Below are 55,998 nucleotides of genomic sequence, written 5' to 3' on the forward strand. Positions count from 1 at the left end.
GGCTCGTCGGTTCCAACCCGACCTGGATGTCGACGATCGCGTCGGCATCCGGCGCGGCGTCGGCGGGGACTGCTGCGGAGCAACCAGTCAGCGCGAGACCGACGGCGGCGAGGCCGACGGCTGCGCTGCGTGGTGTGAGGGAACGAGACATGGGGGTGATGTACCTTCCAGGTGATGGAGCCAGATCGCAGGACACGGCGTCGAGCGGGCTGTACATCTAGATGTCTATATGGATACCGTGAACCGAACGTGACCCCGAAATGAATGGCCCAGAAAGCTCTCGATGCACACAACGCCCCGCGGTGCGGCCGCGCAGTACCGACGTATCGCCCTGATCCTCTGGGACGAGATCCGCGCCGGCGGCTACACGGCCGGAGAACGGCTGCCCGCTGAGCATGAGCTCAGCAGCAGGTTCGAAGTCAATCGGCTCACTGTGCGGCAGGCGATTGCGGAGCTTCAGAAGCTCGGCATCGTGCAGATCCGCCGCGGTTCCGGCACCTTCGTCGCGGAGCCGCCATCGCTCGTGGAGATCGTCTCGACGGTGCCGGCGCGCGCGCAGCGTCGCGACAGCGTGCACGCCGCGCTGCTCGGATCAGAGGAGGACAACGGGAGCTCCGAAGCGGCTTCCGTCCGAGTGACGGAGCGGATCGACTCGCGCGCTGCCGACGATTCGCCCACCGGGCGCCTGGCGGCCGGGCACCTCGGAATGACAGTCGAAGAGCTGGTGCGCATCGACAGTGTGATGTTCCGAAGCGGTCAGCCATGGATCGTGAACTCGTACTGGATGCCGACGAGGCTCGGCGAGCGCGCTGCGAGCGTGCGCGAGGGCGAGACTGTGGTCACGACGCTGCGAGCCGCCGGAGACATCGCCCTCGTGTATCTCTGGCGGGCGTTCTCGGCGACGGCGGCTGACTTCGACGAGGCGGATCTGCTCGGCGCCGACGTGGGCAGCCCGCTGCTCGTGCGCGACGGCGTGACGGCTGATGCCGACGGGAAGCCGGTCTTCTATGTTCGGCGCCGCATGCGCGGCGAACATGCGAAGTTCGTGCTGCGATACGTCGAGGACTCCGACGCGTGACGTAGCTCTATCTGCCTGTTGAAGCACGCACGACGAGCGACGACACTGCGCCTTCCGGGGGTGCGCGGCCGATCAGGTGTGCCGAACTGCGCCATGATTCCGGCGGAACCGCGATCTGCCACACCCGAGGTGAGGAGATCATCCGAAAGACGGATGCCCCGACCGGCGCAACCCACTGACGATGGGGGCATGGGCAAGAAAGTCGAGCCGGGGGACGGGCGCCCCTCGAACCCGTGCACGGGTGGGAGCGGTTGTAGCGCTCGTCGTTCGGCGCACAAGCGGAAGCGGCGCGCTACGACATCGATCTGAACTTCTTCGACTTCGATGAGAAGGTGCGCCTGTACGTCGACGGCCGGCTGAACGAGACGCGCACCGCCCCTGCGAGGTTTCCGGTTCCGGATGGCACGGTGGTCGGCGCGCTCGGCATCGTCGCGGCGCTGGACCGCGCTCTCATGCTCCGGCACCACTGGCTGCTGGACTGAGTACTACGCGAGCGACGGCTTCAGCAGCGCCTTCGTGTTCACCGTGCGGCGGGCGGTGACCGCGATCGCAGTCGCGACGAACGCCAGCACCGCCCAGACGATGAGGGAGATCGCCGCCGCACCCGCACCGGTCGACTCGGCGATGACGGCGAGCATGCCGTCGAACGCCGGAACCGTGGGCAGGATGCCGCGCAGCGCGACCAGCGCATCCGGAATCGTCGAGACGATGCTGATCGCGACGGTGAGCGCCCCGATGATGCCTGCGATCCAGCGTCCGACGCCGCCGAAGACCGCGACGAGCGCCTGGTGGATCGCCGCGAATGCGACGCCGGCGAGCACCGACATGCCCAGCAGGCCCCAGAAGACACCGGATTCGTAGTCGGCGACGATCTGCACGATTCCCGCGACGAGTCCGCCCTGCACGGCGCCGATCGCGGCGGCCGGGAGCAGGGAACCTGCGGCGAGGAACGCCGAGGGACGGCGGGAGGTCAGCGCCTGCGCCGAGACCGCGCGCAGGACGAAGAACGTCGCGAGTGCGCCGAACCAGAGCACGGCGACGACGAGCAGCGGAATCGACGCTGCGCCGAACAGACTGGTGCCGGATGACGCGGTCACCGGATTCGCGACCACGCTCGCAAGATCCTCCGCCTCCTGATCGCCGTAGGACGGAACGGATTCGACCGCCTCGTCGAGGCCGTCCGCGAGCTCGCCCGCTCCGTCACCCAGCTCGCCGATGCCGTCGCCCAGTGAGACGATGCCGTCGGAGACCTGGGTCGCACCGTCCTCGAGCTGTGGCACGTTCGCGGCCGCCTGGCCGAGGCCCGTGGTGAGCTGACCGACGCCGTCGGCCAGTCCTGATGCGCCGTCCGCGAGGGCGCCGGCACCGCTGGAGAGCTGACCAGTGCCGTCGGCGAGCTGGGAGGCGCCCGCAGAGAGCTGGTCGGCACCGTCGGCGAGCTGCGGGATGCCGTCGCCGAGCTGTTGCGTTCCGGCGGAGAGCTGCTGTGCGCCGTCGGACAGGGGCGCGAGCCCTGAAGAGAGTTCAATGGCGCCTGCGGCCAGCTCGCTCGCCCCCGGCGCAGCCTGTGCGGCGATCGGCGCGAGTTTCCCTGCGCCGTCGGCGATGGAGCGCGCCTGTGGGGCGATCTGCTCCAGCTGCGCGCACACGGCGCCGCCGCCCATCGCCGCACAGTTGTCGGCGAGTTGCTGCAGTCCGGATGCCAGCTGGTCCGTGCCTGACGCGAGCCCCGGGTTCTGAGCCGTGCCATCGCCGTTGAGGCCGGCATTTAGCCCGGCCGTCGCCTGTGAGACGCCCTCTGCGCCGCCGACAAGGCCCGGGTTCGCGGCGGTTCCGTCGCCGTTCACACCCGCAGCGAGCTGATCGATGCCGCCGGCGAGCTGCTGCGCGCCTCCGACGAGACCGGGGTCGCCAGCCGAGCCGTTCACACCGGCGTCGAGCTGGCTGAGTCCGTCGGCGAGGCCGGCGGCGCCGGCGGCGAGACCGTTCGCTCCATCCGTGAGCGCAGGCACTCCGTCGGCGAGGTCCTGCGCGCCGCCCGCCAGCTCCTGCGCGCCCGCCGACGCGGAGCCCGCGCCGTCGGCGAGCTGGTCGAGGCCGCCTCCGAGCTGACCCACGCCGTCTGCGACCTGGTCTGAGCCGTCCGCGAGGTCCGCCGCGCCGTCCTGCGCGTCATCGGCGCCGGTGGCCAGCTGGTGCGCGCCTTCCGCTGCGTCGCCGAGCTGATCGCCCATGGTGCTGAAGCCCACCAGCAGGTTCGACAGCACGCCCTCGGAGAGCGTGTCGCCCATCGAACCGGCCGCGACGTCGGCGAGCTGGCTCGTGATCGCCTGGTCGACGATGAGCGCATCCGGTGCGGTCTCGACGTCGATCTTCGCCTGCTCCGGCGTCGTGTCGTCGCCCGACAGGCTCTCGGCTGGCGACATGGCGGCCGCCGAGAAGTTCTCCGGGATGGTCACCACGGCCTGGTAGGTGCCGTCGGCGAGGCCGTCCGCAGCGTCGTCGTCGTTCGAGACCACCCAGGTCAGGTTGCTGCTGTCCTCGTCGTCCGCGCCTTCGACCAGGCCGGCGGCGAGCTGACGCCCGAGCGGCGTGTACTGCCCATCGACCGTGACCGGCTCGTCGTCATTCACGATCGCGGCCGTCATGTTCTCGAGTCGATCGGTGGGGCTGTGCAGTGCCGCGATCAGCACGCCGCCGATGACGACGGGAAGCAGCAGGAGCCCGATGACGGTGAGCCAGGTGATGGGTTTGCGCGCGCGTGCGCGTTCGAGAGCGGTCATGCGTTCACCTCGGAACGGGTCGTGGTGTGCGTGAGCGGGTCTGGCCATCCGGCGCTCGCCAGAACGGAACGCGCGGAGCGCTCGTCGGTCGCGGTGACGAGAACGGCGACGGGATGCGCCGGATCGGCTGCGTGTGCGGCGTCGCGGAGTGCGGCGGCGAGCTGATCCCGGTCGGAATCGCCGAGCCGGTCGATGCCGTCGAGCACGACGAGCGGTGGTGAGCCTCGCAGCGCCTGCCTCGTCGCATCGGCCGGTGACGTGCTGTCGTCGAACAGGGCCATGCCGACGTGCGAGCGCACCCATGAAGCGCGCCCCGGCATCAGGTGACCGGCGACTCGCAGGAGCCCCTGTGAGGCGGTGCGTCCGGCCACCGCGACGGCCACGGCCCGCGCTGCTCGTTCATCCGGAGTCTGCACGATCATCGCCTCACCCGGTTCGAGGCGCAGATCCAGGCCGTCGACGAGCACTCGGTCGCCGACGGCGATGCGCAGGTCGTCGGCGGCGATCACGGCCGTCGAGCCCGGCTCGGGCCAGTCGGCGAGCCGACGTTCGCGCTCGACCGCCTCGCCTTCGACATCGAAGTGGGGCAGCAGGCGCTCCAGCCAGCGCGGCATCCACCAGGCATGCCGCCCGAGGAGCGCCATCACGGCGGGTACGAGTGTCATCCGGATGAGGAAGGCGTCGATCGCGATGCCGACGGCGAGCGCCAGCGCGATCGGTTTGATGTTCGAGTCGCCCTCCGGCACGAACGCGGCGAACACGGCGAACATGATGATCGCGGCGGCCGTGACCACACGCGCCGAGGCGGCGTAGCCGGTGCGGACCGATTCGACCGCGAGGCGGTTCGCCGCCCGTCTGCTCGCCCTGTCGGTGACAGGACCCAGACGGCGCGCGGCGTGCACGTAGTCTTCGCGCATGCGGGAGACGAGGAACACCTCGTAGTCCATCGCGAGGCCGAACAGCACACCCATCGCGACGATCGGCATGAAGGCGATCACGGGGCCGGTCTTGGCGATGTGAAGCAGGTCGGCACCCCACCCCCACTCGAACACCATCGTCACGACCCCGAACGCGGCGAGGATCGACAGCAGATACCCGAGCGCGGCCTTCAGCGGCACCCAGATCGAACGGAACACGATCATCAGCAGGATGAAGGACAGGCCGACGACGAAGATGCCGAACGGCAGAAGCGCATCGCCGAGCTGATCGGAGATGTCGATCGACACCGCGGTGAAGCCGGTGACCTTCAGATCGATGCCGAACTCGTCGAGCCACTCGTCGTGGTGCGATCTCAGTTCGCGGACGAGGTCGGCGGTCTCCGGATCCGATGGGCCGGTCTCGGGCACGATCTGCACGATGCCGGTGTCGATCGTCTCGTTGGGCGTCGCCAGCGGGACCTCTGCGACGCCGTCGATCTTCTCGACCTCGTCGGCGAGATCCTCCATGACGCCGACGGGGTCGTCGCTGGTGATGATCGAGCCGGTCAGGATCAGCGGGCCGTTGAAGCCCTCGCCGAAGTGCTCGCCCGTGAGGTCGTACGCCTGGCGGGCATCAGAGTCCTCGGGAAGCGAGCCCGCGTTCGGCAGCGCGAGTGCGAGCTGGGCTGCGGGAATGGCGACGATGCCGAGGCCGAGCACGATGGTGACGGTCGTGACGATCGGGTGGCGGGTGACCAGCCCCACCCAGCGACGGGCGAAACCGAGCTTCTCCTTCTCATCCTTGCGCGGTTTCTTCCGTGCGCGGGGAGGGCGTCCGGCGGCCCTGCTGCCGACGAAGCCGAGGAACGCGGGTGTCAGTGTGATCGAGATCGCGACGGCGATCGCGACGGCGACGGCGGCGGCGATGCCCATCGTGGTGAGGAAAGGAATGCCGGCGAAGCCGAGACCGATGAGCGCGATCAGCACGGTGACGCCGGCGAACACGACGGCCGAGCCGGCGGTGCCGGTCGCGCGGGCAGCGGATTCCTCAGGCGGGACGCCCTCGCGCACCTGATCCTGATGTCGCGCGCCGATGAACAGGGAGTAGTCGATGCCGACGGCGAGGCCCAGCATCAGCGCGAGCAGAGGAGTGGTGGAGCTGATCGTCGCGAGCCCCGTGGCCGCCACGATGCCCAGCATGGAGACCCCGACGCCGAGCAGGGCGACACCGAGGGGCACACCGGCCATGGCGACGGCGCGGAAAGCGACGATGAGGACGATCAGTGCGACGATGACCCCGAACGCCTCCGTGATCGTGACGGCGGGCAGCTCCGTGGCGAACAGGTCGCCGCCGAGCGCGCTCTGTGCGCCATCCGGCAGCTCGGCAGTCATATCGGCGAAGGCGCTCTCGATGCGATCCTTCGCGTCATCCGAGATCGTCGTGGACTCGCCGTCGAGCTGCACCCGGATGATGGCGGCGGTGCCGTCGTCCGAGATCGTGCCGTCGACGCTGTCGTCGTAGGGCGAGGTCGCAGCCGACACCTCGTCGAGGTCGGAGACCGCGTCCACGAAGTCTTCGATCGGGTCGCGATACGCCTCATCGGTGGCGCTGTCGCCGTCCGCTGTGACGACGATGCCCTGTGCGCTCGTGCCGGCGACCTCCGGGAAGGTGCGCTCGAGCTGCTGCAGGCCCTCCTGCGCCTCGGTGCCGGGGATGGAGAACGAATTGTCGAAGCTCTTTCCCAGGCCGAGCGCACCGCCGCCGACGACGAGCAGGAGAAGCAGCCACGCGGTCAGCACGCGCCACGGGTGGCGGAACGACCAGCGGCCGAGGGAGTACAGCAGGGTGGACACACGCGCCTCCGAGCGGATGAGAAACGGTTTCGATACAGCAGTGTATCCAATACGTAAGTGTATCGTAGTCTGTGCTGCGGACGTCTAGGCTGGGCGTCGCGTGAGAGAGGGTTATCAATGAGCGCAGAACCGACGCGGAGCCGCGAGAACACCAGGGCCAGGCTGCTCGAGGCCGCGGCAGAAGTGTTCGCGGAGGTCGGCATCGGCGGCACGTCGGTCGAGGCGATCTGCGAGCGGGCGGGCTTCACCCGCGGAGCGTTCTACTCGAACTTCGAGACCAAGGACCAGCTGTTCCTCGAACTCTCCGACTCCGCAGGGCGCCGTCAGCTCGAGCGGGTCAGGCAGCGGATCTCGGAACTCGAGCAGGATCCGACGTTCGCCGAGGACGACGACTTCGACTCGCTGCTGCGTGTGCTCGACACCCTCGGTGCCACACGCGACGACATGATTCTGATGGCCGAGAGCGAGATCAGGGCGATGCGCGATGAGGCTTTCGGCGCCGCGCTGCTGAAGCAGAACGAGCGCTTCATCGCCGAGGTGACCGCGATCGTCGAGCAGGTCGTGCAGGTGCGCAGACTGACGCTGCGGGTCGACGCGACCACTGCGGCGCGGCTGATGATGGCGGCATGGGAGTCGACGGCGCGTGCATCGGCGATCGCCCGCACACCGCAGGAAGAGCGCAATCGCGCCTGCCACGAGACGGTCGTCACAGTGGCGCAGGCGCTCATCGCGTAGCGCGGCTGCACAACGCAGTCGATCCGATGGCAAGCGTATGCCGTGCCCGTGCGACTGCGGAGCGGTGGGCGAGACGGTGCGCAGATCGACTGCGTTGTGCTCCTGTGACGTCTGGAAGCGGCAGGTCGGAGGTCGGCGGCGTCGAGAGGACCGAGTTGCTGTCGTGACTCGTCAGGCGACGAGAACCGCGTGGGCCGCTCGGATGCGTTCGTGCCACCAGACGGTGCGCTCTGAGGATGCGGCGTGCTCGGCGAGCATCTCCGGATCGGGCGCGATGCGGTGTACGGGAATGGAGCCGCCAACGGGGATGAGCCGGGGCGAGGCGACGTCGGCCGCAAGGAGAGCTGCCGTTCCTAGGCCGCAGTCGAAGTCGAGGTCGGGCAGGGCGGCAGCGAGCGCGGCGCCCTGCGCGAGGCCGACGCTGGTGTCGAGCGCTGACGAGACGACAGCGGGGAGGCCGGCCTCGGCGACGATGTTCAGCGCACGGCGCACGCCGCCGAGGGGCTGCGCCTTGACGATCAGGATGTCGGCCGCGCCCGCACGCGCCACGGCGAGCGGGTCGTCCGCTTTGCGCACCGATTCGTCGGCGGCGATCGGGATGTCCCAGTCGACGAGCCGACGCCGGATCTCGGCGAGCTCGTCGATCGTGGCGCATGGCTGCTCTATGTACTCCAGATCGAACTCGCTCAACGCGTGCGCCGCGTGCTCGGCTTCGTCGACGTTCCATCCGGCGTTCGCATCGATCCGGATGCGCCCTTCCGCACCGAGCGCCTCCCGCACGGCGCGCACGCGGGCGATGTCGTCGGCAAGCGACTGCCCGCGCTCGGCGACCTTGACCTTTGCTGTGCGGCATCCGTCGAACCTGGCCAGGACATCCGGAACCTGCGCGGGGCCGACAGTCGGGACGGTGGCGTTCACCGTGATGCGATCGCGCCGCGGCTCCGGCTGCGGCTGCCACGCGAAGTCGAGCGCCGCGGCGAGCCAGGTCGAGGCCTCATCCGTGTCGTATTCGAGGAAGGGGGAGAACTCGGCCCATCCTTCCGGGCCCCGGATGAGCGCAGCCTCGCGGTGAGTTACGCCGCGGAATCGGGTCGCCATCGGCAACGAGACGACGCGCGTCGCGGCGAGCACCTCGGCGACGTCGGGGAGGGCAGCGGAATCGGTCGGCGGGATCATCCCTCCCGAATCTAGGCCATGACCGCTCACCGCGTCTGCCCCTGGAAGCGGACTGCGCCCGGCGACGCCGTATCGCCAGGACAGTCCCGCGCGAGGCAGGATGGACGCATGAGGTTCTGGATCGGAGCGCGCGGCGCGGACATGGGGTCGGAGGGTCGCGGCATCACGGCCGTGACGGCGGGCGAGGCGGACTCTTCGCTTGCAGGAGGGGCGTTCGCCGATCTCGGCGTGGCCGTAGAAGCGCCGTCGCCGACGTGGCTCGCTCCGCACCCGCAGCACGAGGTCGTGTACGCCGCACTCGAGGGCGCGGGCCGTGTCGCCGCGTACCGTCGCACGGGCGACGCCGCGCTCGAGATGCTCGGCACCCCCGCCGATGTCGGAGACGGGGTCTGCCACATCGCGGTTGCGCCGGACGGATCGCGCCTGGTCGCCTCCTGCTACGGCGACGGCCGCGTCACGCACGTGCCGCTGCGCGGCGACGGTTCGCTCGGCGAGCCCGCGCAGGGTCGCGCGGCAGACGATCCGTATGCCCCGGGCGGCATGAGCCCGGACTGGGCGAGCACAGGCGTGGACTTCGGCGCAGCGAGCGCGGCGGAGCGGGCTGCGCTGGATGTCGCGCAGGTGGGCGCCGGAGCGGGCGCTGAGGAGACCCCGAGTGGATTCCTCATCCCCAGTGTCGAGGATGTGGCGGGGCTGCTCGCGGACGCCCCGAGCGAACCGAGCGCCGCGGAGCGCTTGGCACAGCAGCGCGCGCAGGATGAGGCGGATGCGCTTTCAGGCATATCCGATGGTGAGGCCCCAGCGACCGATGCAGACGGGAGCGGACCCGCCGAAGCCGCACGCCGCCCATCGCGCGCGCACTCTGCGACGTTCCTCCCCGACGGTCGCGTTGCGACGACGGACCTCGGCTACGATCTGGTCCGCGTCTGGCGGGTCACGCCGTCCGGCCTCGTTCCCGACCACGAGATCGTTCTGCCCTTCGGTGTCGGGCCGCGGCACATGGTGATGCACCCCAGCGGGCACCTGCACGTGATCACGGAGTTCTCGTGCGAGGTGTGGACGCTCGCCGAGGGCCCTGACGCGCGCTGGCGCGTGGTCGCCTCAGTGTCGACGGGCGCGTTCGACGGCGACACGGGCGCCGAACTGACGCCCGGCCACGGCAAGCTGTTCCTGTACGCGGGCCTGCGCGGCAGCGACACGATCCAGGTGCTCCGCGTCGGCGGCGAGGGCGAGCGCCTCGAACCGGTCGCGCTGGTCGACTCCGGCATCACGGTCCCGCGCCACCACGTGGTCGTGCGGGACACGCTGCTGGTGGCCGGCCAGGACTCCGAGGAGATCGCGTCGCTGTCACTCGACGAGCGCACCGGCGTGCCGGGAAGCGTGCGCCACCGACTCGAGACGCCCCGCCCACAGCACATCCTGCCGGTGCGGTGAGGAGCATCCGACCTGCTCGGAGGACCAGTACGCTGCTCCCGACAGTCGCCGTCGCCGTGCTCGGCCGCGAAGAGCGCTCCGACGCCCCTCGTCGCACCGCGCCCTGGTCATCCGGCCGGCGACGCGGGCGTCCGCACGCCAGCTAACGTAGACAGGACGGTGCGGTCCGCAGCGGGGCCAGCACGCCAGGAGCAGGAGGATCTCACACATGGTGCGGACACGTTTCCCGAGGAACGTCTATCGAGATGGCGATGAGCCTGACCCCCGCTTCAGCCTCGCGAACGAGCGCACCTTCCTGGCGTGGCTGCGCACATCCCTCGCACTGTTCGCCGCGGCCGTGGCACTCGAGGCGCTGCAGCTGCCGATCCAGCCGGCATGGCGACTCGCGGCCGCCGCGGTGTTCCTGATCCTCGGCCTCGTCGCCGCGGCACAGGCATGGATCGGATGGAGTTCCACGGAGCGCGCACTGCGCCACAACAGCCCGCTGCCCGGCCTGTCGATCGGCGGCGTCATCGTCATCGGCGTCATCGTCGGGGCGGCGCTGGTGTTCATCGGGAGCCTCGTGTGAGCGTTCCGTACGACCCAGGGCTGCAGCCGGAGCGCACGCTGCTGTCCTGGCGGCGCACGTGCCTGTCGTTCGCGGTGGGCAGCGTGATCCTTGCTCGCTACACCGTCGAGGCGTTCGGCGTGTTCGGCGTGCTCATGGGGCTGGCGGCCGCCGGTCTGGCCGTCGCGGCGTACTTCTCCGCGGCGTATGAGTACCGGCGCGTGCACGACTCCCTGCACACATACGGCCACACCGGCGGCGACGGCAAGCCGATGCTGCTCGCGACGCTTGCGGTGCTCGCGATCGGCGTGGCCGTTGCCTTCTTTCTCGTGATTGCGATGGTGAATCTATGACGGAATTCGTCTCCCTGCCCGGCGGTGCGTTCCGGATGGGCTCTGAGCGGTTCTACCCGGAGGAGGGGCCGCAGCATGAGGCCTGGGTCGGAGCATTCCGGATCGCCGCGCACGCCGTGACCAATCGGGATTTCGCGCGCTTCGTCGATGAGACCGGGTACGTCACGGTCGCCGAGCGGCCGATCGATCCGGACGCGTTCCCCGGTGCAGCAGAGATCGAACCAGGCTCGCTCGTGTTCACTCCGACTGACGGTCCCGTCGACCTGCGCGACTGGCGCCAGTGGTGGCGCTGGGAGACCGGGGCGAACTGGCGCCACCCGCGCGGCCCCGAGAGCGACATCGCCCGTCTTGAGGATCATCCGGTCGTCCAGGTCGCCTATGACGACGCTCTCGCCTACGCCGGGTGGGCCGGCGCGCGTCTGCCCACCGAGGCGGAGTGGGAGTTCGCCGCCCGCGGAGGCCTCGACGGGGCGACCTTCGCCTGGGGCGAAGAGCCCAACGACGGCGCGCGTGCGAACTCGTGGCAGGGACGGTTCCCATATCAGAACGACGGGGCATCCGGATGGGTCTACACGGCTCCCGTCGGATCGTTCCCTGCGAACGGGTACGGCCTGTACGAGATGACGGGGAACTCGTGGGAGTGGACCACATCGGAGTGGACACCGCGCCACGATCCGGCCGGGCACGCGCCGCCGCAGGTGACCGCCGAAGGGCGCCAGAACCTGCTGGGGGGCTCCGGCCCGTCACCGGACGCGGATGAAGGGGCTTCGTCCGACGGCTGCGGCGGGGGAGACGGATGCACGTGCTCGCCGTCGTCGTCCGCCGCACGAGGAGACCAGCCGGCGCCGATGGGCGTGAAGAACCGCGTGCTCAAGGGCGGCTCGCACCTGTGCGCGCCGGAGTACTGCCTGCGCTACCGCCCCGCGGCCCGCTCGTCGCAGTCCGACGACTCGGCAACGACCCACATCGGCTTCCGCCTCGCCCGCGACGCCTGAGCGGGGCGATCCGGCGCAGGCATAGCACACGACGCAGTCGGTCTGCACGACTGGGGCACACGGTTCCCCTCGGCCGGGCGCCCTGCTCCGACGGCCTGACGAATCGACTGCGCTGTGCATCGGCGGTCGTCGGCATCCCGCGCCTCGAATCGAACAGCAGCCAAACGTTGCGTCTTCTGGCCCGCCGTGCCGCAGGCGTCGTAGCCTGGGGGCATGCCGCAGACAGACATCCCCGTGCGCCTTGGCGTGCAGGTCCAGCCACAGCACCACTCCGGCTACTTCGGGATCCGCGATGCCGCGCGCCGGCTCGAGGAGATGGGCGTCGACATCCTGTTCAACTGGGACCACTTCTTCCCGCTGTCCGGAGATCCCGACGGCACACACTTCGAGTCGTGGACCAACCTGGCCGCGTGGGCCGAGCAGACCGAACGCGTCGAGCTCGGCGCGCTGGTGAACTGCAATTCGTACCGCAACCCCGACCTGCAGGCCGACATGGCCCGCACGATCGACCACATCTCCGCGAAGGGCGGCGAGGGCCGATTCATCTTCGGCACCGGTTCCGGTTGGTTCGAGCGGGACTACGACGAGTACGGCTACGAATTCGGCACGGCAGGATCGCGTCTGGACGACCTCGCTGAGGCGCTGCCGCGCATCGAGGCGCGGTGGGCGAAGCTGAACCCGCGCCCCACACGCGACATCCCCGTGCTGATCGGCGGAGCCGGTGAGAAGAAGACGCTGCGTCTGGTCGCCCGCCACGCCGACATCTGGCACAGCTTCGTCGGTTCCGACGACCTGCAGCGCAAGCTCGACATCATCGCGCGCTGGGCCGACACCGACGGCGTCGACGTATCGGAGCTCGTGCTGTCGAACCAGATCCGCCAGGACGACGACCACACCGAGGCGCTCTACGACGCCGGTGTGAGGCTGTTCACGATCCCGATCGGGGGCCCCGAACCCGACTTCGCCGCGGTCGAGCGCGCACTCGTCTGGCGCGACAGCAAGAACTGACGCGGGCGTAGGGTGGGGGCGTGGCAAGCGACAACGTCTCCGACCTGTTCGATCCGGATGTCTGGGTGACTGCGCCCGGGGCCGAGGACTACCGCGACATCACGTCGCACGTCTCTCCGGATGGACGCATCATGCGGATCGCGTTCGATCGGCCCGAGGTGCGCAACGCGTTCCGGCCGAGCACCGTCGACGAGCTGTATCGTGCGCTCGAGATCGCGCGCACGGACCCGAAGATCGGCGCCGTGCTGCTCACCGGCAACGGTCCGAGCCCGAAGGACGGCGGCTGGGCGTTCTGCTCGGGAGGCGATCAGCGCATCCGGGGCCGCGACGGCTACAAGTACTCCGACGACGACACCGCTGTGACCGACCCGGCCCGCGCGGGCAGGCTGCACATCCTCGAGGTGCAGCGGCTCATCCGGTTCATGCCGAAGGTCGTCATCGCGGTGGTGCCCGGTTGGGCGGCGGGCGGTGGGCATTCGCTGCACGCTGTCTGCGACCTCACGATCGCATCGCGCGAGCACGGCCGGTTCAAGCAGACCGATGCGGACGTCGGTTCGTTCGACGCCGGCTACGGCTCGGCGTACTACGCGAAGCAGATCGGGCAGAAGCTCGCGCGCGAGGTGTTCTTCCTCGCCGAGGAGTACTCGGCGCAGCGCGCCTACGAGATGGGCGCTGTGAACCGCGTCGTCGACCACGACGACCTCGAGCGCGAGGCCATCGGAATGGCCAGGACCATCCTCACCAAGTCGCCCACGGCCATCCGGATGCTGAAGTATGCCTTCAACGCCGCGGACGACGGTATGGTCGGAATGCAGCTCTTCGCCGGCGAGACCACCCGGCTCGCATACGGCACAGATGAAGCGGTCGAAGGCCGCGACTCGTTTCTTCAGAAGCGGGAGCCCGATTGGTCGGGCTTTCCGTACCACTACTGATTCGGCCGACGGAGGCGACACAGAGTGTCACGCAGATCGGAGTACGACGATACGAACGAGCGCTCTGAGGGGTGCTCGCGATGAGGCTGAAGCGCGCAGAGGGAAGTGAACCGCGCGATGTGCTGAGGGCCCTCCGCGGCGCCGTTCTCGGGGCAGGACCCGCCGTCGCAGTGGGGGAGGCCGACGGGCTTCCAACCTCCGTTCCCGCAGGCACGGCCGTCGTGCTGACGACATCCGGATCGACCGGCACACCGAAGTCCGTCCTGCTGTCGCGTTCGGCGCTGACCTCTTCTGCCATGGCGACAGCCGCGCGCATCGGGACGGGGCATTGGCTCCTGCCGCTCGCAGGCGGTTACATCGGTGGAATCCAGGTCATGGTGCGCGCGCTCGTCGCGGGGCGTGACCCCGCGGTCCTCTCCGGATCGTTCACGCCAGCAGGTTTCGTTCATGCCGCAACGGGCATGCGTTCCTATGAGGCGGGGGAGCGGGTGCCGACGTTCACGTCGCTGGTGCCGGCGCAGCTGCAACTGCTGGTGCAGGCGGCGGAGGAGTCGCCCGACGTGCGCAGGGCGCTGGAATCCTTCGACACGATCCTCGTCGGCGGGCAGTCCGTGCCCGCGAACCTGCGCGAGCGGGCCGCAGCGGTCGGTGCCAACGTGGTGCGCACCTACGGATCGACGGAGACGAGCGGCGGCTGCGTCTACGACGGCGTGCCGCTGGGAGAGACGAGCATCGACGTGGTCGACGGCGAGATCCGGATCTCCGGCCCCACCCTCGCCGACGGCTACCTGGGTGACCCGGAGCGCACGGCGAACGCGTTCGTCACCGATTGGGACGGCAACCGCTGGTACCGAACGGGCGACGCAGGAATGATCGATGACGGCGTGCTCACCGTCACGGGTCGCCTCGACAACGTCATCGTCTCCGGCGGCATCAACGTCTCGCTCGACCGCGTCGAGCGCGCTGTGCACGACGTGCCGGGGCTCGAGGACGCCGTGATCGTCGGCGCTCCGCACGAGAAGTGGGGCGAGACGCCCGTGCTGGTCGTCGCCGAACCGGAAGGTGTCGAGCGATTGCTCGAATCGGCCAGGGAGGCTGTCGAACAGGCCGTGGGGAAGCCCGCACGGCCCACCCGCGTGGTCGAAGTGCGCTCGATCCCGCGTCTGGCGAGCGGCAAGCCGGATCGCCGCGCACTCGCCGACCTGGCGAATCGGTAGGCGCGTGCCGGAGGTTCACGGGGAGCAAAGGTCAGCCGACGTAGAATCCTCTCCGTGGCGAGAGTGAAGCAGCAGCGGAACGTCAGCGGGAATCCAGCCAAGCGCGGCAGCGCGGAGGTGCCGCCGCCGAAGCCGGTGACGGTGGGCGACTGGATCGGTGCCGCGCGTCTGCGCACGCTGCCGCTGGCGGTCGCACCGGTGCTGATCGGCACGGGCGCCGCCGTGCGCGCCGATGCCGATCACCTCTTCCACTGGGTGATCGCGCTGGCCTGTCTCACGGTCGCGGTCGCCCTGCAGATCGGCGTGAACTTCGCCAACGACTACAGCGACGGCATCCGGGGCACCGATGACAACCGCGTCGGGCCCGCGCGCCTCACTGCGAGCGGCCGAGTGTCTCCGAAGGCGGTGCTCACTGCGGCGCTGATCTTCTTCGGCATCGCCGCGGTGGCTGGCCTGGCGATCACGATCCGCACGCAGCAGTGGTGGCTGATCGCCGTGGGTGCGGTGTGCATCGTCGCCGCGTGGTTCTACACGGGCGGCAAGCGCCCGTACGGGTACAACGCGCTCGGCGAGATCTTCGTGTTCGTCTTCTTCGGGCTCGTCGCCACGCTCGGCACCACGTGGGTGCAGGCGCTGAGCCTGCCGCAGGAGGCATGGTTCGGCGCCGTCGCCGCGGGCTTCCTGGCCTGCGCCGTGCTGCTTGCGAACAACCTGCGCGACATCGATCAGGATCGCGTCGTCGGCAAGCGCACCCTCACGGTGCTGATCGGCCGGCTCGGCACGAAGATCCTCTACACGATGTTCATCGTGCTGGGCATCGCGATCCTCGTCTGGATGGCGTTCATCGCCTATCCGCTCGCGTGGCTGGGTCTGCTGTCGCTGCTGCTGCTCGGTCCCGCACTGGTGATCGTGTGGTCCTACGGCAAGCCGGGCGAGCTGGTTCCCGCCCTGGCGCTGACGTCGCTGGGCTCGCTCGCCTACGCCGCACTGCTCGCGGTGGCATTCGTCGTCTGACGACCCGGCGCGTGTGCGCGCCCTGCGCCAACGACGGCTCACATCATCCGGAGCCTGTGATCCGGATGATCAGAGCAGGTCAGGCCCGGTCGTCGCCCGCCGCGTCGTTGGCGGCGTCCTCGATGGCGTCCTCCTCCTCGCGCTCGCGCTCGGCGCGGGTGGCGGACGCGCGCTGTTCGCGACGTTCGGCCATGCCGGTGGTGACGTCGGTGAGGGGCTTGCGCAGGAAGATGATCGACAGGCTCAGTCCGATCAGCGCGGAGAAGATCGCCGCGAGCCACCACAGGTTCTGGAAGATCGGCATCAGCATCATGAGGCCGAACGGCACCAGGAAGAAGGCGATGCGGGCGACGGCGTAGAGGACGAACTTCACATCCCTATGCTACGAACCGCGCCTGTGTGACAGCACGGTGTGCGCGAGATGCGCACCTTTGTCACGAGAACACGTTCGAACGTGCCCATCTCGGCGAGAAGTGCGCATCTCGCGAGCCCTGCGCGGACGATGGCGCGAGAGGAGGCGGTCAGCCTCCTAGGACGGCCTTGAGGAACTCCTTGGTCCGCTCGTGCGTCGGGTTCGTGAACATCGTCTCCGGGTCGGCTTCTTCGATGATCCGACCCTGATCGAACATCAGCACGCGGTTCGAGACCTCGCGCGCGAACTGCATCTCATGCGTGACCAGGAGCATCGTGATGTCGGTGGTGCGTGCGATCTCGCGCAGCACCTCCAGCACGTCAGCGACGATCTCCGGGTCGAGTGCCGATGTGACCTCGTCGAGCAGCAGGATCTCCGGGTCCATCGCCAGCGCGCGGGCGATCGCCACGCGCTGCTGCTGGCCTCCGGAGAGCTGGTTCGTCTTGAAGTCGCGCTTCTCGGTCATGCCGACCTGCTCGAGCAGCTCCTCGGCGCGCGAGACGGCCTCGTCCTTCGACTTCTCGAGCACATGCACCGGCGCCTCGATGATGTTCTCCAGCACCGTCATGTTCGGGAACAGATTGAACTGCTGGAACACCATGCCCACGCGCTTGCGCACGACGCGCCGCCGCTTCTCGGAGACGGCCACCCACTTCTCACCCTTGTACTCGTGGGTGTAGGGCTCACCGTCGATGAGCATGAGGCCGCCGCTGAGCTCCTCCAGCGTCATGAGCAGTCGTAGGATCGTCGTCTTGCCTGATCCGGATGGGCCGATCAGCGTGACGCGCTGACCCTGCGGGACCGAGAAGTTGAGGTTGTCCAGGACGGTGTTGTCTCCGAACCTCTTGACGACATCCTTGAACTCGATGGCGGGTACGTCACCCTGATTCGTGGTCATACTCTGACTTCCTGTGGAACGGGTCGGTTCAGGCAAAGCGGATCTCCATCCGGCGCACCAGGAGCGATGTCGGGTAGCTCACTACGAGGAAGAGCAGGCCGACCATCGTCAGCGCCTCCGTGTAGGAGAACGTGTTGGCGCCGAAGCTCTGGGCCGCCGCGTACATCTCCACGACTGTGATCGCGAACAGGAACGGTGTCTCCTTGAACATCGAGATCGCGTAGTTCCCCAGGCCCGGCAGCGTCTTGCGAATCGCCTGTGGCAGGATCACGGCACCCCAGGTGCGCCCGCGCGACATGTTCAGTGCCGTCGCGGCTTCCCACTGGCCCTTCGGCACCGCCTCGATGCCAGCGCGGTACACCTCGGACATGTACGTCGCGTAATGGATGCCGAGCACGATGAAACCGATGGTGAACGGGGGCAGCCATGGCGGCGAGAGCAGATAGACGAACACCAGCTGCACCAGCAGCGGCGTCATCCGGATGAAGTCGATGACGAGCTTCAACGGGGCGGTCACCCACCGGGTCGGCGTACGCATCGCCATCGCCAGCACGAGGCCGAGGATCGATGCGATGACCATCCCGAGCACGGTCGCTGCGACCGTGATGACGAGGCCCTCGAGCAGCTTGGGGAGGACGTCCCAGGCCTTCTCCCAGTCCCAGATGTCGCTCATGCGCCACCCCCTCCTCCGGCGGGAGCGCCCGCAATATTCGCCAGCCGCGGGTTGGTGGCCGGCTTCAGGCCCAACGTCTCACGCAGAGTGGGTCGGGTGCCCCGACCGAGGCGGCGCTTGGCGCGCTCTTCGAGGACGTTCATCCCCCAGGTGAGCGCGTAGGCGATCACGAAGTAGACCAGAAGGCCCGCCGTGTAGCTGAAGAAGGTGTCTGCGGTGTCCTTGCGCAGCTCGGACGTCCACCAGTTCACGTCGTAGAGAGTGATGTAGTAGGCCAGCGCTGAGCCCTTCAGCAGCTGGATGAGCAGATTCGCCAGCATGGGGATCATGAGCGCCCACGCCTGTGGGAAGATCACGCGCCGCACGCTGTGGAACCAGCTCATGTTGAGAGCCTTCGTCGCCTCCCACTGGCTCGTCGACACGGAAGCGATCGAACCGCGCACGACCTCCGCGGCGTAGGCGCCGTAGTTGAGCCCGAGGGCGATGATCGCGACGAGGAGCGGCTCCAGCTTGTAGCCGAGCTGGGGGAGCACGTAGAAGATCCAGAAGAACTGGACCACGAGTGAGGTTCCCCGGAAGAACTCCACGATGACGCGCGACGGCCCGCGCACCCACAGTGAGCGGGTGCGCGAGCCGAATCCGAGCAGCACGGCGACGATGATGGCCAGGGCCGCGCCGCCGAGCGTCATCTCCAGAGTTACGAGAACACTGCTGCCGAGTTCCGGAAGCCGGTCGACGAGTGTCTGGAGATCATCGGACATGGGGTCAGAAGTCCATGCCCAACTCGTCCGCGAGGTCGGAGAGGTCCTGGTCGGGGTCGCAGAGCTGTTCAGCCGTCATCTCGGCCGGCGGCATCTCGACCTCGCTGAAGCCGAAGGGCTCCATGACGCTGAGCCACTTCGCAGGGTCGGTGCGGTACTCGGCGAGCTGCTCGTTGTAGGCCTCGAGAAGCTCGGTGTCCTCCTGGCGGAAGACCTCCGCGCCCGCGCCGATCTGCGGCTCGTCGTTGATGGTGGCGACGAACGCCTCGGTGGCCTCGACCGCCTCATCCGTCTGGTCCGCGAGTGCGCGCAGCGAGATGCCGGTCAGCGCATAGGCGTCGGCGCGGCCGGAGACGACCGCGTCGAGACCGGCCTGACGGTCGGGAACCTCGATGGAGTCGACGTCGGTCTCTTCGGCGTAGCCGGCCTCGATCGCGCCCTGAGTCACGGCGACCGTGACGTCACCGCCTTCGATCGACTGCCAGTCGGTCAGGCCCTCCGGGTTCCCTTCCGGGACCAGGAACGCCGTGGTGTACATGATGGTCGGTTCGGCGAACGCGGCCTGCTCGCAGCGCTCGGGCGTGATCGACATACCTGCGCTGACCGCGTCGAAGCGCTCGGCCTGCACGCCGGGGATCAGAGCGTTCCACTCGACCTGCGTGCCTTCGACCGTGCCGATGCCGAGCTCGCCGTAGATCTCCTTGCCGAGCGCGATGGTGGCACCGGTGAGCTCGCCGCTGTCGTCCTCGTAGGAGTAGGGCACTTCGCCGAAGAAGCCGAGGTTGATGCTGCCGGCCTCCTGCAGGGCTGCGAGGTGTGACGTGCCCTCGCCTTCGCCGCCGCCGCCGGTGTCGTCGTTGGTGCTGGTGCACGCGGCGAGTGAGGCGGACAGGGCGATTGCTGATCCGACGGCGATGATCGCGCGTCGGCGGTGATTCTTGGTGCTGAAGGACTGCACGGGAGTCTCCCTTCCGTGCCCGTCGCTGTGCGGCGGGCTTGGTGGTGCGGACGTTTCGACACGCTACCCAATTTGCTGCTGATACGACATGGGGTGTGCCGGTGTGTCCGATTGTCTACAATTTAGGAAGCCTACACAACCGGTAGTTACGCCAATGTGAACAATCGGACCCGATCAGTGCGGTGCGAGAATTGGACGTATGCGAGAACTGCTGAGCGAGAGGAGGAGCGACGTGCCCAAGCCCCCGGTCGTCGGCGCCCAGCGCTCCATGGTCGCCCTCGAGCGGATGTCTACAGTCCACCTGGTCGCCGTCGAGCTGCGCAAGGCGATACTCGCAGGCGATCTGCCGGTCGGCGGACCCATCGGCGAGGTCGAGATCGCCGCGCAGCTCGGTGTCAGCCGGGGGCCGCTGCGAGAGGCCGCCCAGCGCCTCGTGCAGGAGGGACTGCTCGTCTCGCATCCCGGTCGCGGTATGCGCGTGCGCCGGATCGGCCCGGATGAGGTGTCCGATCTGTACGAAGCCAGGCTCGCGGTCGAGGCGCATGCGGCGCGTCGACTCGCGCAGCGTCCTGAGCGGGTGCAGACCGCAGAACTGGAAGCCTGCCTGGCCAGGCTGGTCGCCGTCAGCGAGGGAGACGAAGCCGTGCCGATCGGCGATGCCGACATCGCGTTCCATCGCGAGCTGGTGCGGTTGGTCGGCAGCCCGCGGCTCTCCGCGCGCATCGACACACTGCTCGCTGAGACGCGCATCGCGAGTCTGAGCGCGAGCGATGGCTATCAGGTGCGGCGTTCCGTCTCATCGACCTATCGCGAACTCGTGGACGCGATCGCATCGGGTGATGGCGAGGCCGCCGCCGAAGCGCTCTCGCGCCAGTTCGAGGAGGCCATCGCTCGTCTCACGGGCAGGGATGAGCAGACCGAGACCGTCGAGACCACTCTCGGTCACACGCCGGCGACGTTCCCTCGACTCGACTCTCCCTGATCAGCGATCACCAGTTGCCGAGATGTGCTGTTGCGGTCGCTGATCCGGACAAAGATGGCGCATGCCGTGGGTCCCCTGGGCGCTCGCTCCGCCTGCACATAGCTGTGCGGCGTAGGCTGGAGGTATGGCCCGACTTCTCTTGATCGGCGCGGTCGCCGCGGTCGTATTCACGGTGATCAGCATCATCGACTGCGCCGTGCAGCCCGCGACGCGCCACCGCGGTGCGCCGAAAGCGGCGTGGGTCGTCATCACCTGCGTTCCGGTCATCGGCGGCATCCTGTGGTGGATCATCGGCCGCTCCCGCGGCTCAGCCGAGACCTTCAAGGTGCCCGACGCCCCGGACGACGACCCCACATTCCTGCGCGAAGCCGCTGCGAAGGAATCCGACGAGCGGATCCGTCAGCTCGAAGAGGAACTTCGCCAGCTCGACGAGGAAGAGGACGACGAGGGCGAAGGCGATGGCGAGGAGGACGACTCGCCGAAGGACCGCGGGGATGACCCGGACGAGTCCGGGGACGCCGACTCGCGCGGAGCGGGCGACGGGCCGAACGGCCGCCCGGATGCCCGCGGCTGAGGCACCGGACACAGGAATCGACAGGATGGTTCCCAGCCCGGCCACCGGCGCGGCAGCCGCGGTGTTGGAGGCACTCGTGGCGCTCGGCGTCCGACACGTCGTGGTCAGCCCCGGATCGAGGTCGCAGGCGCTTGCACTCGCGGCGGCCGAGCTGGAGCGGCAGGGCGCGATCCGGATGCACGTGCGCATCGACGAACGAGCCGCCGCTTTCATCGCGCTCGGCATCGGACGGGATACGGGCGTTCCTGCCGTGCTGGTGTGCACATCCGGAACCGCCGTGGCGAACTACCTGCCAGCGGTTCTCGAGGCGCACCACGCGGGGGTGCCGTTGCTGCTGCTGACCGCCGACCGGCCGCCCGAGCTGCGCGGCGTCGGCGCGAATCAGTCCACCGAGCAGGTCGGCATCTTCGGCGGTGCGGTGCGCTTCATGGCGGACGCCCCGGTTCCGGATGGACACGACGGTGAAGCGGGAGAGTTCCGGTCGCTGGCGGTCGACGCGTTCCTTGCGGCGTTCGAGGGGGCAAAGGTCGGCTGGTTCGGATGGGCCGACCTCGTCCACGATGAGCCGGGCTCGGGGCCCGCGCAACAGGAGCGCGTTGCCCGGTCGTTGCACGGTGACGGGGCGCCGGGCCCCGCGAACCTGAGCGGCGACATGTCGATCGCCGCGCCGTCTTCGAGCCTTTGCGTTGCCGGTCCGGCCCAGCTCAATCTGCCGTTCCGAGAGCCTTTGGCGGGTCCGCTGCCCACCGGTTTCGGGGAGTTCCTCGATGCCGAGGCTGTGCGAGCAGAAGCCGCGGCGCAGTCGACGGGTGCGCTCGCACCGACACTGCTCAGCCGCGGTCCGCGCACTGTCGTGCTCGCCGGCGCCGACGCGGGGGCAGATGCGATCACATGCGCCGAGGAAGGCGAATGGCCGCTGCTGGCGGAGGTCGTCAGCGATGCGCGGCGCGGCATTCTTCCCGCGGCCGCCTACCGGTTCGCGCTGCGGGAGCGCGACCTGGGCGGGAGGATCGAGCGCGTCGTCGTGTTCGGGCATCCGACGCTGAATCGCGAGGAGACGTCGTTGCTCTCCCGCGACGATGTCGAGGTCGTCGCCGTCAGGCGCGGCGGTGAGCCGCTCGATCTGAACGGCGCGACCCGTCAGGCATCCGGCATCGCTGTCGGGTCCGGTGAACCGGACGATGCCTGGGCCGCCGCGTGGGTCCGCTGGTCGGAGGGGCACGCTGACGCTGCAGCGAGTGGCGACGCTGGCGTGCAAAGTGAGGCGGACGAGGCTCGGATCGCATCAGGGGAGCGCTTGAGTGCGCCGTGCAATGACGATGCACCAGGGGAGAAGCGTGGAGAGGGCGCATCGGCGACCGATGCAGGCTCGGCAAGACATTCTGCTGGCAGCGCCGCTCCCGCCGCGACGACGCCGAACACGGTCGACACCATCGACCGTGAGGGACTCGTCGCGGCGGTGTGGCGGGCCAGCGGCACGGACGATCGCCTGATGTTCGGGTCGAGCCGCCTCGTCCGCGTGGCCGACGACACGCTGCCGCCCCGCGACGTCCGGGTGCACGCCAACCGCGGTCTCGCGGGCATCGACGGCACCATCGCGACCGGGCTCGGCATCGCGCTCGCCAGCCAGGACGGGCGCGATCCGGGTGCCGCGAGCGGTGTCGAAGCGACGCAGGAGGACGGGGCCGCCGGAGGCGTCACCCGCGTGCTGCTCGGTGACCTGGCGTTCCTGCACGATGTCGGTGCGCTCCTGATTCCGGAGAGCGAGCGGTCGCCGCGCATCCAGGTGATCGTCGGAAACGACGGCGGCGGCTCGATCTTCGACGGGCTCGAGGTGGCGCAGGTCGCGGGACCGGCGGCCATGGACCGTGTGCAGTACACGCCGCAGTCGGTGTCGCTTGAGCACCTGGCAGCCGCGTACGGCTGGGAGTACGCCCGCGCCGACTCGCCGGCGGCGCTCGCCGCGGCGCTGGCGCAGACGGACGGCATGCGACTGATCGAGGTGCCCCTGCCGCGGTGACTCCCACCCGCCCGATTCCTCATTTCTGGCACATCTCCGGTGGTGCGCCCACCCGGAGATGTGCCAGAAATGAGGAGTTGTGATGGAAGCGCCAGAATGGACGCATGAGCTCACCTCGCCGCATCGTCATCGCCCCTGACAGCTTCAAGGGGACGGCGACGGCCCCAGAGGTGGTCGCCGCACTGGCCGCCGGTCTGGGCGACGGCGTCGAGATCATCCGGATGCCGATGGCCGACGGGGGAGAGGGAACCCTCGAAGCGATCGCGCAGACGGTGCAGGGCGCCCGCCGCACTCCGGTCAAGGTGACCGGGCCGGCGTCGTTCCCCGTCGACGCCGAGTGGGTGTGGCTGCCGCCCACCGACGACGCGCCCCAGGGGACGGGTGTGGTCGAGCTGGCCTCGACATCCGGGATCGAACTGCTCACCGGCGGGCTGCGCCCATGGCAGGCGTCGACGCTGGGCTTCGGACAGGCGATCGCGAAGGCGCTCGACCACGGGGTGTCGCGTCTCGTGCTCGGCATCGGATCGAGCGCATCGACCGACGGCGGCGTCGGGATGCTCACCGCGCTGGGTGCGCGCTTCACCGACGAGTTCGACATGGCAGTCGCTCCAGGGGCCGAGGGACTCAGCGACATCCGGAAGGTCGATCTCGCCCGGCTGCGTGCGCTCCCGGATGCCGGGGCGCAGGTGCTCACCGATGTGACGAACCCGCTGCTCGGCGCGCGAGGCGCTGCCGCGGTGTTCGGGGCGCAGAAGGGGCTGACTGACCCCGCACCCGTCGACGCGGCGCTGGCGAACCTCGTCGAGCGGATGCACGCCGCTCAGGGTGAGGCGGCATCCGGCGCACGAGACGCCGACCCGGATGAGCCGGGCGCAGGTGCCGCGGGAGGGGCAGGCTACGGACTGCTCGCCTGGGGTGCCCTGCTGACCAACGGCGCCGAGCGCGTGGCCGAGTTGATCGGGCTGCGCGAGGCGATCGCCGGAGCCGACCTGGTCATCACGGGGGAAGGATCCTTCGACGGCCAGTCCGCCGCAGGCAAGGTGCCGTCGCACGTCGCCGCGTCGGCGCGCGAGGTCGGCGTTCCCGTTGCGCTGGTCGCCGGCCGCATCGCGGACGACGCTGACACGTCGGCGTTCGCCGGCGCCGCGAGCCTCACCGACCTGGCGGGCTCATCCGATGCCGCCATCGCCGACCCGGCACGCTGGCTCACCGTGGCTGCTCGGGCACTGGTGTCCTGACCCCGAGCCCTTTGGTCGAACCGTGCGTCGCGGCCGGACGGCGCGCATTCGGCAACACGACGCGCACAACCCAACACGCATTGCGTCGTGGAGTGTGTGGGAATGCGCAATCTGCTGTGTTGCGCGCGGTCGGGCGGCCGTACTGCCGAGCCGCGCAGCCGCACCGGGCGCAGTCGCTATGCCAGGGCGTCGACGATGGGGCGGAACTTGACGCGGGTCTCGTCGAGCTCCGACTCCGGCACGCTGCCTGAGACGATGCCGCCGCCGGCGTGCGCAGTGACGCGGCGCGTCGCATTCGCGCCGAGCGACCAATCGGCGGCGGCCGGGTCATCGCCTTCGTCGTCTCCGGCCGATGCGGTGCCGCCGGCCTCGCCGAACTGCGCGCAGCGCAGCGCGATCGCCCACTCGCCGTCGCCGTTGCCGTCGATCCAGCCGACGGGCCCGGCGTACCTGCCGCGATCGAAGGGTTCGACGTCGCGGATGATGCGCACCGCGGCCTCCCGCGGCGTGCCGCCGACCGCGGCGGTCGGGTGCAGCGCGCGCACCAGGTTCAGCGCGGAGGCGCCGTTCGACAGGGTGCCGGTGACGTCGGTGGCAAGGTGCCACAGGTTCGGCAGCCGGAGCAGCGAGGGCGTCTCCGACGCTTCGAGGGTCGCCGTGTACGGGCGCAGCGACTCCAGCACGCTGGCGACGGCGAACGCATGCTCCTCGACGTTCTTGTCGCTCTTGGCGAGCTCGACCGACAGTGCCGTGTCCTCGTCGGCGTCGGCGCCGCGGGGGATCGTCCCGGCCAGGACGCGCGCTGTGACGGTGCCGCCCGACACCGTCACGAGCGTCTCCGGGCTCGCACCGATCAGCCCGTCGACAGCGAAGGTCCAGGTGTCGGGATAGCCGTGAGCGAGCTCGCGGACGAGGCGGCGGAGGTCGGCGCCCGCGGGAACGGTGCCGGAGATGTCGCGCGCGATCACGACCTTCTCCGCTTCGCCATCGGCGATCCTGCGCAGCACGTCGCGCACCGCGTCGCCGTGCGCCGCGGGGTCCATCCTGCCGGGGCCCAGCGTCGCCGACCACTGCGGACCATAGTCCGCCTCGTCGACATCAGGAACGTCTGCGCCCTCGGATCGGGTGATCCGGGTGATCCAGTGCCTGCCGCCGCGCCGGCCTATCACCGTCGAGGGGACGATCAGCGTGCTCGGCGCATCGGAGGCCTCGTCGAAGGCGAAGGCGCCGAACGCCACCAGGCCCGTGCCGGGCAGCTGCACGTCGTCGTCGACGTCGGTGGCCTGCACGATCGCGCGCCAGATATCCGTGAGAGCCTCCATCCGGCCGTCCTCGCCGATGTCGAGGCGGAGCAGCTCGGGTCCGGCGCCGACGATGCCGTCGCCGCGCCGGATCCACGCGAGGGGGTCTCCGGCGGAGGCATGCAGCAGCGGGTCGTCCAGCGGTGGGACCTCGCGCGTCGTCGCGACGAGCTTCGGCAGGGAGAGGCGCTCATCAGTCGTCACGAGACCACCATATTCCGGCCCGCTGAAAGCCTGCCGCCCGCCGTCGAGATGCGCATCTTTTGGACAGAACCGCGTCCGAATGTGCGCATCTCGAGGAAGGATGCGCATCTCGGCAGCCTGGGCGGAACGCGTAGGCTCGGTGCATGTCCGTTCCCCAACCTGGTACGAAGGTGTCCTTCCAGTGGCGCAAATGGGACGGCTCGCCGCACTGGGAGCACGAGTGCGTGTACCTCGGCAGCGACAGCTGGGGCGACTGGCTCGGCCAGCGCGTCGGATGGCGCTCATTCCGTCCGGGGCGAGACATGCTGCTCACCTCGGCGAGCGTCGCGCTGATGCCGGCGGGTCGCACCGATTACGTGCTCACCGTGAACGCCGCCCCCCAGCGCACCCGCATCTACATCGACATCGCGTGGGACGTGCGCTGGCACGACGGCAGGCCGACCGCGATCGATATGGACCTCGACGTGGTGCGCCGCGTTGACGGCACCGTCTTCATCGACGACGAGGACGAATGGGAGGAGCACCGCGAGCTGTACGCGTACCCCGCCGACGTGATCTCGGCGCTCGAGCGGACCGCAGGCGATCTCGAGCGCCGCGTCGCCGCATACGAGCCGCCCTTCGACGCCGTCGCGCCTGACCATTGGCTGAACGTGCTCGACGAGCTGCCCGAGGTGCCGCGGTCGCGCCCCGCGCATCAACCCGGATAGTCTCGAACGGATGAACGCTGAGCCAAATCGCGCGGATCTCGGCAAGGATCCCCAGCGCGTGAGCGGAATGTTCGACCAGGTCGCCGACCGGTACGACGCGACCAACGTCGCTATGACCTTCGGACTCGATGCGGCATGGCGTCGCGCCACCACGCGAGCCGTCGACCCGCAGCCGGGCGAGCGCGTCCTCGACATCGCAGCGGGCACGGCGAAGTCCTCGGCATCGCTCGCCCGCGAGGGTGCGCACGTCGTCGCGGCCGACTTCTCTCCCGGCATGCTCGCCGAGGGCAGGCGCAGGCACGGCGACGTCCGGAACCTCGAGTTCGTGCATGCCGACGCCACGGACCTGCCGTTCGACGACGCCTCCTTCGACGCCGTCACGATGTCGTACGGCCTGCGAAACGTCGACGACCCGAAACGGGCGCTCACCGAGTTCCTCCGAGTCGCCAAACCGGGCGGCCGCGTGGTGATCAACGAGTTCTCCACCCCGCCGAACCGGCTCATCCGGGGTCTCTATCGCGTCTACAACTCGCGCGTGCTGCCCGTCGTCGCGCGCCTCGTCGGCTCGAATGGCGACGCATACGACTACCTGAACGAGTCGATCGCGGCGTGGCCCGACCAGCGTGCGCTCGCCGGATGGATGCGCGAGGCCGGATGGACGGACGTCGCCCACCGCAACCTCACCTTCGGTCTCGTGGCGCTGCACAGAGCGACCAAGCCGGAGTGAGCGCGCGCACCATCCTCCGGATGTACGTCGCGGCCGCTGAGATCAGCCCACGGGCGGATCTCGCACGGGTCGGCGCCTTGTAGGCTGGCATGGTGACTTCGGGCCCTCAGGTTTCGGGCTCGCGCCTGGCGAGCCGTTTCGGTCTCAACGACCGTGTTTTCGCGACCCCAGCAGCGCGCCGCCTCGTCGGAAAGATCGAGGCGGGCCTCGAACGCGTCGAGGAACAGCTCGGAAGCGATCTCCACTCCACCGACGAGCTCGTCGATGCGACCGCCCGCTATCTGTATGAGGCCGGCGGCAAGCGGGTGCGTCCGATGCTCGCGATGCTCTCGTCCCAGCTGGGCGACGGTGCGACGGACGGGGTCGTCAAAGCTGCCCGAGCACTCGAGCTGACTCACCTCGGCTCGCTGTACCACGACGACGTCATGGACGAGGCGGACCGCCGACGCGGCGTCGCCAGCGCACACGCCGTCTGGGGCAACAGCATCGCCATCCTCACAGGAGACGTGCTGTTCTCGCGCGCCAGCGTGCTGATGGCGGAGCTCGGCCCCGAGGCCATGAAACTGCAGGCTGAGACATTCGAGCGGCTCGTGCTCGGCCAGATGCACGAGACCATCGGTGCGGGCGAGACGGATGATCCGATCGAGTTCTACATCAGGGTGCTCAGCGACAAGACGGGATCGCTGATCGCGGCCGCGGCACAGGCTGGTGCGCTGTTCTCCGGTGCGGATGAGAAGTTCCATCAGCCGCTGCGGACCTTCGGCGAGAAGGTCGGCGTCGCGTTCCAGCTGATGGACGATGTGATCGACCTGTCCGCCGACCCCGCCGAGACGGGCAAGGTGCCCGGCACCGACCTGCGCGCCGGGGTGCCGACGATGCCCTACCTGCTGCTGGGCGAAGCGGACCCCGCACTGAAGGCGCGCATCGACGACGGCGTCGCACGGATCTCCGACGGTGCCGACCCCGCGATCCTCGACGACGGCGTCGACGCCCTGCGCGACCACATCGTCACGGCGCGCACCCGTGAACTGGCGGCCTCGTGGGCGAACGAGGCGACCGCGGCGCTCGTGCCGCTGCCCCGCGGCGGGGTGCGCGAGGCGCTGACCCGGTTCGCCGGCACGCTCGTCGACCGCAACAGCTGATTCTTCCTCACCGCCGCAGCGGTGACATCTCAAGTGAGAGGACATCCATGACCAAGCTGAGGCTGGCAATCGTCGGAGCGGGTCCCGCGGGAATCTACGCGGCAGACATCCTGCTCAAACTGGAGCGCTCGTTCGATGTGTCGATCGACCTGTTCGAGCACCTGCCGGCCCCGTACGGTCTCGTCCGCTACGGCGTCGCTCCCGACCACCCGCGCATCAAGGGCGTGATCAATGCGCTGCGCGGCGTGCTCGACCGCGGAGACATCCGCCTCTTCGGCAACGTCCGCTTCGGCGATGACATCACCCTCGACGACCTGAAGCGCCACTACAACGCGGTCATCTTCGCCACCGGCGCCGTGCGCGACGCCTCGTTGAGCATTCAGGGCATCGACGCCGACGGCTCGTACGGCGCCGCCGACTTCGTGAGCTGGTTCGACGGGCATCCGGATGTGCCGCGCACGTGGGAGCTGAATGCGGAGTCCGTCGGTGTGCTCGGCAACGGCAACGTCGCCCTCGACGTCTCGCGCATCCTCGCGAAGCACGCCGAAGACCTGCTGTCGACCGAGGTGCCGCAGAACGTCTACGAGGTGCTCGAGGCCTCGCCCGTCACCGACGTGCACGTGTTCGGGCGCCGCGGTCCCGCGCAGGTGAAGTTCACGCCGCTCGAGCTGCGCGAACTCGGCGAGCTGCGCGACGTCGACATGGTCGTCTACGACGAGGACTTCGACTACGACCAGGCCTCGCTCGACGCGATCGCGTCGAACAAGCAGGTCAAGGTGATCGACCGCGTGCTGCAGTCCTGGCGCCAGCGTCCAGGCGCGAACAATGCGGGCGGCGAGGCCTCGCGTCGGCTGCACCTGCACTTCTGGGCCAATCCGGTGGAGCTGAGGACCGACGAGGAAGGGAACCTCACCTCGCTGGTCTACGAGCGCACCCGGCCGGATGGGCATGGCGGTCTCGAGGGCACGGGCGAGCTGCGCGAAGTGCCGATGGGGCAGTTCTACCGGGCCGTCGGCTACTTCGGCTCCCCGCTCGACGGCGTGCCGTTCGACTCGCGCCACGGCGTGATCCCGAACCACGAGGGCCAGGTGCTCTCGGAGAACTCGAACGACATCATGCCAGGCATGTACGCGACCGGATGGATCAAGCGCGGCCCTGTCGGTCTGATCGGGCACACCAAGTCCGACGCGATGGAGACGGTGCAGCACCTGGTCAACGACCAGGGCTCGTGGTGGCAACCCGAGGCGCCGGAAGAGTCAGCGATTCCTGAGCTGCTCGCCTCGCGCGGCGTGAAGTGGACCGACCTCGGCGGCTGGCACCGCCTCGACGAGCACGAGGTCGGCCTCGGCGAACCGCAGGGTCGCGAGCGGATCAAGGTCGTGCCGCGCGACGAGATGGTGAAGATCTCGCGCGGCGAGTAGACCTGCGCTGACACAACGCAGTCGATTCGGCGGGTCGCGTTGCGCCGAATCGCGCGGTTGCGGGATTCGGCCGTGACCGACGGCTCGGAACGACTGCGTCGTGCATCGGCACAGACGCAGAACGCGCCCGCCCTCGGTAAGAGGACGAGCGCGTTCTGCGTCGTGGGGTGTCAGCCCTGCGGCGAGGCTGCGCGGCGGGTGCGGCGCTGGCCCCCCTGCCGCGCGGGCTGCGAGCCGCCGCCGGTCGACGTCGAGTAGGTCGTCGCGGAACGGCTGTTCCCGCCGGAGCGCTGGCCGCCGGAGCCCTGACCGCCGCGTCGGCGACCGCCCTGACCCGACTCGCCCTGTCCGGCAGTGTCCCTGCCGCGTCCGCCCTGGCCTCCGCGTCCGCCCTGACCTCCGCGACCACCCTGGCCACCGCGATTCTCGCGCTTGCGGCGCGCATTCGCACCCTGTGAGGTGCCGCCGCCCGAGGCGCCTGGCGCCGGCGGGTTGCCTGCTCCCGGCAGGCCGGCGCCGGGAGCGACGAACTCCGCCGCGTCGCCGACGAGAGCAGAGACTGCGGGATGTGACGCCGTCACCAGCTGCGGCGTCACCTGAATGTTCGCGCGGCGCAGCAGCTGCTTGGTGTCCTGCCGCTGGCTCGAGAGCATGATCGTCGCGACGTCGCCCGACGAGCCGGCGCGGGCGGTGCGGCCGGAGCGGTGCAGGTACGCCTTGTGCTCGGCCGGCGGGTCGACGTGCACGACCAGCTCGATGTCGTCGACGTGCACACCGCGAGCGGCGACGTCGGTCGCCACCAGCACGCGCACCCGGCCGGACGAGAAGTCGCTGAGGTTGCGGTCGCGCGCATTCTGCGACAGGTTGCCGTGCAGGTCGACTGCCGGGATGCCCTTCGACGTCAGCTGACGAGCCAGCTTCTTCGCCTGGTGCTTCGTGCGGGTGAACAGGAGTCGGCGGGCCGTGCCCGACGCGAGCGTGCGCACGATCTCGGTCTTCGCCTCGGTCGACCCCGCTTCGAACACATGATGCGTCATCGCGGAGACCGGCGACTCGGCCGAATCGACGGAGTGGTGCACCGGCTCGTTCAGGAAGCGGCGCACCAGCTTGTCGATGCCGTTGTCGAGCGTGGCGGAGAAGAAAAGTCGCTGACCGCCGCCCGGTGTCTGCGACAGCAGGCGTGTGACGCCGGGGAGGAAGCCGAGGTCGGCCATGTGATCGGCCTCGTCGAGGACCGTCACGGTGACGCGCTCGAGCGAGACGATCTTCTGCGAGATGAGGTCCTCGAGGCGGCCGGGGCAGGCGACGACGATGTCGGCGCCGCCGCGCAGCGCGGTCTCCTGCGGGCGCTGCGATACGCCGCCGAAGACTGTCGTGGTCTTCAGGCCGACGGCCTGCGCGAGCGGCTCTACGACGCGTGCGATCTGGGTGGCGAGCTCGCGCGTCGGCGCGAGGATCAGCCCGGAAGGCATGCCGCCGCGACGAGCGGAGCCCGCCTCGGCGATCCGCGCGACCATCGGGATAGCGAACGCAAGGGTCTTGCCCGAGCCTGTTTTGCCTCGGCCGAGCACGTCGCGCCCCGCGAGGGTCGACGGCAGGGTCGCCTCCTGAATCGGGAAGGCGGTCGGGCGGCCGTCGGCGACGAGGACGTCGACGAGGCGGGAGGGGACGCCGAGATCGGCGAACGTGGGGGAATCTGCTGACACTGTGGTCTGGTTCTCTTTCGAACGACCCGCGCGGCGGCGCTCTCGAGCGCGGCGAGGCGGGAGGGGTGGCGAACTCGGCGGATGCCGGATCCGTTCGCCGCGATAGTCGCTGAGCGTGTAGTACCGCGAATGCGGGTGCTCGATGAAGACGCGACGACGCGCACCGATCGGCGCGCTCCACATACGATACCAGTCGAAGCTGCCGCGGGGCTGTGCGCACCGCGATATTCGGCCGCGCTACTCTGAAACGCATGAAGAACGCTGAGGATTGGGTTCCTGATGTCCTCGGCGGCGGATACGAGCAGCTCACTCTCCCGATGGCTCCGGAGGACCCGGACGAGCCGGGCGAGATCGTCGCGACCCTCGTGCGTCGCCGCCCGAGGCGGCGGCTGTTCCGCAGACCGGCTCTGCACGACGTCGACGTGCTGTACGTGCACGGCTGGAGCGACTACTTCTTCCAGCGCAGGCTGGGCACGTTCTTCACCGACAGGGGTGCGCACTTCTACGCGCTCGACCTGCGCCGCTACGGCCGCAGCCTGCGCGACGGGCAGATGCCCGGCTACATCCGGGATCTGCGCACCTACGACGAGGAGATATCCGCGGCGCTCGCGCACATGGGCGGACGGGACGGGCGGAGACTGGTGCTCGTCGGACATTCGACCGGGGGCCTCGTGCTGAGCCTGTGGGCCGCGCGGAACCCGGGCGTCGCGCACTCGATCATCCTGAACTCGCCGTGGCTCGAGTTCCAGTTCGGCAGGCTCGGACGCGCGGCCATCGCCCCGGCGCTCGACCTCGGGGCGAGGCTCAGGCCGCGCGAACCGGTCGTGCCCACGATCGACCTCGGCTTCTACTGGCGCGCACAGCAGGAATCCGCGGATGCCGCTGACCCGACGGAACCGAACCCGCATTGGCGTCCGGCGGAGGCTCCGCCGCCGACGATGGGCTGGCTCGACGCTGTGCTCGATGGGCATCGCGAGGTCGACAAGGGGCTCGACCTGACAGTGCCCGTGTGTGTGCTGCTGTCCACCCGGAGCGCGATGCCGAACAAGTGGACGGAAGAACTCGCGGCGGCCGATACCGTGCTCGCCGTCGACGAGGTCGCCAAAGCCGCGCTCAACCTCGGCACCTCGGTGACCATCGAGCGCATCCCGGGCGCGCTGCACGACGTCTTCCTCTCGCGTCCGGAAGCGCGGCGGGAGGCCTACGCACGGCTCGACCGCTGGACGCGCGCCTATCTCTGAGTGCGACGCATCTGCTGCGAGCAGTTCTCTCATCCGGCCGCGTTGATTTGTTTACAAACGTAAGATACATTACGTATGTAAACAAATGGTGGAGGATTTCTGATGGATGCACGCATCGTTCGCACGCGTGAGGCGCTGATCCAGGCGATCGACCAGTCGCTGCGCGGAGACACCGAGAAGCTGCCCACCATCACGGAGCTGTGCGCGACGGCGGGGATCAGCCGCCCGACGTTCTATCAGCACTTCCGCGATGTTCCGTCGCTGGTGGCGGCCGCGGGCGTCGACGAGCTGCAGCAGCTGTTCGACGGCGTCTCCCGAGAGCTCCCGCACGGTGAGACGTGGGAGCAGGCGGCTCGCCCCGTCATCCGGGAGCTGATCCAGCGCTTGTTCGATGCCGGTCCCTACTATCGCCGCGTGCTCGAGGAATCGGACACCCATGCGTTCCAGGAGCGTGTCGTCGAGTACCTCGCTGAGCGGATGATCGCGTTCACACCACTCGGCGATGCCGCCCGCGCCGGTGCGGACCGCGCGCATCTTGAGCGCACCGCGACCTTTCTCGCGGCCGGGGCGACCTGGCTCGTCGTCGCGTGGCTCAAGGAGGGTGCGAGCTCGTCGTCCGTTCCCGCCGCCGCAGATGAGGTCTCGCAGCTGCTCGTCACCAGCATCGCCGTTCAGACGCGCGCCGACCGTGCTGTCGCGGCCACACAGCAAGGAATTCGTCAGTGAGCGAGAAGCGACCGTGGAAGAAGACCACAGGCGCCGTCATCGTCTTCACGGCGTTGGCGTTCGTGCCCCTGATCTACTCGAGCATCTTGACGAACTCGAACATCGACCCGACCGGCCACCTCGACACGGTGCCTGCCGCCGTGGTGAACGAAGACGAAGGCGCGACGGATCCCGACGGCGAGCAGCTCGACGTCGGTGACGAGCTCGCCGACACGCTCCTCGAGAGCACGGAGAGCAACAACTTCGACTGGATCGAGATGTCGGCCGAGCAGGCGAGGGGTGCCCTCGATGACGGCGGCGTGTACGCCACGCTCACGATCCCGGCGGACTTCTCCGAGAAGGTCGTCTCGGTCGGCGACGATGACGCGGCGAAGGCCGCCAGCGCGAAGCTCGACGTGCGCACGAACGACGGCCTGAACATGATCTCGGGCAACATCGCATCCTCTATCGGCACTGCCGTGACCGACTCACTGCGCGACGAGGTCAGCAGCGAGTACCTCGAGAAGATCTATCTCGGCTTCACAGACGTGCACAGCAGCCTGGTCGACGCCGCCGACGGTGCGACGCAGGTGGCCGAGGGCGCGAGCGACGCGGAGGACGGTTCAGGCGAGCTCGTCGTCGGGCTCCGGCAGCTGCACGACGGCGCGGCGCGACTCGAGGACGGCGCGTGGCGGCTTGTGGCGGGCGCGGATCAGGCTGCAGCAGGGGCGTCGCAGCTGGCCGACGGGCTCGGTGAGCTGCGGTCGAAGACGGCATCGCTTCCGGATCTCACTGCGCAGCTGAATGACGGCGCTCAGCAGGTGGCGGATGGCACGGCGCAGCTGAGCGATCAGCTGGACCAGGTCGTCGCTCAGGTGCAGCCCGTGATCGATGCGGTCAGCGACCTCGCCGACCGGCTCCAGGACATCCGGGACGGGATCGACGAGACGGCAGGTGCTGCCGAGCAGGTGGCCGACGGCGCCGACCAGACGCTCACCGACGCGCAGAGCGTGCGCGACGAGGCGGCGGACGCCGCGGCGCAGTCCGGCGACGTCAGCGCCGGTGCCGAGGGGGTGCGCGACGGTCTGCAGGGGCTGATCGACGGGTACGCGACGATGAGCGACACCGAGCGAATGGCGGCGCTCGAGAAGCTCACGGGTGACGCGGATGGTGTGGTCGCTTCTGCGGCACAGGCAGCGGACGCCTCATCCGGAGCCTCCGACAATGCGGGGCGGCTGGTCGGCGACGGCAGCGGCGGTCTCACACAGCTGGCGAGCAGCGCGGACGGCTTCGCATCGGGAGCGCAGGATGTGAAGTCGACAGTCGATGAGATCGGCGATGATATCGATCAGGTGCTCGCCGATGCCCAACAGAAGCTGGAGCAGGCGCGACAGGCGGTCGATGGTGTGCACAGCCTGCGCGACGGCTCGGCCCAGGTCGCGGACGGCACCAGACGGCTGGCGGCGCAGACCCCGCAGCTGGCCGGCGGGATCGCGACGGCGGCTGACGGTGCCGGCGAGCTGTCGGGGGGAACCTCCCAGCTGGCGAGCGGACTGCATGATCTCGCCGACGGCGCGAGCTCGGCGGCGACCGGTTCCGAGTCGGCGGCAGAAGGAGTCGACACGCTCAACGACGGCCTGGGCGATCTCGCCGACGGCAGCGGCGACCTGCGCGATGGACTCGAAGACGGTGTCGACGAGGTGCCCAGCTACACAGAGGGTGAGGCTAAGCACCTCGGCGGCGTGGCCGCTTCGCAGGTGACGCTCGACTCCGAGCGGCTCAACGAGGTGGCTGGCTACGGTGCCGGTCTCGCACCGTACTTCTTGTCACTGGCGCTGTGGGTCGGCGGCATGTCGTTCTACATGATGGCCCCGGCGATGAACGCAGCCGCGCTCTCGCGGCGTCGCCCCGCTGCGCTGCTGACGCTGCGCAGCCTGATGGCCGGCGTGATCATGGGGGTGATCCAGGCGACGATAGCTGTTGCCTCGCTGCACTTCTGGGTCGGAGTCGAGGCGGCGAACCTGCCTGGACTGTTCGCGCTCGCCGCATTCGCCAGCATCACGTTCCTCGCGATCAACCAGGCCCTGGTCGCCATGTTCGGATCGCCAGGCCGCTTCGTGGCGCTGGTGATGGTCGTGCTGCAGCTGGCCTCCGCCGGCGGCACCTATCCGGTCGAGACAGCGCCGGCGTTCTACCAGTGGATCCACAACGCGCTGCCGATAACACACACCGTCGAGGCGTTCCGCGCGCTCATCGCGGGCGGCGGCATCGGCATCGGCCTGGCGATCGGTGTGCTGGCGATCTGGTTGGCCGGCGCGCTGGCGCTGAGCTTCGCGGCGTCGATCGTGGCGCTGCGGAAAGAGCGCCGGGACGCCGTCGACGAGAAGTTGGGTGAGCAGGTCCCGGATGTCGCTGCGACGCCAGCTGTGCTGGCCGCGACCGCGGTCGGTTCGGCGAAGGCTGACGCGTCTGATGCACCCACGCAGGCCTTCGCACCCGTCGCTGCTGCCGCGGTCCTGGACCGACCGGCGCCCGCAAACGACGATGCCCAGATCACGAGTCAGGAGGGCGTCGAACCGGTGGACGCTCTGGAAGGCGACGCCGAAGCGGATGTCGACGCCGGTGCTGCGGCGGAGCCGAGCGCTGACTCGGAGAACACGCAGCCCACCGCATCGGCGGAGGAACGCTCTGCATCGGCAAGGTCGGCGACGCAGGATCGTGCCGAATCACCGGATGAGCCGAGCGCTGCCTCCGACGAGGCGCCGGGTGCCGATTCGAACGGCGTCGAGCAGTGCGACGACGATCCAGCACCGGAGCCGGAGACGGAGTCTGCCGAACCGGACGACGAAGAGAGAGGCTGATGTTCGCTCGGTCGACGGTCCGGGCGATGGGGATGCCACCCGCACCGCCGACCGGCGGATCGGCCTTGCGCATCGCGCCCCGGCGCTCTGCTGCAGGAAGGGCGCCGGGGCGCTTCGTCGTATTCGGCTCGCACCGTAGCCTGGCCGTATGGGCGACACCGACATCCTGATCCGCATCGGTCACGAAGAGATCGTGCTGCGCCGCCGATACGAGGTGCTGAGCATCGTCAACGACATCCTCATCGCGGTGTGGTTCATCATCGGGAGCATCCTGTTCTTCTCCTCGGAGACCTCGACCGTGGGAACGTGGCTGTTCCTGGTCGGCAGCGTCCAGTTGCTGTGCCGACCCGCGATCAGACTGGTGCGCCATGTCCACGTGCGTCGAGTGGGCTCGTCGTCGGCGGAAGCCAGCGACGACTTCTGACGGGACGGACTACGGCCTCCGGCGCTCTCGCTGCCCGGGGCGGATGTCAGGCGCGGCAGCGTTCAGTATGCTCAGGGAGATGCGTGCTGACGGTCTGAACGTGCTGCTGGCTGCGCGGCGGTCGACGAAGTCGTTCGCCGCGACCTCGTTGCAGGTGGGGGAGCTTGATAGGCTGCTCAGCGCTGTTTTCGGTGTCGCTCCGGATGGCCGTCGCTCGTATGGATCGGCGCACGCACGGTACCCGGTGACGGCGACGGTTGTCGTCGGCGACGTTCGCGGACTGGCATCCGGGAGCTATCGCATCACCGGCAGCGGAGGTCTCCAGGAACCGGAGTACGGAGACCAACGCGAGCTGATTGCACAGTCGACGATCGACGCGCACTGGGCCGCATCGTGTCCGGCGCTTCTCGTGCTCAGTGCGAACGTGGGTGCGGAGCGTGCCGAGTTCGCGTCGCAGGCAGAAGGGCGCGGCGAGCGTTTCATCGCGATTGAAGTCGGGCTGATCGCACAGACGGTGCATCTCGTCGCCGCCGGACTCGATCTCGGAACGGTGCTGATCGCCGGGGTGCAAGATGAGGCGGCGCGGCGTCTGCCGGAGAGCATCGTTCCGCCTGGCGACGAGCTGCTGGCGGTCATGCCTCTCGGTCGAGCAACGCGTGACAGCACAGCTGCGTCTGGCTGACGCTGAGCAATCACCTGCACGGACTGGAAGCCAGCAAGTCTCTGGTCAGCGCGCTACCTCACAGGTAGTTCGTGAACGGTTGTCCCGGTGAAGGGTGTTGTTGGCTGTTCGTGTATATGTATGCTGACCTGGGATTTAGTTGATGGCCTTTAAGAGGTGGTGGCGGGGCTCTGGGGGCAAGCCTGCGGCCTCTGTGTCCTTGTCGATCTGGTCACCGGTCCGCCGTGCCATACTCAGCGAGTCGTCAACAGCGTGTCCACCTTGAATCTGCCGGGATCGCGGCCTCAGGTTCGCCTGGTTCGCTACATTGTGGGTACGCTAGTCGTCAAGTGTCCTGTGGATAACTTGTGGGCAACTCTGTGAACAGACTGTGGAAGGAGCGGATCATGGTGAACGCGCTTGACGTTGCTCGTTACGTCAAAACAACCGCTGACCTGAAGCAGTGGCAGAGCAAGGACCTTCAGAAGCTTGTGTACTTCACGCAGGCGTGGCACCTTGCGTGGACTGGCCGAGCGCTGTTCGATGAGCCGTTCGAGGCGTGGCCAGATGGACCAGTCGTCCGGAGCGTCTACGCGGAGAACAGATACGGAGACATGAAGGTGTCGGAGGTCGCGTTTGACGAAGAGACCTCCGGGATCTTGGACGCGATCATTGCTCACTACGCGCCGCTTGGCATGGATAAGCTCATCGCGCTGACACATGCAGATGCTCCGTGGATCGAAGCACGCAAGGGCCTTGATCCTGATGAGCCCTCTCGGAACGAGATCAGCATGAAGACGATGTTGGACTTCTACACCGCGCAGGCGCTTGTAGACGGCGACTCCGCTCCTTCGCGACCTGCGTACGTGGTGGAAGCCGACGCTGATGTTGTCCGATCAACCGCGGCCGACGTGATCGATAGGTGGTCGGAGGGGCTAGCGCTGCTCGCAACGCGGTGACGAGCTTTCTTTCCGCCGAGGAAGTCGTGGCAATCCACGACAGAGTTGCGCCCGAAGCGCCGCTACTCGACAGAGGCAAGCTGGACGGTGGCGTCGATCGCGCGAAAGTGTCATTCGATGGAGTGTTCCTCCACGAAACTATCTACGAGCAGGCGAGTGTGGTGCTCCACGGGATCTGCGCCGCGCACGCGTTTCTGGATGGGAACAAACGGACGGCATGGGTGTCTGCGATGACCTTCCTCGGTGTGAACGGTGTCGCAATACGTGACGTTGATACGGAGACATGGGTGTCGTACGTCGAAGGTGTTGCAAGAGGTGATCACTCCGAGCAGGACACGGCTATCTGGTTCGCAGCACTCGACCCGGCCAACCAAAGGCCGATAGGAGAATAGCTCAGGAGAGCGCGCTTTCTGGCTTCGGTGGGAGGGGCGCTCTCGTCGTGTCAGCTGGCGTCTGCTGCGTCGTGCACAGGAAGTCCGTCATGGAGTCCTTCGAGTCTGCCGTAGCGAACCTCGCATGATGCCGTCGTGTCCGCGCTCAGGCCGAGGGCATATCGGACCTCCTGGCCGACTGTGTCCTGCTCTGGTGTCACCTCCGGGAAGGGCAAGCTGTAGGCCTCTTCGAACGTTCTCGCATTGACCATCGTGCTTAGTGCGTTGAGCTCGGCGAGGTAGGCGCCGTGGACGTGTCGGAGGAGAACGGCGACCTCATCCGGCCAGATTCAGCAGTCATCGTCGAACAGCTCGATCGTCATCCGAATGTACCCGAGGTGGCGTGCTGCAACCGCCTTGGCATCGGCCAGGTTAGGCACGCCGCCCGTGAAGAGTCCATCAGAGCGCTGCTCTACCGGTAGTTCGTGAACGGTTGTCCCTGTGAAGGGCGTTGTTGGCTGTTCGTGTATATGTATGCTGACCTGGGATTTAGTTGACGGGCTTTATAGGTTACTGACGGCCTGAGAGGGCAGTTTCGCGGACTCTGTGCGGACTCGCGGAGCGCGCCGGCAAGGCTGGCCGTGGCCGCTTACATGGCTCTGGGGCCTCGTCGGTCGCGGCCGAAGGTGCGCCGTTCGATGAACGCCTTGAGGTCTGCTTCACGGATGCGCTGGTTCTTCCGAGTGTCGCCCAGCTCGACGACAGGGATCTCGCCGAGCTCGATGCGCTTGTGGACCCAGTCACGCCCGACACCGAGCAGCTTCGCGGCTTCCATGACCTTCAGCAGACGCTCTGTCACAGCGGTGAGCGTAGGCGTCGTAGGTGTCAGGAGAGGAAACGAGAGAAGGCAGCCCAGCTGTCCGTGGGGACTGCCTGCCGCCTTCTCTGCGCTAAGCATATCGCCGGGCGCAACTGCCGTCCAAGCCGTGGGTGACGAAGAAGGTCGGCTCAGCTGTCCGAGTGAACTGCCTGCCGACCTTCTCCGTGAAGCATACCGCCGCGCATCGTTGGCGTCCACGGCACGGGGGACAGAGCGAAGGTCGGCTCAGCTGTGCTTCTGCACTGCCTGCCGACCTTCGAGGACAGTCTACCCGTCGAGCTGACGGTGGCGAGATGCTCGCCCCGGCGCTCTCCTACGGGAGGGCGCCGGGGCGCCTTCGTCGTGCAGGAGCGCGGCGTGCCGAATCGCTCGGAGCCTAGTATCCGACGGTCGACGCTCCGTGTTCTGCCTGCTCTTGCGTGAAACCATCGAACACCAGTTGATCGATGAGCCCTTGTCGTGAGAACTCCATCAGATCGATGTAGGACTCTGCTTTCTCAGCAGCTTCCTTGTTCCAGTCGGGAGCCACGTTGTCGACCGCGAACGTTGCTTCCTCAGTCGTGAAACCATCGAACTCAAGCTGTTCGATCAGTCCATCGCGTGAGAATCCCATGAGATCGAGGTACGTCTCTGCTTTCCCGACAGCGTTTTCCTGCCCAACTGTGAGTGATGGCTTCTCTGGCTCAGGCTCGGGTTCTTCCGGTTCCGGCTCTTCTGCTTCATCCTGTGCTGCGGGCTCGTCGTTGGGCTCCTGAGTGGGTTCCTGCGTAGGTTCATCGGTCTGCGAAGCGGCCGGTGTTGCATCGTCGTCTGGATCATCTCCCAGACCGAGCGCGCCCCCGATCCCACCCAGGACGATGACGCCACCGATGATGCTCAGCGTGATCCAGAGTCCTTTGCGGGACTTCTTCGGCTGTTCCGGTGAACCGGCCGCATCCGTTGCTGGTTCGAGCCATTTCGAGCCGTCCCAGTAGCGGTTTTCGCCGTTCGCATGCGGCGCGGGGTACCACCCAGGTGTGGGCTGCTGATCGGTCATGTCTGATACTTCCTTGCTGCGGCTCATGGAGGTTGGGAGATATGTGCATCTTGATATATGACCGCGAGCGTAGCCCAGTGGCTCGACTGCTCCAGACCAGGAAGCGTGAAGTTTCACTAGTCGTTGCTGATTCGATACCGATGCTCGCTCTCCGGCCGCCATCGATATTTGCGTGCACTGGTGCTCGCCAAATTATGTCCAGCTGATCTTGCGCCCCTTCTGGCTTCGGCTGGGAGGGGCGCTCATCGTCGTGTACAACGGACGTATGGAGATCGCAGCGTTTGTAGTCGCTGTCGTCGCGGCTGGTGCCGCCACCGTCATGGCGTTCCTGGCTCACGGAGCGAACAAGCGCGCGCAAGAGGCGTTGGACCACGAGAGAAGGCTGGACGAGCGTCATCGCGAGTTCCGAGATGTGAGCTGGCACGGGAAGCTCGCCAGAGGGGATGGACGCCAGCCGGAGTTCCGACTTAAGAACACTGGTTTGACGGAGGCTCAGGATGTCGTTCTGCTGATCGTGCTACTCCGCGATGGCACGGTCCGCGCAGATTTCCCGCGGGTAGGTGCGGGTGAGGTTGTGCGTGTCTCGCTTGTCGGTAAGGGGACCGAATTGGCTCTCGAGGAGCAGCTGCACGACGGGGAGTCGCCATATAGGGTCCACTGGGCAAGCCCGAAGGGACACGTTGACGATCGCCGATTCGACGGAACGTCCTACTTCGGGGAGGCATAGATTCACTTGTCGTAGTCGAGGCTCGGGTCACCTCGGAGCTACCGCCAGTCGTCGAGCTCGATGATCCCTTCACCGTCCCCGGGGTGCTCACCGGCCGGCCATTCGATCCGGTACCCGCACTCCCGGCACTCGTCGCCCTCGACTGGCTGGTCCCGGGACAACGCCCGCAGGCGCCTGACCGATGCGGCCAAACCCGGGCCCCGGCCAGTGGCCGGGCGGAAAACGAGGGGCAGGAAGTTCTCGTATGACACGACGAAGGTCCTGCAGCGCGTCTGGGCGTTCAGCGGCGGGCAGCGCGGGAAGTATCTGGCCGTGTCGATGCCCTCGCTGGTGGAGGCGCTGGAGCGACACGGGGAGCTCATCCCCGGCCAGCGTCGTTACAGCCCCGAGGTCCGCGCAGAGCTGCTGTCGATGTCGGCGGCGACGATCGACCGTTACCTCGCCCCGGCGAGGGAGAAGGACCCTCTGTGCGGGCTGTCCGCGACGAAGCCGTCACCGCTGCTGCGGTCGTCGATCACGGTCCGAAAGGCCGGGGACGAGGTCGAGCAGACGCCGGGGTTCTTCGAGGGCGACACCGTCGCGCACTGCGGGCCGACGCTAAAGGGCGAGTTCTGCCGGACGCTGAACCTCACCGGCATGCACACCGGGTGGGTGTTCACCCGGTCGGTCCGCAACAACGCTCATCTGCATATCCTCGCCTCGCTCGGCGAGGCTCTCGAGCAGATCCCCTTCGAGGTCACCGGGCTCGACTTCGACAACGGTTCGGAGTTCATCAACCACGACGTGATCGACTGGGCCGCGGGACGGAAGATCTTCTTCACTCGCTCGCGTCCTTACCGGAAGAATGATCAGGCCACGATCGAATCAAAGAACGACCATCTCGTCCGCCGGAACGCGTTCCACTGGCGTTACGACACCGCTGATGCGCTGATGGTGTTGAACCGGCTCTGGCCGGTCGTGAATGACAGGATGAATTTCCTCACCCCGACGAAGAAGCCCATTGGGCGGAAGACGAGCCCGACAGGGCACAGAACGCGCGTCTACGACGCCCCGCGCACCCCGTTCGACAGGCTCCTGAACGCAGGCGTCCTGTCTCCCGCGCAGGAGCGAGAACTGATCGCTTACCGCGACGAGTTGAACCCGGCCGAGGTCGCTCGGCGGATCCAATCCATCCAGGACCGGCTCACCGCGATCGCCAAACGCGCGACGCTGGATCTCGAGGCATCACTCCTCACACCAGTGCCCGACACAGCGAGGGGCATCAAGATCCGGCGCGCGGGTTGACCACCACTTCGCGGACACTCCTATCTGAGGCACCGTCACACTTCACGGGCAATCTGACATGAGGCACCTCGGGCACTTCACCCCGGCGCTCTCCTGCGGGAGGGCGCCGGGGCGCTTTCGTGTTGATTCTAGCTTGTGCAATGCATCATAGTGATGTAGAATAGAGCTATAACAACAGAGAGGAGGAAATGGGCAAGAAGAAGCGGAACGCGCAGATCGCATCGCTCGGAACCCTGATGTTGGGAATCGCAGCACTGATCACCGCGATCGGGTCGCTCTTCAAGAACTGAAAACGGGGCCGGAGATAGTGGAAGTATCTCCGGCCCCTACCGCCCACTTTCACACACCATCATGAGAACCGCACTCACTATCGCCGCCGCTGCCGCGGCAGTGTTCGTCGCCGTCCGCACGATCGGAGACGACACGTTCACAGGGATCATGGCGTTCGGCGCGGCCGGGCTCGCGCTGGCGTCGCTCGCGTTCGGACGGGAGGACGCCGAATGACCGCCTACCTGTCACGCAAGCAAGTCGCCGAGCGCATCGGCGTCGCACAGACCACGTTGAGCCGCTACAAGCTCCCCGACCCTGACGCGACGATCGGAGACATACGCGGGTGGCTCCCCGAGACGATCGACACCTGGAACGCCGGACGCCCGGGAAGTGGCAACTGGAAGTGACCCCGGCGCTCGTTGGCGTATACGCGAGAACGTGGAACAATCGCCATCGTGCTCATGTTCCCCTCCATGAAGGCAAGCAAGCTGCAGAAGCTGCTTGAGCGGGAACTGGGCTACTGGGTGGACTCGACACGCGGGTCGCACAAGAAGATGAAGTCCAACGACTACCCAACGTTGACCTTCTCGTTCCATAATGGCGTCGAGGTGCCGAAGGGGCTCGTTCGTAAGACTCTCCTCAAGGACGTCGGTCTGACAGAGGATGAAGCTGCACGGTTACTAGGGATAGGGTGAGCAGATGCGACAGATCGCAGTGACCTACCACCATGAAGATGGGGCGTGGTGGGCGGAAGCCCCGACTGCTCCGGGGTTCAGCGCATTGGCTACCACGCGTGATGAACTCGACCGTATGGTGCGCGAAGGGCTCGAGTTCCACTTCGATGGCGAGCCAGTCGGTGTGCTCCGGTACGACGAGACTGGTGCAGCGCTCGACGCCCGAGCTGCTTTCGCGCCCAGTCTGAGACTCGACCGGAGCTGGTGGACCATAACGGAGTCCGACGCCGTCGCGCGCGCAGAGTCACAACCTCAGCTCGTGTCCCGTTCTCGATCCGTCTCTATCTCGAAGTCAGCGACCACGGGGGCCTCCGCGTGAGTGAGGTGGCAGCAGCGTCGGACATCTCGGTGGTCATGGCTGACTTTGCCAACACGGACCAGGGGGGAAAGCTCAACGTGGTCGGTGGGAACGTTCGTGTCCTCGGCTATGAACCGATGCAGGGGGTCACATCGCGATTTGCGATTGCGATCACCATCACCGCCCCCGCGAGTGTCTTGCCTACGGACCTCGCCATCGAAGCAGCGCTCACCAGTGGCGGCGAGGTCGTCGAATTGCCCGGACCGGCCGAGCCACAGGCCGTTCGCGTCGCTCAGACTGCGAATCTGGCCAGCAACAGCACTGCGCCACAGCCCATCCGTGACCATCTAGGGGCGAGCCACACCATTGTCCTGGATTTTTCGGCAGGTCTCCCGCTAACTCCGGGAGGTGAGTACAGCTGGCGTGTTCAGATCGACGGGGACCGTGAGCACGAGGTCAACTATCGTTTTGCAGTCTTAGGTCCACCCGCGCCACCTGTATTCGGCTGAAATGAACTTGCGCCCCTTCTGGCTTTGGCTGGGAGGGGCGCTTTCCTCGTTGCGTGCCGGAACGTCGCGTCGGCACCGCCGTTGCACGCATTGCCCGCACCATTATGACCCGACCTGAGCAAGCTATCCGCCGTCCTCCGCGAGAACCAAGGTCTGCCACTAGAGAGTCGGGGCCGAGTCCAGCTGCCCAGTCGCGCCGAGACCCCAGATCGGTCTGCTCCTCACCGTCCGCAACAGCTCGTACGATGAACGCATGACAGACCCACTAAACGCGATCGCATCGCTTGCGTCCGCCGGAAATGCGACGGACCCCGTAGCGGCCGAGGCAGCGAAGGTCGGGGGGACGCTCTGGTCGAATCTCCTCGGCCCGGCGACGAAGGCGTACGGCGCACACTTCGGAGCCCGGGTAGAGCTGTGGTCTAGAAACGATCTCGCGCAACGTGTGCTCAATCGCGCTGCCAAGAAGACCGACATGACGAAGCCGGGGACTGTGCCGCCCAGAGTTGCATCAGATGTCTTCGATAAGGCTCAGTGGGCGGACGACGAGTTCGTTGCGGAGTACCTCAGCGGTGTGTTGGCGTCATCGCGGACGCCGGACGCCGGACGCCGGACGTCGCTGACGACAGGGGTGTCACTTGGACGGCGCTCGTGGGCCGGCTGTCCGCAGACCAGTTGCGTCTTCACTACATCATCTTCCAAGAGTTCCGCCGCTTGGCAGCAGGCATCGAGTTCGAAGCGCTGACCGACGTGCTCAACTGGCCCCTCGTGTTTCGTCAGTATGACCTGATGGACGCGATGGGGCTCGACCGGGAAACTGCGAGCATTCATCGCGTTCTGGAAGCCGCATACGGTTTGGTCGCGGAGGGTATTTTGGAGGCGAATCTATCCCACGGTTCGGCTGACTACATGGAGAGGACAAAACAGAAGAGGTATCACTTTCCGGGTGGAGTAGGCGACTACCTCGTGCTCCGCGTCACGACCCGAGGGGCAACGTTATTCCTGCATGCTCATGGTCAAGGCACGGCCTGGGCCACGGCGATTCTTGACGCGGACATTCAATTGACAATCGACTGGCCCGATGGGCATGAGGTCCCCGCCGTCCCGGTTCAGTGGCTATCGGATTTCGAGAAGCCTCAGCAGTAGGTGCCCCTTTGTCAGGCTGGCGCACGCTCTCGAGTCACCCGGCTTTTCTCGTCGGTTTCCTGTGCTGAGCATGTCGTCAGCGCCAGTCATCGAGGTCGACGATCCCCTCACCGTCACCAGGATGCTCACCACTGGGCCATTCGAGCCGGTACCCGCACTCCCAGCACTCGTCGCCCTCACCCTCGGGATCCGGATCGATGGACTGGGCTGACGATGTGCGTGTTCTCAGCGTCGTCAAGTACACGTACTGCATGACAACAAATGAACCGCCTGTCGTCTTCACGCTGCAGCAGGTGGCTGAGATCCTTCAACTCTCGTACGACCTCGTGCGCGACAAGGTGTACGCCGGCGCGTGGCCGCACGTGAAGTTCTCCGAGCGGAACCGGCGCATGACACAGGAGCAGATCGAACGCCTGATCGAGACGGTCACGCATGAGCCAACGGACTCGGCTCTCACATCCCGGTCAGCTGCGCATCAGCGGACGAAGAGCGTGCAAGCCATGCTGCGCGCAATTTCTTGAAGACACCCCACGTCGGTTTGCACCCGGCGCAAGCTGGGATGTCGGTGGTCGATGGGATGATGGCCGCGCTCGGGAGGGTCTCGGGCGGGAGAGGAACGACGAGATGGCTGACCGGTCAAGCACGGGCGCGGCGCTCTACGCCGCGATCGCTGACGAGCTCGCATCAATCCAGAAGTCGAACATGGTGCCTTCGGCACGGGTTGCATGCGTTCGGGAGCTTGCTCTTGCGTATCGCTACGTCAGTGGTGGTGCGCAGCCCGGCAACGGAATTGTTGACAAGTAGGTTTCTGTGCAGAAGCCCCGGTTGCCTCTCTCGGAGGGTCGGGGCTTCTGTCTGGGCGCGGTCTGTCTACGGGTGCTTTGTGCCGCGCTGGCTCTGGCGCAGCACCCAAGCGAGCTCCTCGAGGTCGCGGTGCGGGTTCCCGCTGGACTGCAGCACGACGTCGCCGCCGATCAGCGATGCCGCCATACCTGGTGTGATCGGCTGTGAACTGCTTCCGCGTACGTCCCCGTCAGCGAATCGTCCCGCAGTGCCTGGAATGTACGTCCCACCGAACTCATCAGCTACAACGTGCATGATCTGCTCGGAACAAACGCGCTTCGCCGGTGACAGAGGGATGTACGCTTCTCCACCGGTCTCGTCCTCCGCCCACACGCGCCACTCGCCTGCGCGTGCGATCTCAGCAACGTGATGTTCGCTGACGCTTCCGTTCGCATGGTCGAGACGATGCCGCCGTCGGCTTTCGTGAGTCCGCCTGTACCGCCGATACCGGTCGCGATCTGCACCTTCTTGGTGGAGTTCAAGGCGATGAACCGGTCGATTGCTGACTGTGCGATTGTCGTGTCTGCCGTGACCTTGATGTTCTCCTCTTCGGGGATTCGGTTCGATGCGTCCGCGACATCCTCGAGCTGGCCGACGACCTCGCCGGTGGGGCCGTACATCTTCTTGGCTCAGGCCTTCGACTTGTCGGGCACGACGCCCATCTGCGTGAGCATGTCGACGATCCGGCCCGGCCGGTGTTGTAGGCCGCTGTCGCGTCTTCGACGGTGCCGCCGTTCTCGAGGACTGCTAGGACCGGTTCTTTCGCTGTCTGCTCGATTCCCGCGAACGTGTCGCGCATCTCGATGCCCGCGTTCGACGTGCCGTGCATCGCCTCCTGGCCGTCGTGCCCGGCCGCGATGAACTCCTCCAGGTCGGCCACGGAGTCGTTGATGGCCTGTTTCAGGTTGTCCTGCGTCTGCTGCACGCCGTACGCCTCGGTCGAGAAGTGCCGGAAAACTGGCCTGCCGATTGCATGAACAGGATCCTTGCACCGACGCATGGCGCCATGCACGCTTCGGGAGGCCACAGTCGTAGCCGCCGGGTAGCGCACTTTACGCGCGCCGGAAGTTAACGACGCCAGTCCAGAGGGTTGCCCTACCGGTAGTTCGTGAACTGCAGGTCGACGTCGAGGTCCATTGACTTGAGCAGCTGGATGACCTCCTGAAGGTCGTCGCGCTTCTTGCTCGAGACGCGCACCTCGTCGCCCTGGATCTGCGCCTTCACGCCTTTGGGGCCCTCGTCGCGGATGATCTTCGTGATCTTCTTGCCGTTCTCCTGATCGATGCCGTCCTTCAGTGACGACACGATGCGGTACTCCTTGCCGCTGGAGTACGGCTCACCGGCTTCGAGACTCTTCAGCGAGATGCCGCGCTTGATGAGCTTCGACTGGAAGACGTCGAGTGCGGCCGTTGCGCGGTCTTCGCTGTTCGCCTTGATCAGGATCTGCTCGCCGCTCCACGCCACCGAGGTCTCCGTGCCGCGGAAGTCGTAGCGCTGCTCCACCTCTTTGCGCGCCTGGTTGAGGGCGTTGTCGGCCTCCTGCTGATCCACCTTCGAGACGATGTCGAACGAACTGTCCGCCATAGGTCGGCACCTCCGTGTCGGGGGCTTGCGCCCATCCGGTTTAGTGGCCATCAGCCTACCGAGTGCCCGCGGCATCAGCCCACTGCCCGGCGCGACCTTCTTACAATGGCCGTGGCCCGGATGATCCGAAGCGGATGAGGAGTGCGCATGCGGCCGATGACCGAGAACGAACTGTTCGACTCGTTCGTGAACGCCACGGACGATGAGTTGCGAGTGGCCACTGTGCCGCACGACTTCCCGCTCGTCGAGTGGGACCACACGGACTTCCTGGCCTGGGCTGACCCGCACGCTCGGGGGCGCGGGTACATCGCGGCCGAGGTCGACGGCGATGTGGCCGCGATCGTGCTCCGCCGCGCGCAGGGGACCTCCAGCGTGCACCAGTCGTTCTGCAACCTGTGCCGCACGATGCAGCCGGGCAATCAGGTCGCCCTGTTCACGGCCAGAAAGTCCGGAGAAGAGGGGCGGCACGGCGACAGCATCGGCACGTACATCTGCTCCGACATGTCGTGCCACGAGAACGTCCGCCTCGCGATGCCGCTCGCCCCGAACGAGTACCGCACGAGCGTCGACATGAAGATCGACAACACCGCAGGCCGCGTCCGCGACTTCGTCGCGCAGATCGTTCGGAACGAATGAACAGAGTTCCGACATCCGGATCATGCTGCGTGAGCGCATCCGGATGTCGTCGGGCGTCATCTGCGGCGTGACTCCCGCGAATCGCCAGCTGGCCAGCCGATTTTTGGTGCGGACCTGGCGTGGGTAATATGGTTGATCGCGCCTCCGATCGGCTGAACAAGTCGGTTGGGTGCGCACTCGGCGGGTTACCCGAGCGGCCAAAGGGGGCTGACTGTAAATCAGCTGGCACTGCCTACGGGGGTTCGAATCCCTCACCCGCCACCAAAGATCCCTCACGATCAGGAGCATGCTCCGGATCGTGAGGGATTTCGGTTCTGCGGGCGCGGGGCCTTCGACTCGGGAGGGCCGTTCTCCACAGGCGCACCGCGATGCGTCTCCACAGGGCGCAGTTCCCCATTCCGCATGGCATGGGCCCGTGACAGGATCGACGCATGGACCAAGTTGAGCTGACGTCACCGAAGCAGAGCATGTCGAAGCTCGTCCGCGGTGCGATCTACATCGCCATCGGGGCGCTCGTGCTCGCGGCGGTCGTATGCGTCGTCTGGGTGTTCATTCCCGATCAGGGCGACCTCATCGGCCGTGCGTTCGTCACCGTGCTCCTGCTCTCCGGCTTCTCGGGCGCCGTACTGCTCGACGCGAACCTCGCGAACAGGCGCTCGGACTGGCTCGTGCTCGCGAGCACCGCGTCGTGGGTCATCGCGCTGCTCGTCGGCGCGTTCAAGATATGGGCGCCGCGCGGCGAGGAGGAGACCTTCGCCTGGGAGGTCGTACGCCTGTGGGAGCTGCTGCTCGTCATCGGTCTGGTCCAACTGGCACTGCTGCATCAGCGGCTCTACTGGCGTGCGCATGCGCGCTACGTCACCGGGCTCACGCGCACGATCGCGATTGTGACGACCGTGTTCCTGATCGCGCTCGTCGGCAAGCTCACCTTCTACCTCGCCGTTCCGCACCTGATTCACTTCAGCGACTGGTACTGGCGCGTCACGGTTGCGCTCGCGATCCTTGCGAGCGTCGGCACGCTTCTCGTGCCGTTGTTGAACGCTCTGTTCGCTCCGCGGCCGGTTCGTCCGATGGCGCCGAGTGCTCCGCCAAGCAGCGTACCCGGGGCACCGAGTGGGCAGCCTGCCGCGTCAGCTGGCGACCGTCAGCCGTGGCCGATGTTCCCCGACGGTCGCACGCCGCTGCCGTACCTGCCGAACGGACAGCCCGACTTCGCGGCTGCACAGACGGGCGTGCCATCACCCGGTGCGCAGTTCTGGGGTGCACCGCAGCAGCCCGCCCCCATGCAGCCGTCGCCGGTCCAGCAGCAGCCGCAGCCGCGTCAGGGCGGCGACGCGCAGGCCCCGGGGTCGATTCCTCCACGGCCTGCTCCGCCCGCGCCGTCGTCCGGTGTCGCACCGCCCGAGCACCGGTAGCGTAGGGAACATGGCGCACCTTTCAGACCTGCAGCAGTTGGCACGCGAGATCGCGATCGAAGCGGGTGACCTGGCGAAGCGTCGGCGTTCTGAAGGCGTGTCGATCGCCGCGAGCAAGTCGACGCTCGCGGACATCGTGACCGAGGCCGACCGCGAGGTCGAAGCGCTGGTGAAGCAGCGCATCTCGGCTGTGCGGCCTGACGATGGGTTCCTCGGTGAGGAATCGGGGGAAGCCAGCGGTGACAGCGGCGTGACCTGGGTCGTCGACCCGATCGACGGCACCGTGAACTATGCGTTCGGAATGCCGACCTATGCAGTGAGCATCGCCGTCGTCGAGGGGAGCGACCCGCAGACCTGGCGCCCCTTGGTCGGAGTCGTGTATGCGCCCGCGCTGGGCGAGCTGTTCTCCGCCGCGGCAGGGGAAGGCGCATGGCTCGGGGAGGAGCGCCTCACCGTCACGGACGACGTGACGGCCGGAGCGCTGATCTCGACGGGGTTCGGCTACGACCCTGCATCGCACGCCGATCAGCTCGCCGTCGTGCAGCGAGTGATGCCGCTCGCACGCGACCTGCGCAGACTCGGCGCCGCGTCCCTCGATCTCGCCTACGTCGCCGCAGGGCGCATGGACGCTTATTACGAGCGCGGCCTCAACCCGTGGGATTATGCGGCCGGTGCGCTTCTCGTGACGGAGGCTGGAGGCAGATTGGGGTGGCACGCTCCGGACGAACAGGACAGGGCGATGCTCGTCAGCGGCAGTCCTGCGATCTTCGACCGCCTGTACAAGACGGTCGCACCGTAGGGCGCTCGGCCTTCGAGGCATTGGCAGGGCAAGGGTGAGGGTGCATCTGGACCGCCGTGCCCTGGCCGCGATGGAGAGCCGATCTGTGGACAACCGCCGGAACATTCATCCACACCCCGTGTCGGAAGTGGCAATTCCCAGACGGACCCGTTAGCCTAGTTACCAGTTCGTTACCTTGTCCGTGATGGATCGCACGTGATCCTCACAACCCGAGGACGAGGCCGGACCTCCCCTTCTGAGCGCGGTACCCGTCGCGCCCGACCGAAAGACGCCGAGTACTCCCGTGCCTTCAGAAGCCATGACGACCGAGCAGCCCACCGGGCGCTCGGTCGGCGACCCCGATGGCGATGTCGCGACGGCGACGAGCACGCCGCTGACCAGGCGTCAGCTGCGCGAGGCGGCGCGAGCCGCTTCGAGCCGTGCGGTGGCGGCAGACGCGGCAACGACCGAGGTGGAACTCGACTCGGAACGCGACCCCATCGTCGCGGAGCCGGTCGCTGAGGCCTGTGAGGCCGCGGCACAGCAGGGCGCCGACGCGTTCGAAGCCGCGGCGAAGGCGCTGAACTTCACGGGCGAGACATCGGTCATCGTCGATCGTGTGCAGACGCGAGCGACGGCCGGCCGGCGGAATGTGTCCGCGGATGCTGTTCGACCGGGCACACGTTCGCGTCGCATCATGACCACCGCGGCTGCATCCCTCAGCGCCATGGCTGCAGTCGGTCTGCTCGCCATTGGTCTGACGACCCCGCTCGGTGCGATTGTGGGCGCCCAGGAGAACGAGCCGACGGCTGCGGCGCTGTCGTCGTCTGACGCTGAGTCGGATGAAGGCGAGGAGATCCAGGCCTTCGTCGCGGCGGAGGGCGCGCAGGCTCCGCAGCTCGACCGCATCGACGACTACGAGACCGCCAGCTTCGCCGACATGGCGGAGGTCGCAGGCATCGACACGGCTGGCGCGTTCTTCGCCAACGACCCGACGGCCGATATCCAGTGGCCGTTCGCCGCAGGAACGAGCATGAGTTACGGCTACGGCATGCGCTCAGGTCGCCTTCACGCCGGCATCGACTTCACTCCAGGCAGCGGCGCCCCGATCCAAGCGATCGCCGACGGCACAGTGCGAGTCGCCACAGAATCGGGCGGCGGCTACGGCGTGACCGTATACATCGATCACGTCGTCGACGGCGAGGTGATCACGAGTCACTACGCGCACATGCAGTACGGCTCGCTGCGCGTCACCGCGGGTCAGAAGGTCGAAGTGGGCGACGTTGTGGGCCTGACGGGCGACACCGGCCACTCGTTCGGTGCGCACTTGCACTTCGAGCTGCTGCGCGGCGAGGCGACGTTCGACCCGATGCCGTGGCTTCAAGAGCACGCGGGGACGCACTTCACGGACAGCGAATCGAAACCGGATGACGGCGATGTCGACTTCGCGAGCGAAGACTCCGAGAGCGACACGCAATAGTCCGACTCGATTGGCGGGATCATCCGGCCGAGTGATAAACTTTCCTGGTTGCGCCGAGAGGCGAAACACGCCCCGATAGCTCAGTGGTAGAGCACTTCCATGGTAAGGAAGGGGTCGTCAGTTCAATCCTGACTCGGGGCTCGCAGCATCCGTCGGATGCCGTGCGGCAGGGTAGCTCAGTTGGTGAGAGCGCACGACTCATAATCGTGAGGTCGCGGGTTCAAGCCCCGCTCCTGCTACAGAACGTCAGATCAGCCCCGGTTTTTGCCGGGGCTTTTCGCCGCCCTGCCGTCATGCGTCAGAGGATCACGGGTTCTCGGGGAGATCCCGGCACGCTCGCAGTAGCCTTTGGGCATGCGTCGTGCCTCGGTGGCGGTGGCCGCCCTCTTGTCTGCCGGTCTGCTCTTCGGATGTGCGCCGAACGGCGCCTCCGCCCCCGAGACGCCGTTGCCTGAGACCTCGAGCCCGACGCCCAACCCGAGCCCCACGCCCACGGCGTCGCCGGCAGAGCAGGCCGTTGCCGAGATGTCGACCGAGGAGCAGGCCGCGAGCGTTGTGATGGGCACTGTCGCCACGACCGACACGACCACGCTGCACGACTACATGGCGCACGGCTACGGCGGCTTCATCCTGATGTCCGAGAACGTGCCGGCCACTGCGGACGAGCTTCGCGCCGTGACCTCATCGCTCGTCGTCGACGAAGCCATGCCGCCGCTGATCGCCATCGACCAGGAAGGCGGCGTCGTCTCCCGCCTGCCCTGGGACGACGCCGCCACCGCGCAGACGCTGCAGTCGAGCCCGGCATCCGAGGCTCAGTCAGCGTTCGACCGGCGAGGCGAACTCGTCGCCGAGGCTGGAGCCAACGTGAACTTCGGCATCGTCGCCGATGTTCCGGCCGACACCGCTTCGTTCATCGCGCCGCGGGCGCTCGGCACGGATCCGGCATCTGCTGCCGAGCGCGTCGCCGGCGCAGTCGAGGGCGAGACCTCGCACGTGTACTCGACCTTGAAGCACTTCCCTGGCCACGGAGCGGCCCCCGGAGACTCGCACCAGAGCATCCCGTCGACGACGCTCAGCCTCGACGACTGGCATGAGGCGGATGCCGTGCCGTTCGAAGCGGGCATCGATGCGGGCGCCGAACTGCTCATGTTCGGACACCTCGCCTACACCTCGGTCGATGAGACGCCGGCGTCGCTGTCGGCACGGTGGCACGAGATCGCGCGCGATGAGCTCGGCTTCGACGGCGTCATGATCACCGACGACCTCGGTATGCTCGCCTCATCCGGAGACGCCGCCTACGCCGATCCGGTCGCGAACGCCGTGGCTGCGATCGCCGCAGGCAACGATATGGTGCTGATGATCGCGACCTCCACACCCGATACAGCGGGAGCTATCGCCGACGGCATCGCACAGGCGGTGGAGGCAGGGGAGCTGCCGGCCGACAGACTCCGCGACGCTGCCGAGCACGTCGCGGCGCTCCGTCTCGACGCGGCGGAATAGACCGCCGTTCGCTCAGCGAACTGCGCACGCTTTCGACATCCGGGCGTTGAAACCTGCGCATCTCGGCGAGAAGTGCGCATCTCGGCAGCTGGGGTGGCGCCAGGGGGCGCGGTGTAGCGTGAGCGGGTGACGCACGAAGACATACGAACGCCCAGAAGGTACGTCGCGCTCGTGGTGATCGGGCTGGTCGCCGGGTTCATGTCCGGACTGTTCGGGGTCGGCGGGGGCGTGCTCATCGTGCCGCTGCTGGTGATGTTCGTCGGCTTCGGGCAGAAGCGGGCGGCGGGGACATCCGGCGCACTGATCGTCGTCACCGCGGCGGTCGGAGTCGTCTCGTACGCGGCTCACGGGAACGTCGACTGGTTCGTCGCCGTGCTGCTCGCCGCGGGAGGAGTGGCGGGTGCTCCGATCGGCGCGCACCTGCTGCACCGGTTCAACGAGGCAGTCGTGCGCTGGGTCTTCGTCGGGTTCCTGGCGGTGGTCATGATCAGTCTCATCTTCATCGTGCCGGATCGCGGCGCAGTGGTGCCGATCGACATCTGGCTCGGCGCCGCACTGGTGGCGATCGGATTCGTCACCGGCATCCTGTCCGGTCTGATCGGCGTCGGCGGCGGCATCGTCGTCGTGCCCGTGCTGATCGTCGTCTTCGGCGCCAGTGATCTCGTCGCCAAGGGCACGTCGCTGCTGATGATGATCCCGACCACGCTGGTCGCCGGGTGGCGCAACTTCCGCAACGGCAACGTCGACCTCGTCTCCGCCGTGACGGTGGCCCTCGCCACTGTCGTCACCACCCCGTTCGGCGCGATCGCAGCGGGCATGCTCGATCCGCAGACTGCCAACTGGGTGTTCATCGCGTTCCTGGCGGTGATCGCCGTGCAGATGGTCGTTCGTGCGATCCGTGCCGCCCGCTGACGCGCAGCGCGCACCGGGGGCGCCTCTTCCGCCGCGATCGACGCGCGATGACAGATCCGCGGGTTCGCGGCCGATACGAGTTCGGGCGGAAAGCTCTGTCGACGTTCCTTGTCGGTCGCGGCGAATGGCGTTCGCGAGTTGAGCCGACAGGGCATACTGATCCGCGGCGGATAGGATCGAGGAGTGGCAGTCAATCCTGATCTGACAGAGCGCGAGTTCGCGCCGACGGCACCGTATCTCGTCGGCCGGGAGAAGGTGCGCGAGTTCGCCCGCGCCGTGTGCGCCGAGGCCGATGTGCACCACGACGTCGAAGCCGCTCGCCGGGCGGGATACGCCGACGTCGTCGCGCCGCCGACCTTCGCGATGGTGATCCAGGACCTCACGCTCCAGCAGCTCCTCGGCGACCCGACCGCCGGCATCGTGCTCGAGCGCACTGTGCACGCCGAGCAGAAGTTCCGCACCACCCGCCCGATCGTCGCGGGCGACGAACTGACGGCGACCCTGTCGGTCACGGGCATCCGCACCGTCGGCGGCAACGCCATGATCACCAGCGAGGCAGAGATCGTCGACGCCGACGGGCGCCACGTCGTCACCGCTGTATCCGTACTTCTCGTGGGGGCTGAGGAATGAGTTTCGAGGTCGGCCAGATCGTCGCAGAGCGCACCGTGCGCCTGACGCGCGAGTCACTCGTGCGCTACGCAGGGGCATCCGGGGACTTCAACCCGATCCACTACCGCGATGACGTCGCCGCACGGGTCGGGCTTCCCGGCGTGCTCGCGCACGGCATGCTCACCATGGGCATCGGCGCCTCGGTCGTCACCGACGCCGTCGGCGACCCGGCCCGCATCATCGACTACGGGGTGCGCTTCACCAAGCCCGTCGTGGTCGATCCGGATGACGGTGCTGAGGTCCGCTACGAGGCCAGAGTCGCCAAGGTCGACGACGGCATCGCGCGCATCGACCTGACCGTCACCTTCGGT

Annotated in this window: 58 protein-coding genes and 3 tRNA genes (2 of these 61 running past the window's edge); 46 read left to right on the forward strand and 15 right to left on the reverse strand. The window is 67.6% G+C overall.

Annotated features, from left to right (window positions below; genetic code table 11):
* A protein-coding gene (locus DZG09_RS06165) for an ABC transporter substrate-binding protein (RefSeq protein WP_162893183.1) crosses the window boundary here: on the reverse strand, positions 1 to 151 show its 5' portion. The gene continues 1,358 nt to the left of window position 1, outside the view; the window shows 151 of its 1,509 coding nt (coding positions 1-151); its start codon is at positions 149 to 151; the stop codon falls past the left edge of the window.
* A gap of 132 nt (positions 152 to 283) precedes the next feature.
* Here DZG09_RS06165 and DZG09_RS06170 point away from each other — a divergent pair, with 132 nt between their 5' ends.
* Both DZG09_RS06170 and DZG09_RS16535 read left to right on the forward strand, forming a co-directional pair.
* A complete protein-coding gene (locus DZG09_RS06170) occupies positions 284 to 1,078 on the forward strand; it encodes a GntR family transcriptional regulator (protein ID WP_119696746.1) in 795 nt (264 codons plus the stop codon).
* Positions 1,079 to 1,410: 332 nt separating this feature from the next.
* A complete protein-coding gene (locus tag DZG09_RS16535; RefSeq protein ID WP_162893184.1) occupies positions 1,411 to 1,560 on the forward strand; it encodes a hypothetical protein in 150 nt (49 codons plus the stop codon).
* Positions 1,561 to 1,563: 3 nt separating this feature from the next.
* On the opposite strand, the gene DZG09_RS06175 is transcribed toward DZG09_RS16535, so the two are convergent.
* Positions 1,564 to 3,861: a YhgE/Pip domain-containing protein gene (locus DZG09_RS06175; protein WP_119696747.1), complete on the reverse strand. Its 2,298-nt coding sequence runs from the start codon at positions 3,859 to 3,861 to the stop codon at positions 1,564 to 1,566.
* Positions 3,858 to 6,632 (reverse strand): MMPL family transporter, encoded by a 2,775-nt coding sequence (locus tag DZG09_RS06180; protein ID WP_119696748.1) that lies wholly within the window; start codon positions 6,630 to 6,632, stop codon positions 3,858 to 3,860. Before DZG09_RS06180 ends, DZG09_RS06175 begins: the two co-directional genes overlap by 4 nt.
* Before the next feature lie 117 nt (positions 6,633 to 6,749).
* Here DZG09_RS06180 and DZG09_RS06185 point away from each other — a divergent pair, with 117 nt between their 5' ends.
* Entirely contained in the window at positions 6,750 to 7,367 is a 618-nt protein-coding gene (locus DZG09_RS06185) for a TetR/AcrR family transcriptional regulator (protein ID WP_119696749.1), read from the forward strand.
* A gap of 171 nt (positions 7,368 to 7,538) precedes the next feature.
* Here the strand turns inward: DZG09_RS06185 and DZG09_RS06190 are convergent, their stop codons facing one another.
* Positions 7,539 to 8,543: an o-succinylbenzoate synthase gene (locus DZG09_RS06190; protein WP_119696750.1), complete on the reverse strand. Its 1,005-nt coding sequence runs from the start codon at positions 8,541 to 8,543 to the stop codon at positions 7,539 to 7,541.
* Positions 8,544 to 8,651: 108 nt separating this feature from the next.
* Between DZG09_RS06190 and DZG09_RS06195 the strand changes: the two genes are divergently transcribed.
* From DZG09_RS06195 to DZG09_RS06230, 8 genes are all read left to right on the forward strand, one after another.
* Positions 8,652 to 9,977, forward strand: coding sequence for a lactonase family protein (locus DZG09_RS06195; RefSeq protein WP_119696751.1), 1,326 nt, complete (start codon positions 8,652 to 8,654; stop codon positions 9,975 to 9,977).
* Between the two features lie 208 nt (positions 9,978 to 10,185).
* Positions 10,186 to 10,545: a YidH family protein gene (locus DZG09_RS06200; protein WP_119696752.1), complete on the forward strand. Its 360-nt coding sequence runs from the start codon at positions 10,186 to 10,188 to the stop codon at positions 10,543 to 10,545.
* Positions 10,542 to 10,877, forward strand: a complete 336-nt coding sequence (locus DZG09_RS06205) for a DUF202 domain-containing protein (protein ID WP_119696753.1) — start codon at positions 10,542 to 10,544, stop codon at positions 10,875 to 10,877. The genes DZG09_RS06200 and DZG09_RS06205 overlap by 4 nt, the downstream gene beginning before the upstream one ends.
* A complete protein-coding gene (locus tag DZG09_RS06210; protein WP_119696754.1) occupies positions 10,874 to 11,872 on the forward strand; it encodes a formylglycine-generating enzyme family protein in 999 nt (332 codons plus the stop codon). The genes DZG09_RS06205 and DZG09_RS06210 overlap by 4 nt, the downstream gene beginning before the upstream one ends.
* A 213-nt stretch (positions 11,873 to 12,085) precedes the next feature.
* Entirely contained in the window at positions 12,086 to 12,880 is a 795-nt protein-coding gene (locus tag DZG09_RS06215) for an LLM class F420-dependent oxidoreductase (protein ID WP_119696755.1), read from the forward strand.
* Between the two features lie 20 nt (positions 12,881 to 12,900).
* The gene (locus DZG09_RS06220; RefSeq protein ID WP_119696756.1) at positions 12,901 to 13,812 is read left to right on the forward strand and encodes a 1,4-dihydroxy-2-naphthoyl-CoA synthase; all 912 of its coding nucleotides are present in this window, start codon (positions 12,901 to 12,903) and stop codon (positions 13,810 to 13,812) included.
* 80 nt (positions 13,813 to 13,892) lie between these two features.
* Positions 13,893 to 15,029, forward strand: coding sequence for an AMP-binding protein (locus DZG09_RS06225; RefSeq protein WP_119697427.1), 1,137 nt, complete (start codon positions 13,893 to 13,895; stop codon positions 15,027 to 15,029).
* Between the two features lie 54 nt (positions 15,030 to 15,083).
* Positions 15,084 to 16,043, forward strand: coding sequence for a 1,4-dihydroxy-2-naphthoate polyprenyltransferase (locus DZG09_RS06230; protein ID WP_420845878.1), 960 nt, complete (start codon positions 15,084 to 15,086; stop codon positions 16,041 to 16,043).
* Positions 16,044 to 16,122: 79 nt separating this feature from the next.
* Here the strand turns inward: DZG09_RS06230 and DZG09_RS06235 are convergent, their stop codons facing one another.
* The 5 genes from DZG09_RS06235 to ehuB form a co-directional block, all read right to left on the reverse strand.
* Positions 16,123 to 16,416: a DUF4229 domain-containing protein gene (locus DZG09_RS06235; RefSeq protein WP_119696758.1), complete on the reverse strand. Its 294-nt coding sequence runs from the start codon at positions 16,414 to 16,416 to the stop codon at positions 16,123 to 16,125.
* Between the two features lie 148 nt (positions 16,417 to 16,564).
* On the reverse strand, positions 16,565 to 17,353 hold the full coding sequence (locus DZG09_RS06240) for an amino acid ABC transporter ATP-binding protein (protein ID WP_119696759.1): 789 nt from the start codon (positions 17,351 to 17,353) through the stop codon (positions 16,565 to 16,567).
* A 28-nt stretch (positions 17,354 to 17,381) separates the two neighbouring features.
* Positions 17,382 to 18,026, reverse strand: a complete 645-nt coding sequence (ehuD, locus tag DZG09_RS06245) for an ectoine/hydroxyectoine ABC transporter permease subunit EhuD (RefSeq protein ID WP_119696760.1) — start codon at positions 18,024 to 18,026, stop codon at positions 17,382 to 17,384.
* Positions 18,023 to 18,787, reverse strand: a complete 765-nt coding sequence (gene ehuC, locus DZG09_RS06250; RefSeq protein ID WP_119696761.1) for an ectoine/hydroxyectoine ABC transporter permease subunit EhuC — start codon at positions 18,785 to 18,787, stop codon at positions 18,023 to 18,025. Before ehuC ends, ehuD begins: the two co-directional genes overlap by 4 nt.
* A gap of 4 nt (positions 18,788 to 18,791) precedes the next feature.
* On the reverse strand, positions 18,792 to 19,745 hold the full coding sequence (gene ehuB, locus DZG09_RS06255) for an ectoine/hydroxyectoine ABC transporter substrate-binding protein EhuB (RefSeq protein WP_119696762.1): 954 nt from the start codon (positions 19,743 to 19,745) through the stop codon (positions 18,792 to 18,794).
* A gap of 232 nt (positions 19,746 to 19,977) precedes the next feature.
* Between ehuB and DZG09_RS06260 the strand changes: the two genes are divergently transcribed.
* From DZG09_RS06260 to DZG09_RS06275, 4 genes are all read left to right on the forward strand, one after another.
* On the forward strand, positions 19,978 to 20,727 hold the full coding sequence (locus tag DZG09_RS06260) for a GntR family transcriptional regulator (RefSeq protein WP_162893185.1): 750 nt from the start codon (positions 19,978 to 19,980) through the stop codon (positions 20,725 to 20,727).
* 124 nt (positions 20,728 to 20,851) lie between these two features.
* Positions 20,852 to 21,301, forward strand: a complete 450-nt coding sequence (locus DZG09_RS06265) for a PLD nuclease N-terminal domain-containing protein (RefSeq protein WP_119696764.1) — start codon at positions 20,852 to 20,854, stop codon at positions 21,299 to 21,301.
* A 25-nt stretch (positions 21,302 to 21,326) separates the two neighbouring features.
* Positions 21,327 to 23,321, forward strand: coding sequence for a thiamine pyrophosphate-binding protein (locus DZG09_RS06270; RefSeq protein WP_119697428.1), 1,995 nt, complete (start codon positions 21,327 to 21,329; stop codon positions 23,319 to 23,321).
* A gap of 104 nt (positions 23,322 to 23,425) precedes the next feature.
* Positions 23,426 to 24,559 (forward strand): glycerate kinase, encoded by a 1,134-nt coding sequence (locus DZG09_RS06275; RefSeq protein ID WP_119696765.1) that lies wholly within the window; start codon positions 23,426 to 23,428, stop codon positions 24,557 to 24,559.
* 176 nt (positions 24,560 to 24,735) lie between these two features.
* Here the strand turns inward: DZG09_RS06275 and DZG09_RS06280 are convergent, their stop codons facing one another.
* On the reverse strand, positions 24,736 to 26,064 hold the full coding sequence (locus DZG09_RS06280) for an isochorismate synthase (protein ID WP_240423738.1): 1,329 nt from the start codon (positions 26,062 to 26,064) through the stop codon (positions 24,736 to 24,738).
* A 143-nt stretch (positions 26,065 to 26,207) separates the two neighbouring features.
* On the opposite strand from DZG09_RS06280, the gene DZG09_RS06285 reads away from it, so the two are divergent.
* From DZG09_RS06285 to DZG09_RS06300, 4 genes are all read left to right on the forward strand, one after another.
* The gene (locus tag DZG09_RS06285; RefSeq protein WP_119696767.1) at positions 26,208 to 26,771 is read left to right on the forward strand and encodes a DUF402 domain-containing protein; all 564 of its coding nucleotides are present in this window, start codon (positions 26,208 to 26,210) and stop codon (positions 26,769 to 26,771) included.
* Between the two features lie 10 nt (positions 26,772 to 26,781).
* Positions 26,782 to 27,498 (forward strand): bifunctional demethylmenaquinone methyltransferase/2-methoxy-6-polyprenyl-1,4-benzoquinol methylase UbiE, encoded by a 717-nt coding sequence (gene ubiE, locus DZG09_RS06290; RefSeq protein WP_119696768.1) that lies wholly within the window; start codon positions 26,782 to 26,784, stop codon positions 27,496 to 27,498.
* A gap of 89 nt (positions 27,499 to 27,587) precedes the next feature.
* Complete coding sequence (locus DZG09_RS06295) at positions 27,588 to 28,640, forward strand: polyprenyl synthetase family protein (RefSeq protein WP_119696769.1); 1,053 nt, start codon at positions 27,588 to 27,590, stop codon at positions 28,638 to 28,640.
* 47 nt (positions 28,641 to 28,687) lie between these two features.
* Positions 28,688 to 30,061, forward strand: coding sequence for a ferredoxin--NADP reductase domain-containing protein (locus tag DZG09_RS06300; protein WP_119696770.1), 1,374 nt, complete (start codon positions 28,688 to 28,690; stop codon positions 30,059 to 30,061).
* A 170-nt stretch (positions 30,062 to 30,231) separates the two neighbouring features.
* Here the strand turns inward: DZG09_RS06300 and DZG09_RS06305 are convergent, their stop codons facing one another.
* Positions 30,232 to 31,767 carry a DEAD/DEAH box helicase gene (locus tag DZG09_RS06305; RefSeq protein ID WP_240423740.1) on the reverse strand — a complete coding sequence of 512 codons (1,536 nt, stop codon included), beginning with the start codon at positions 31,765 to 31,767 and terminating at the stop codon, positions 30,232 to 30,234.
* Between the two features lie 251 nt (positions 31,768 to 32,018).
* Between DZG09_RS06305 and DZG09_RS06310 the strand changes: the two genes are divergently transcribed.
* The 7 genes from DZG09_RS06310 to DZG09_RS06340 all read left to right on the forward strand — a co-directional run bounded on the left by DZG09_RS06310 (position 32,019) and on the right by DZG09_RS06340 (position 39,010).
* The gene (locus DZG09_RS06310) at positions 32,019 to 33,008 is read left to right on the forward strand and encodes an alpha/beta hydrolase (RefSeq protein WP_119696772.1); all 990 of its coding nucleotides are present in this window, start codon (positions 32,019 to 32,021) and stop codon (positions 33,006 to 33,008) included.
* A gap of 102 nt (positions 33,009 to 33,110) precedes the next feature.
* Positions 33,111 to 33,734, forward strand: coding sequence for a TetR/AcrR family transcriptional regulator (locus DZG09_RS06315; RefSeq protein ID WP_119696773.1), 624 nt, complete (start codon positions 33,111 to 33,113; stop codon positions 33,732 to 33,734).
* Positions 33,731 to 36,574, forward strand: coding sequence for a YhgE/Pip domain-containing protein (locus DZG09_RS06320; RefSeq protein ID WP_119696774.1), 2,844 nt, complete (start codon positions 33,731 to 33,733; stop codon positions 36,572 to 36,574). Before DZG09_RS06315 ends, DZG09_RS06320 begins: the two co-directional genes overlap by 4 nt.
* 148 nt (positions 36,575 to 36,722) lie before the next feature.
* Entirely contained in the window at positions 36,723 to 36,998 is a 276-nt protein-coding gene (locus tag DZG09_RS06325) for a YrhK family protein (protein WP_119696775.1), read from the forward strand.
* A gap of 79 nt (positions 36,999 to 37,077) precedes the next feature.
* Positions 37,078 to 37,680, forward strand: coding sequence for a SagB/ThcOx family dehydrogenase (locus DZG09_RS06330; protein ID WP_162893186.1), 603 nt, complete (start codon positions 37,078 to 37,080; stop codon positions 37,678 to 37,680).
* A 386-nt stretch (positions 37,681 to 38,066) separates the two neighbouring features.
* Positions 38,067 to 38,618 carry a Panacea domain-containing protein gene (locus DZG09_RS06335; protein ID WP_119696777.1) on the forward strand — a complete coding sequence of 184 codons (552 nt, stop codon included), beginning with the start codon at positions 38,067 to 38,069 and terminating at the stop codon, positions 38,616 to 38,618.
* Entirely contained in the window at positions 38,615 to 39,010 is a 396-nt protein-coding gene (locus DZG09_RS06340; RefSeq protein WP_119696778.1) for a type II toxin-antitoxin system death-on-curing family toxin, read from the forward strand. Before DZG09_RS06335 ends, DZG09_RS06340 begins: the two co-directional genes overlap by 4 nt.
* 628 nt (positions 39,011 to 39,638) lie before the next feature.
* Here the strand turns inward: DZG09_RS06340 and DZG09_RS06350 are convergent.
* Both DZG09_RS06350 and DZG09_RS06355 read right to left on the reverse strand, forming a co-directional pair.
* Complete coding sequence (locus DZG09_RS06350; RefSeq protein WP_119696780.1) at positions 39,639 to 39,848, reverse strand: helix-turn-helix domain-containing protein; 210 nt, start codon at positions 39,846 to 39,848, stop codon at positions 39,639 to 39,641.
* A gap of 397 nt (positions 39,849 to 40,245) precedes the next feature.
* Positions 40,246 to 40,905, reverse strand: coding sequence for an Ltp family lipoprotein (locus DZG09_RS06355; protein ID WP_162893187.1), 660 nt, complete (start codon positions 40,903 to 40,905; stop codon positions 40,246 to 40,248).
* A 265-nt stretch (positions 40,906 to 41,170) separates the two neighbouring features.
* Between DZG09_RS06355 and DZG09_RS06360 the strand changes: the two genes are divergently transcribed.
* From DZG09_RS06360 to DZG09_RS06395, 9 genes are all read left to right on the forward strand, one after another.
* Entirely contained in the window at positions 41,171 to 41,632 is a 462-nt protein-coding gene (locus tag DZG09_RS06360; RefSeq protein WP_162893188.1) for a hypothetical protein, read from the forward strand.
* A gap of 312 nt (positions 41,633 to 41,944) precedes the next feature.
* Positions 41,945 to 42,916 carry an integrase catalytic domain-containing protein gene (locus DZG09_RS06365; protein ID WP_205529077.1) on the forward strand — a complete coding sequence of 324 codons (972 nt, stop codon included), beginning with the start codon at positions 41,945 to 41,947 and terminating at the stop codon, positions 42,914 to 42,916.
* A 351-nt stretch (positions 42,917 to 43,267) separates the two neighbouring features.
* Positions 43,268 to 43,420 (forward strand): hypothetical protein, encoded by a 153-nt coding sequence (locus tag DZG09_RS16540; protein ID WP_162893189.1) that lies wholly within the window; start codon positions 43,268 to 43,270, stop codon positions 43,418 to 43,420.
* Complete coding sequence (locus tag DZG09_RS06370) at positions 43,417 to 43,593, forward strand: helix-turn-helix domain-containing protein (protein ID WP_119696783.1); 177 nt, start codon at positions 43,417 to 43,419, stop codon at positions 43,591 to 43,593. Before DZG09_RS16540 ends, DZG09_RS06370 begins: the two co-directional genes overlap by 4 nt.
* 54 nt (positions 43,594 to 43,647) lie before the next feature.
* Positions 43,648 to 43,881 carry a type II toxin-antitoxin system HicA family toxin gene (locus DZG09_RS06375; RefSeq protein WP_240423854.1) on the forward strand — a complete coding sequence of 78 codons (234 nt, stop codon included), beginning with the start codon at positions 43,648 to 43,650 and terminating at the stop codon, positions 43,879 to 43,881.
* A 354-nt stretch (positions 43,882 to 44,235) separates the two neighbouring features.
* A complete protein-coding gene (locus DZG09_RS06385) occupies positions 44,236 to 44,727 on the forward strand; it encodes a DUF6941 family protein (RefSeq protein WP_119696786.1) in 492 nt (163 codons plus the stop codon).
* A 648-nt stretch (positions 44,728 to 45,375) separates the two neighbouring features.
* Positions 45,376 to 45,870 (forward strand): hypothetical protein, encoded by a 495-nt coding sequence (locus DZG09_RS06390; protein ID WP_119696787.1) that lies wholly within the window; start codon positions 45,376 to 45,378, stop codon positions 45,868 to 45,870.
* 70 nt (positions 45,871 to 45,940) lie between these two features.
* Positions 45,941 to 46,081, forward strand: coding sequence for a hypothetical protein (locus tag DZG09_RS16545; RefSeq protein WP_162893190.1), 141 nt, complete (start codon positions 45,941 to 45,943; stop codon positions 46,079 to 46,081).
* 40 nt (positions 46,082 to 46,121) lie between these two features.
* A complete protein-coding gene (locus DZG09_RS06395) occupies positions 46,122 to 46,391 on the forward strand; it encodes a helix-turn-helix domain-containing protein (RefSeq protein ID WP_162893191.1) in 270 nt (89 codons plus the stop codon).
* Positions 46,392 to 46,955: 564 nt separating this feature from the next.
* Here the strand turns inward: DZG09_RS06395 and DZG09_RS06400 are convergent.
* Both DZG09_RS06400 and DZG09_RS06405 read right to left on the reverse strand, forming a co-directional pair.
* The gene (locus DZG09_RS06400; RefSeq protein WP_119696789.1) at positions 46,956 to 47,333 is read right to left on the reverse strand and encodes a hypothetical protein; all 378 of its coding nucleotides are present in this window, start codon (positions 47,331 to 47,333) and stop codon (positions 46,956 to 46,958) included.
* A gap of 475 nt (positions 47,334 to 47,808) precedes the next feature.
* On the reverse strand, positions 47,809 to 48,297 hold the full coding sequence (locus DZG09_RS06405; protein WP_119696790.1) for a YajQ family cyclic di-GMP-binding protein: 489 nt from the start codon (positions 48,295 to 48,297) through the stop codon (positions 47,809 to 47,811).
* A gap of 156 nt (positions 48,298 to 48,453) precedes the next feature.
* Here DZG09_RS06405 and DZG09_RS06410 point away from each other — a divergent pair, with 156 nt between their 5' ends.
* The 11 genes from DZG09_RS06410 to DZG09_RS06460 form a co-directional block, all read left to right on the forward strand.
* Complete coding sequence (locus DZG09_RS06410; protein WP_338039981.1) at positions 48,454 to 48,933, forward strand: FBP domain-containing protein; 480 nt, start codon at positions 48,454 to 48,456, stop codon at positions 48,931 to 48,933.
* A 179-nt stretch (positions 48,934 to 49,112) separates the two neighbouring features.
* A tRNA-Tyr gene (locus DZG09_RS06415) sits at positions 49,113 to 49,197 on the forward strand.
* Between the two features lie 167 nt (positions 49,198 to 49,364).
* Positions 49,365 to 50,348: a hypothetical protein gene (locus DZG09_RS06420; protein WP_119696792.1), complete on the forward strand. Its 984-nt coding sequence runs from the start codon at positions 49,365 to 49,367 to the stop codon at positions 50,346 to 50,348.
* A 10-nt stretch (positions 50,349 to 50,358) separates the two neighbouring features.
* Positions 50,359 to 51,147, forward strand: a complete 789-nt coding sequence (locus DZG09_RS06425) for an inositol monophosphatase family protein (RefSeq protein ID WP_119696793.1) — start codon at positions 50,359 to 50,361, stop codon at positions 51,145 to 51,147.
* Between the two features lie 298 nt (positions 51,148 to 51,445).
* On the forward strand, positions 51,446 to 52,606 hold the full coding sequence (locus tag DZG09_RS06430) for a M23 family metallopeptidase (RefSeq protein WP_119696794.1): 1,161 nt from the start codon (positions 51,446 to 51,448) through the stop codon (positions 52,604 to 52,606).
* A gap of 69 nt (positions 52,607 to 52,675) precedes the next feature.
* Positions 52,676 to 52,747, forward strand: a tRNA-Thr gene (locus tag DZG09_RS06435).
* A gap of 24 nt (positions 52,748 to 52,771) precedes the next feature.
* Positions 52,772 to 52,845, forward strand: a tRNA-Met gene (locus DZG09_RS06440).
* A 115-nt stretch (positions 52,846 to 52,960) separates the two neighbouring features.
* Positions 52,961 to 54,106, forward strand: a complete 1,146-nt coding sequence (locus DZG09_RS06445) for a glycoside hydrolase family 3 N-terminal domain-containing protein (RefSeq protein ID WP_240423742.1) — start codon at positions 52,961 to 52,963, stop codon at positions 54,104 to 54,106.
* Between the two features lie 126 nt (positions 54,107 to 54,232).
* Positions 54,233 to 55,018 carry a sulfite exporter TauE/SafE family protein gene (locus DZG09_RS06450; RefSeq protein ID WP_240423744.1) on the forward strand — a complete coding sequence of 262 codons (786 nt, stop codon included), beginning with the start codon at positions 54,233 to 54,235 and terminating at the stop codon, positions 55,016 to 55,018.
* Positions 55,019 to 55,201: 183 nt separating this feature from the next.
* Positions 55,202 to 55,648, forward strand: coding sequence for an FAS1-like dehydratase domain-containing protein (locus DZG09_RS06455; RefSeq protein ID WP_119696795.1), 447 nt, complete (start codon positions 55,202 to 55,204; stop codon positions 55,646 to 55,648).
* Positions 55,645 to 55,998, forward strand: the 5' portion of a protein-coding gene (locus tag DZG09_RS06460) for a MaoC/PaaZ C-terminal domain-containing protein (RefSeq protein ID WP_119696796.1). It continues 63 nt past the right edge of the window; only the first 354 of its 417 coding nucleotides appear in the window; the start codon lies at positions 55,645 to 55,647; the stop codon falls past the right edge of the window. Before DZG09_RS06455 ends, DZG09_RS06460 begins: the two co-directional genes overlap by 4 nt.

The sequence above is a fragment of the Microbacterium halotolerans genome, assembly GCF_003569805.1.
In the GTDB taxonomy this organism is placed as follows: Bacteria; Actinomycetota; Actinomycetes; order Actinomycetales; family Microbacteriaceae; genus Microbacterium; species Microbacterium halotolerans.

Bases quoted from the DNA above. Each gene is read 5' to 3' on its own strand.
- DZG09_RS06170 (WP_119696746.1), top strand. From the start codon at position 284: ATGCACACAACGCCCCGCGGTGCGGCCGCGCAGTACCGACGTATCGCC.
- DZG09_RS06175 (WP_119696747.1), bottom strand. From the start codon at position 3,861: ATGACCGCTCTCGAACGCGCACGCGCGCGCAAACCCATCACCTGGCTC.
- DZG09_RS06185 (WP_119696749.1), top strand. From the start codon at position 6,750: ATGAGCGCAGAACCGACGCGGAGCCGCGAGAACACCAGGGCCAGGCTG.
- DZG09_RS06190 (WP_119696750.1), bottom strand. From the start codon at position 8,543: ATGATCCCGCCGACCGATTCCGCTGCCCTCCCCGACGTCGCCGAGGTG.
- DZG09_RS06195 (WP_119696751.1), top strand. From the start codon at position 8,652: ATGAGGTTCTGGATCGGAGCGCGCGGCGCGGACATGGGGTCGGAGGGT.
- DZG09_RS06200 (WP_119696752.1), top strand. From the start codon at position 10,186: ATGGTGCGGACACGTTTCCCGAGGAACGTCTATCGAGATGGCGATGAG.
- DZG09_RS06210 (WP_119696754.1), top strand. From the start codon at position 10,874: ATGACGGAATTCGTCTCCCTGCCCGGCGGTGCGTTCCGGATGGGCTCT.
- DZG09_RS06215 (WP_119696755.1), top strand. From the start codon at position 12,086: ATGCCGCAGACAGACATCCCCGTGCGCCTTGGCGTGCAGGTCCAGCCA.
- DZG09_RS06225 (WP_119697427.1), top strand. From the start codon at position 13,893: ATGAGGCTGAAGCGCGCAGAGGGAAGTGAACCGCGCGATGTGCTGAGG.
- DZG09_RS06240 (WP_119696759.1), bottom strand. From the start codon at position 17,353: ATGACCACGAATCAGGGTGACGTACCCGCCATCGAGTTCAAGGATGTC.
- ehuD (WP_119696760.1), bottom strand. From the start codon at position 18,026: ATGAGCGACATCTGGGACTGGGAGAAGGCCTGGGACGTCCTCCCCAAG.
- ehuC (WP_119696761.1), bottom strand. From the start codon at position 18,787: ATGTCCGATGATCTCCAGACACTCGTCGACCGGCTTCCGGAACTCGGC.
- DZG09_RS06265 (WP_119696764.1), top strand. From the start codon at position 20,852: ATGGCCCGACTTCTCTTGATCGGCGCGGTCGCCGCGGTCGTATTCACG.
- DZG09_RS06270 (WP_119697428.1), top strand. From the start codon at position 21,327: ATGGTTCCCAGCCCGGCCACCGGCGCGGCAGCCGCGGTGTTGGAGGCA.
- DZG09_RS06275 (WP_119696765.1), top strand. From the start codon at position 23,426: ATGAGCTCACCTCGCCGCATCGTCATCGCCCCTGACAGCTTCAAGGGG.
- DZG09_RS06285 (WP_119696767.1), top strand. From the start codon at position 26,208: ATGTCCGTTCCCCAACCTGGTACGAAGGTGTCCTTCCAGTGGCGCAAA.
- ubiE (WP_119696768.1), top strand. From the start codon at position 26,782: ATGAACGCTGAGCCAAATCGCGCGGATCTCGGCAAGGATCCCCAGCGC.
- DZG09_RS06295 (WP_119696769.1), top strand. From the start codon at position 27,588: ATGGTGACTTCGGGCCCTCAGGTTTCGGGCTCGCGCCTGGCGAGCCGT.
- DZG09_RS06300 (WP_119696770.1), top strand. From the start codon at position 28,688: ATGACCAAGCTGAGGCTGGCAATCGTCGGAGCGGGTCCCGCGGGAATC.
- DZG09_RS06310 (WP_119696772.1), top strand. From the start codon at position 32,019: ATGAAGAACGCTGAGGATTGGGTTCCTGATGTCCTCGGCGGCGGATAC.
- DZG09_RS06315 (WP_119696773.1), top strand. From the start codon at position 33,111: ATGGATGCACGCATCGTTCGCACGCGTGAGGCGCTGATCCAGGCGATC.
- DZG09_RS06325 (WP_119696775.1), top strand. From the start codon at position 36,723: ATGGGCGACACCGACATCCTGATCCGCATCGGTCACGAAGAGATCGTG.
- DZG09_RS06330 (WP_162893186.1), top strand. From the start codon at position 37,078: ATGCGTGCTGACGGTCTGAACGTGCTGCTGGCTGCGCGGCGGTCGACG.
- DZG09_RS06335 (WP_119696777.1), top strand. From the start codon at position 38,067: ATGGTGAACGCGCTTGACGTTGCTCGTTACGTCAAAACAACCGCTGAC.
- DZG09_RS06355 (WP_162893187.1), bottom strand. From the start codon at position 40,905: ATGACCGATCAGCAGCCCACACCTGGGTGGTACCCCGCGCCGCATGCG.
- DZG09_RS06360 (WP_162893188.1), top strand. From the start codon at position 41,171: ATGGAGATCGCAGCGTTTGTAGTCGCTGTCGTCGCGGCTGGTGCCGCC.
- DZG09_RS16540 (WP_162893189.1), top strand. From the start codon at position 43,268: ATGAGAACCGCACTCACTATCGCCGCCGCTGCCGCGGCAGTGTTCGTC.
- DZG09_RS06370 (WP_119696783.1), top strand. From the start codon at position 43,417: ATGACCGCCTACCTGTCACGCAAGCAAGTCGCCGAGCGCATCGGCGTC.
- DZG09_RS06375 (WP_240423854.1), top strand. From the start codon at position 43,648: ATGTTCCCCTCCATGAAGGCAAGCAAGCTGCAGAAGCTGCTTGAGCGG.
- DZG09_RS16545 (WP_162893190.1), top strand. From the start codon at position 45,941: ATGTCGTCAGCGCCAGTCATCGAGGTCGACGATCCCCTCACCGTCACC.
- DZG09_RS06395 (WP_162893191.1), top strand. From the start codon at position 46,122: ATGACAACAAATGAACCGCCTGTCGTCTTCACGCTGCAGCAGGTGGCT.
- DZG09_RS06400 (WP_119696789.1), bottom strand. From the start codon at position 47,333: ATGTACGGCCCCACCGGCGAGGTCGTCGGCCAGCTCGAGGATGTCGCG.
- DZG09_RS06405 (WP_119696790.1), bottom strand. From the start codon at position 48,297: ATGGCGGACAGTTCGTTCGACATCGTCTCGAAGGTGGATCAGCAGGAG.
- DZG09_RS06410 (WP_338039981.1), top strand. From the start codon at position 48,454: ATGACCGAGAACGAACTGTTCGACTCGTTCGTGAACGCCACGGACGAT.
- DZG09_RS06420 (WP_119696792.1), top strand. From the start codon at position 49,365: ATGGACCAAGTTGAGCTGACGTCACCGAAGCAGAGCATGTCGAAGCTC.
- DZG09_RS06425 (WP_119696793.1), top strand. From the start codon at position 50,359: ATGGCGCACCTTTCAGACCTGCAGCAGTTGGCACGCGAGATCGCGATC.
- DZG09_RS06430 (WP_119696794.1), top strand. From the start codon at position 51,446: ATGACGACCGAGCAGCCCACCGGGCGCTCGGTCGGCGACCCCGATGGC.
- DZG09_RS06445 (WP_240423742.1), top strand. From the start codon at position 52,961: ATGCGTCGTGCCTCGGTGGCGGTGGCCGCCCTCTTGTCTGCCGGTCTG.